Raw genomic sequence first — 57536 nt, 5'->3', positions numbered from 1 at the left:
GGAGCCTGTCCGTGGCGGCCGGAGCCGGTCCGTGGTAGCCGAAGCCGGTCAGGGTCGGCCGGAGCCGGTCTCTGGCAGCCAGAGGCGGTTCGCCGTGGCCGCTACCCCGCCTCCCTCTCCGGTACCACCTGTTCCCGGTCCGCGAGTCTGCGGAGCATCTCCAGGACGCGGTCCCGGGACTCGTCCGCCGCGTCGATGGCCTCCATGCACTGCCAGTACGTGCCCTCGTCGTCCGCGGCGCAGGCGAGGCCCACGAGGGCGATGCCGACCTCTCCGAGGAGACCGCCGAGGTACATCAGGGTGTGGCGGGCGTCGCCCAACTCGGTGAGCTGGCCCGCCCGCAGCTCACCGGGGGCCAGTTCGGGCGGGTCGAGGACGCCGCAGCCGCGGCCCGCCAGCTCCGTCAACCCCAGTGCCTCTCCGCGCAGTTCGGGCGGGCCGGCGACCGCGAGGCGGCTTCCGATCGCCTGCGCGAGGGCCTGCGCCTGCCACACCTCGGCCAGGATCCCCGGCACGTCGCCGCCCGCGGCCAGGGACCGCCTGCTCGTCATGATGAGCCGCACCGCGTCCATGCGCTGCCCCCGTCCTGTCCGACGCGCTCCGCGCGTCCGTCCGCCCGACTCCCTTGTTCACTACCCAGAGTGAAGGGGTGTGAGACGAAAAGCCAGAGGAAGACGGAAATCTGCGGACAACAATTCGGATTCGGGCCGCACTTTGGTTACGCAGAGTACAAGTGGACTGTGGGGCTCCTAGATCGGGAACCTCCGCTCGTTCCGATCGATCTTCGCGTCCAGCGCGGCCAGCGGGTCGATGCCGAGCACCTCGCACAGCTGGAGCAGATACGCGAGCACGTCGGCGACCTCGTCCGTGACCCGGTGCGCGGTGTCCGGATCGGTCATGACACGGGCCGACTCCTCGGGCGTCAGCCACTGGAAGATCTCGACCAGTTCGGACGCCTCCACGCTGAGCGCGGCGACCAGGTTCTTGGGGGTGTGGTAGGGCTGCCAGTTCCGCGCGGCCGCGAACTCGGCCAGCCGGCGTTGCAGTTTCGCCACGTCGAGAGGTTCTGTCACGGCTCAAGGTGTACCACCGTGACCCCGTCGGTCCCGGCGGCCCACGACACGTCGCTCACCGCGCCGAGCAGCCGGATGTGACCGCGCTCGCACATCCGGACCGCGAGCCGCAGCAGTTCCCGCCGCTGCCGTACGTCCAGGTTCCGGTCGAAGCCGTCGGCGAGGACGGTGAGCGTCTGGAGCGCGGCGGGCACCTCGCTGGCGGGGTCGACCTCCAGCACCCCGGGGCCGGTGAGCAGTACCAACGCCAGGGCGATGTACCGCAGTTCGCCGTCACCGAGGCGCCGCAGCCCGGTCCGGACGCCGTCGCCCCGGTCGAGCACCGCCCGCACCGTCCCGTCGGCCGGCGACTCGGCGAGCACGTCCGCCACCGGCCCGGCGCAGCCGGCCCGTACCGCGGCGATGAACTGCGCGTGCCGGTGTCCGCACTCGGCGCGGGTGCGCAACAGCACGTCGGCGAGGTTCCCGCAGCCGCTCAGGAGCCGCCCGGAGCCGGCCGGTACGGGGCCGCGCATCCGGCCGGGGTCGGGATCGCAGGCGAAGGCGGAGCGCAGGGCGACGACCATCTGCTCGGCGGCGGCCAGCACCCTGCGCTGCCCGGGCGTCCGGCCGGCCACGCGCAGCGGCAGCAGGGCGGTGCCGAGCCGGTCGTCGGGCAGCGGGCCACGGGTCACCGGCGTCGGCCCGGCCGTGTGCCAGGCGGCCTGCACGGCCCGCTTCCCGGGGTCCCGCAGGGCGGTCTCCAGCAGCACCAGCTCGCCGGCCGTCAACCGCTCCCCCACGACGCGCAGTCGGGGCTCGGCCTGCACGGCGACATCGAGCCGGACCGGGCCGGCGGGGCCGTCGGCCGTGCAGCCGATGCGGAAGCCCCGGCGGCGCTGCGCGTCGGGCCGGGCCCGCTCCGGGACACAGGCGCCAGGGTCCGGGAACGCCTCGCCGAGCGTCGCCCCTCCCCCGAGCCGGGCGAGCGCCTCGTACGCCCGTAGCGCGCTGGACTTGCCGCAGCCGCTGGGACCGGCGAGGAGGGTGAGCGGTCCGAGCGGGAGTGCGGCGCGGCGGTGGCCGGCGAAGGCGGACAGCCGCAGCTCGGTGATGCGCGGCCGCACGAGTGAGGTGAGAGGAGCGGGGGGCGTGGGAGCGGGGGGCTGGGTCATGTCCGGACCGTAGGACTCCGCTCACGGGACGAACCGTTCCGTCTCCCGGGGGTTCCTACGATCGGGCGACCCGGCCCCCAGAGGACGTCACACCCCGGCGACGTCACACCGAAGGCGACATCACACCCCGGGAACCCCGATCCCCTCCATCAGTCCCGTCACCTCGGTCCCCGCCGGCGTCAGCAGGAACACGTTGCGGTCCACCCGGTGCATTCCGCTCGCCAGACCGAAGACGACACCGGTGCTGAAGTCGAGGACGCGCTTGGCGACGTCCGTCTCCGCGCCGGTCAGGTCGAGCAGCACCGGCACACCCGCCATCAGGGTTTCGGCGACGTCACGGGCGTCGGCGAAGACGTTCACACGCAGCACGACGAAGCGGCGCCGTGTCTCCGTCTCGGCCTCGGGTATGGACCGGTGGCCGACGGAGGACGGCCAGGCGTCCCGGCCCCGCAGCGGCACGACCTGGGCGAGCCCCTCCCACTGTTCGTCGGTGACATCGTGGCTGTTCACCGGCATGCTCCGTCCTGGCTCGCGCTGGCTGTCTCCATCGGCCAATTCTTGCGCACGGTCACCCGTTCGGCCCAACTGCGACACGCTCCGCCACGTCGATGCACCTCACAACGGCCGGAACGCGGCTGTGTGACGGGCGTAACTGCTGGTGATCAAGCGATGTGACACCTGCGTAACGGGGAATTCGTACCGTCGACGGCATGACCACGACGCCACGGCCGCAGCAGGAGACGGAGCAGGTGCGCACCGTCTGCTCGTACTGCGGTGTGGGCTGCGGTCTCGTGCTCGACGTCGGCATGGGGCCGGACGGGCGGCGCACGGTCCTGAAGGCGTCCGGTGACAAGGCCCACCCGGCGAACGCGGGCCGGCTGTGCACCAAGGGCGCGACCACGGCCGACATGCTCGCCGCGCCCGGGCGGCTGACCACCGCGCTGGTCCGCGGCGACCGGGGCGAGGAGCCGGTGCCCTCGCCCGTCGCCGACGCGATCGCCGAGACCGCCGCGCGGCTGCGGGCGGTCGTCGACGCGCACGGGCCGGACGCGGTCGCCTTCTACGTGTCCGGGCAGATGAGCCTGGAGGCGCAGTACCTGGCGAACAAGCTGGCCAAGGGGTTCGTGCGGACGAACGCGATCGAGTCGAACTCGCGGCTGTGCATGGCGAGCGCGGGCACGGGCTACAAGCTGTCGCTGGGCGCGGACGGGCCGCCCGGCTCGTACGAGGACTTCGACCAGGCGGACGTCTTCCTCGTCATCGGCTCCAACATGGCCGACTGCCACCCGATCCTCTTCCTGCGGATGATGGAGCGGGTCAAGGCGGGCGCCAAGCTGATCGTCGTCGATCCACGGCGGACCGCGACCGCCGCCAAGGCCGATCTGTTCCTCCAGGTCAGGCCGGGGACCGACCTCGCGCTGCTGAACGGTCTGCTGCACCTGCTGCACGCGGACGGCCACACCGACCCGGAGTTCGTCGCGGCCCACACCGAGGGCTGGGAGGCCCTGCCCGGATTCCTCGCCGACTACGCCCCGGCGGCGGTCGCGGAGATCACCGGGCTCGCCGAGGACGACATCCGCCGGGCCGCCCGGCTGATCGGCGAGGCCGGCCGGCAGTGGATGAGCTGCTGGACCATGGGGCTGAACCAGTCCACGCACGGCACCTGGAACACCAACGCCCTGGTCAACCTGCATCTGGCGACGGGCGCTATCTGCCGTCCGGGCGCCGGGCCGTTCTCGCTCACCGGGCAGCCCAACGCCATGGGCGGGCGCGAGATGGGCTACATGGGCCCGGGGCTGCCGGGGCAGCGGTCGGTGCTCGTGGACGAGGAGCGGGCGTTCACCGAGGACGTGTGGGAGCTGCCGCCGGGGACGCTGCGGGCCGATGGGGCCGGGCAGGGCACCGTCGAGATGTTCCGGAAGATGGCCGACGGGGAGATCAAGGCCTGCTGGATCATCTGCACCAACCCCGTCGCCTCGGTCGCCAACCGCCGTACGGTCATCGAGGGCCTGGAGGCCGCCGAGTTCGTGGTCACGCAGGACGTGTTCGCGGACACCGAGACGAACGCGTACGCCGATGTCGTCCTGCCCGGCGCGATGTGGACCGAGGCGGAGGGCGTCTTCGTCAACAGCGAGCGCAACCTCACGCTGACCCGGGCCGCCGCGGATCCGCCCGGGGAGGCGATGGCCGACTGGCGGATCATCGCGGAGGTCGCGTGTGCGATGGGGTACGAGAAGGGGTTCTCGTACGACAGCGCCGAGCACGTCTTCGAGGAGATCCGGCGGTTCCACAACCCGAAGACGCAGTGGGACCTGCGCGGTGTCTCCTACGAGCGGCTGCGCCGGACGCCCGTGCAGTGGCCCGCCGCGCGGGAGGACGGTCCGGAGCGCAATCCCGTCCGTTACGTGGGTGAGGACGGGCTGCGTTTTCCGACGGCGAGCGGCCGTGCCGTCTTCTTCGCCCGGCCGCATCTGCCCGCCGCCGAGATGCCGGACGACGACTATCCGTTCGTGCTCAACACCGGGCGGGTGCAGCACCAGTGGCACACGCTCACCAAGACCGGGAAGGTCGCCAAGCTCAACAAGCTGAACGCCGGGCCCTTCGTGGAGCTCCATCCGCAGGACGCGGAGGAGCTGGGGGTCGCGGAGGGCGATCTGGTCGAGGTCGCCTCGCGGCGCGGGCGGGCCGTGCTGCCGGCGGTGGTGACGGACCGGGTGCGGCCGAGCTGCTGTTTCGCGCCGTTCCACTGGAACGACCTGTTCGGCGAGTACCTGAGCATCAACGCCGTGACGAGTGACGCGGTGGATCCGCTGTCGTTCCAGCCGGAGTTCAAGGTGTGCGCGGTGTCGCTGGCGAAGGTGGCGACGCCCTCGCGAGACGCGTCCCCGCACGAGGCCGCGAGCGCCGTGGGCGAGGGACCGGCCGGGGCTCTGACGCCGACGACGGTCACCCCCGCCGGGACCGACCCCTTCGGCCTCCAGCCCTCCCCTCCCCCGGTCCTGTCCGCACAGGAACGCCAGTACCTCACCGGCTTCCTCGCCGGGCTCGGCTCGGGCGCCCCCGGCGTTCCGGTGCTCCCGCCCGACGCGCCCTTCGCCCCCGAGCACGCCCTGTGGGTCAACGGCGTCCTCGCCGGCATGTACTCGCGCTCGGCACCGCCGGCCGCCCCCGCGAGGGAGCCGTCCGGCCGCGAGGTCGTGGTGCTGTGGGCCTCGCAGACGGGGAACGCCGAGGAGTTCGCCACCGCCACGGCCGAGCGGCTGACCGCGACCGGGCACCGTACGACCCTCGTCGGCATGGACGAGGCGGACGTCACCGCGCTCGCCCGCACGGCGGACCTGCTCTTCATCACCAGCACCTTCGGGGACGGCGACGCGCCCGACAACGGCACCGGCCTGTGGGACGCGCTCTCCGGCGAAGGCGCCCCGCGGCTGGAGGGGGTGCGGTACGCCGTGCTGGCCTTCGGCGACTCCTCGTACGACGACTTCTGCGGGCACGGGCGCCGGCTGGACGCGCGGCTCGACGAACTGGGCGGGGTGCGGCTGGCCCCGCGTACGGACTGCGAGCCGGACTACGGGGACTCCGCGGGGGCCTGGCTCGACCACGTGCTCTCGGCGCTGGGCGGTCCGGCCGCCGCCCCCGCCGGCTCCCCGGCCTCGCGACCGGAACCGCAGCCGAAGCCGCGGCCGAAGCCCGCCGCCACGGTCGTCCGGCTCGTCGGCAACCGGCTGCTCAGCCGGCCCGGCGCGGGCAAGGAGGTCCGGCGGTTCACCTTCGACACCAGCGGGACGGACCTGGCGTACGAGGCCGGGGACGCGCTCGGCGTGCGGCCGGTCAACGCACCGGACCTCGTGGCCGAATGGCTGGCGGTGACCGGGCTGGACGGCGGGACGGCCGTCGAGGTGGCCGGTGCCGGCGAGGTGCCGTTCGCCGAGGCGCTGGCCCGGCACCTCGACATCACTAGGATCACTCCGGACCTGCTGCGGTTCGTCGCCGAACGCGCCCGGGACAAGCACGAGTTGCGCAGGCTGCTGCGGCCCGACAACAAGGACGGGCTGGCGCAGTGGTGCTGGGGGCGGCAGGCCGTGGACGTGATCGCCGAGTTCGCGGTGCGGGCGAGCGCCGGGGAGTGGGCCGGGGTGCTGCGGAAGCTCCAGCCGCGGCAGTACTCCATATCGTCCAGCCCGCTGGTCGATCCGCAGCGGGTGTCCCTGACGGTGTCCGTGGTGCGCTACGAGAACCTGCACGGACGTCAGCGCGGCGGGGTGTGCTCGCCGTTCCTCGCCGACGCCGGGGCGGACACCGAGGTGCCGGTGTTCGTGCAGCGCTCGCCGCACTTCCGGCCCCCGGCCGACGCGTCGACGCCGATGGTCATGGTCGGCCCGGGCACGGGCGTCGCGCCGTTCATCGGTTTCCTCCAGGAGCGGCGGGCCCTCGGGCACCGTGCCCCCAACTGGCTGTTCTTCGGCGAGCAGCACCGCGCGACGGACTTCTACTACGAGGACGAGCTGACGGCTCTGCTCGACGAGGGCACCCTCACCCGTCTGGACACCGCCTTCTCCCGCGACCAGCGCAACAAGGTGTACGTACAGGACCGGATGCGCGAGCACGGGCCGGAGCTGTGGCACTGGCTGCACGACGGCGCCCGCTTCTACGTCTGCGGTGACGCCTCCCGCATGGCCAAGGACGTGGACCGGGCCCTGCGGGACATCGCGGTGGCACACGGCGGGCTGAGCGAGGCGGAGGCCGCCGCGTACGTGAAGCAACTGGCGGCGGACAAGCGGTACGTACGGGACGTGTACTGAGCGGGCGGCGACTCCGGACGGTTCCTCGGCGCACGGCGGTTCCTGAGCATGCGGCGGCTCCTTACTCGCCTCACACCCGTCTCTTCACCGCCGTCCGGGCCCGCCTCACCTGCGGCGATTAGCGTCCTGCGGCGTGTACTCGGCAGAAACCGCACTGGTGGTGCCCGGCCCGCGCACGCAGTCGGCGGCGGCCGGGCCGCCGCCCCCGGCCCAGTGGCACCGCGTCCTGACCCTGCTCGCCGACATCAGCCTGCTGATCGGCACCCGTGCCGTGTGGGCGACGGCGGCGGGTCACCGGCCGGCCGTGGCCGTGGTGATCTCGGCGTGCTACGCCTCGATCCTGGCGTCCGGGGTGCTGGCCCTGGTCGTCCGCCGGGAGCGGTCGCTGGCCCGGGTGGACCTGTGCGTGCTGGTGACGGGCGTGACGCTCGCCCTGTGTGCGTGGACCGTGCTGCACCACGGCTCCGACGAGGCTCTGCTCACCACCCAGGCGGCACGCGAAGTGGCCGCGGGGCACCCGGTGTACGGGCAGCCGTGGCCCTGGCTCTTCGGCCACGGCGTGGCCCTCACCCCGACGGTGACCGGGGGCTACGACCTCACCTACGGCTATCCGCCGCTGGCCCCGCTGCTGGCCGTGCCGCTGCTGTGGCTGGGCCACGGCGGTGCCCCGGCGACGGCGGTGAGCACGGGCGCGCTGGTCGCCGGCACGGTCGTGCTGTGGCGGATGCTGCCGGCGCCGTGGCGGTCGGCGGCGACCATGGTGTGCCTGGGCTTCGGGATGCTGCCGTCGTACGCGCGGCTCGGCTACCCGGCGATCGTGGCCCTGGCCCTGCTGGTGCCGGTGGTGGTGCGCTGGCCGCGTACCGGGGCGGGCGGGCGGCTCGGGGCGGTGGGGCTGGCACGGGCCGCGTGTCTGGGGGCGGCGTGCGCGGCACAGCAACTCCCCTGGTTCCTGGTGCCGTTCCTGCTGGCCGGGATCTACGCCGTGCGGCGCGGCGAGCTGGGCGGCCGGGCCGCGGCACTGGTGGTGCTGCGGTTCGCCGGGGCCGCGGCGACCGTGTGGCTCCTCGTCAACACCTACTTCGTCGCCGGCGAGCCGGGCCCCTGGCTGACGGGGATCACCCTGCCGCTGACGCAGGGCGCGGTGCTGCACGGGCAGGGCGCGGTGGACGTCTCGCTGTACCTGACCGACGGCAGCGACCGCCTCGACTGGTACTCCTCCGCGAGCCTGCTGCTGCTCGCCGGCCTGCTCGTGCTGTTCGTGCTGTTCGTCCGTCGGCTGGGGCCGGCCGCGACCGTCCTGCCCTGGTGCGCCTTCTACCTGGCGACCCGCTCGCAGGACGGCTACTACCTGCTGATGACGCCGCTGTGGCTGGCGGCGGCCGTCACCGCTCCCGCGTCGGCGTTCGCCGGGGCGTGGCAGCCCCGTGCGCGCCTGCTGTCCGGGCCGCGGCGCCGCCCGGTCCGGATCGCCCTGATGGTGCTGCTGCTCATGCCCGCGCCGGCCGGTGCCGCCGTGGCGGCCACGGGTGCACCGCCCCTGCGCATGCGGGTCGTCGGAGTCCGCCACCCCGCCCCGGCGACCGTCTCCCGCCTCACCCTCCAGGTCACCAACACGGACGCCATGGCCCTCGCCCCGCACTTCACCCTGACGAGGGGCCAGGGCATGGACCCGTACTGGCGGATCGTCCGGGGTCCGCGCACCCTGCCCGCGCACAGCACCGCCCGTTATGAACTCCGGCCGCCCGAGGGCCGGTTCACCGTGCCCCGGCCGGGTGTCCGGATCCGCCTGCGCGCGTTCACGGCGTCGCCGCAGACCCTGTCGAGCACGGATGTGCAGCAGGCGGTGTGCCGGACGGGCTGACACCGCCGCGGGGCGTCAGCCGATGGCCCGGACGAAGCGCAGGTTCGCGGTGACCGTGGTCAGGCCGCGGATCATGCCCAGCTGGTTCCAGCCCATGCCGAACTGGTCCCGGTCGACGGTGAAGTCCGTCTCCAGCGTGAGTCCCGTGGCGTCCCCGTCCTTCAGGCGGGCGGTGAGGGACAGCGGCCTGCTGACGCCGCGCACGGTGAGCTGACCGACGACGTGCACCTGGTCGCCGTCGCGGAGCTCGGCGCTGCGGGCCGCGAAGGTGATCTCGGGGTGGTGGTCGGCGTCGAAGAAGTCGGCGGACCTCAGGTGGGTGTCGCGCTTGGCGTTCTTGGTGTCGAGGGAGGCGATGTCGAAGGTCAGAGTGCCGACGGCGGACCCGTCGGGCCGGACCTCGCCCGAGCCGCCGATCGCGCCGAAGGTGCCCTTCACGGTGACCAGGCCCCACATGGTCTTGTGCTGGATGCCCACGGTCGAGGCGGTCGTGTCGAGCTGCCACAGTCCGGTTTCCACGGCGACGGTCATGATCCTTCTCCACTCTTGTCGTTCAAATTTGGATGACTGCACGCTAGCGGCTCGTCCAAAATTGAACAACCCCTGTTCCAAATTTGGACGACAGGTACGCTGGGACGCATGGCCGACCACCAGGAGCACTCCGCCGACCTGCCTGAATGCCCGTCCGCCAAGGGCGGCGGACTGCTGCCGGCGGAGCTGCGCGCCTGGATGCTGCTGCTCGCCGCGACGGGGGCGGTGGAGCAGCGGCTGCGCGCGGTCGTGAAGGAGAAGCTGGACGTCTCGCACGACGAGTTCCTGATCCTGTGCCTGCTCGCGGAGCAGCCCGAGGGCGGCCTGCGGATGACGCGCGTCGCGGAGCTCCTGGGCCGCCCGAAGACCCGCCTCACCTACCAGATCGCCTGCCTCCAGCACGCCGGCCTCGTCAGCCGCAGGTCGGTGTGCGGCGACAAGCGCGGCGTCGAGGTCGCCCTCACCGACAAGGCCCGGCGGCTCCTCACCGAGGCCTCCGGCCCGCTCGCCGAGACGGTGACGCGGTCGCTCGCCCGCATCATGGGCCCGGACCAGCGTGAGGCGCTGTCCGCGCTGGTGCCGGACCTCGCCGAGGAGTCCCGCGCGGACTGAGGGAGGTTGGTCCGGCGCCCCGGGCGGCGTTCTCTACACCGTCGTAGAATCCGGGAACACGGGCGCGCCGACGGGCGTTGACCCGGAGACACACCACGTATAAGGAGCCACTTGTTGTCCGCCAGATCGACGGACCCTCCGGGGCACAGTCCCCGACCATTCCGCCACGACATCAGTGATCGCGGCACACGGCGGGATGGTGTGGGATGAGTGCCGCGAACGCCCTCCTGGGCCTGCTCGCCGTGTTCGTGCTGACCGCCGGCACCGGGTACTTCGTCGCCCAGGAGTTCGCCTACGTCTCCGCCGACCGGCTCACCCTCGCGCGTGAGGCCGAGGCCGGGGACAAGAAGGCCGCCCGCGCCCTGCTGGTGCTGGAGCGGCTGTCGTTCATGCTGTCGGGCGCGCAGCTCGGCATCACCGTCACCGGACTGGTCGTCGGCTTCATCGCCGAGCCGTCGGTGTCCGCGCTGCTCAGGCCCGCCCTGTCCGGGCTCGGCCTGCCCGACGCTGCCGTGAGCGGCGTCTCCGTGACGCTGGCCTTCGTCCTGGCCACGGTCGTGCAGATGGTGCTGGGCGAGCTGGCCCCGAAGAACCTCGCGATCGCCGTGCCGGAGCGGCTGGCGAAGGCGCTGGCCCCGTCGACGCTGGCGTATCTGAAGGTCGTCGGCCCTGCCGTCCGCGTCTTCGACAGCGCTGCGAACAAGCTGCTGCGCAAGGCCGGCATCGAGCCGGTCGAGGAGCTGCATCACGGCGCCACGCTGGAGGAGCTCGGCCATCTGATCGGCGAGTCGCACGAGCGGGGCGCGCTGCCCAAGGACACCGCCGCGCTGCTGGACCACGCGCTGGAGTTCTCCGAGCGCACCCTCGACGAGGTGATGGTGCCGCGCGCCGACGCCGTCTTCGTCCGCAAGGACGCCGGCGCCGACGAGGCGGTCGGCCTGATCGCCGAGCACGGCCACTCCAACTACCCCGTCCTCGGCGACCACCCGGACGACATCGCGGGCGTGCTGGGGGTGCGCGAGCTGATGGCACTGCCCGCCGCCCGCCTCGCCGTGGCGAGCGCCGGTGAGGTGGCCCGGCGGCCGCTGCTGCTGCCGGACACGCTCGCGCTGCCGGACGCGGTGAACCGGATGCGGGAGCTGGACGACGAGTTCGCGGTCGTCCTCGACGAGCACGGCGGCGTGGCGGGCATCGTCACGTACGAGGACATCGCCGAGGAGCTGGTCGGCGACATCGCCGACGAGTCCGACAAGGTCACCCTCCTCGCCGTCGCGGACGGCGACGGCTGGCTGGTGGACGCCGGCCGCCGGCTGGACGAGGTGGCGGAGGCCACCGGTGTCGGGCTGCCGGAGGACGACGACTACGACACCGTGGCCGGCCTGGTCGTGGACCGGCTCGGCCGCTTCCCGACGGTCGGCGACCGGGTCAAGGTCGAGCTGCCCGGGGGCGGGCGCGCCGTGATCGACGTCCGCACGCTCGACCGGCACGTGGCCGACCGGGTACGGATCAGCCCGCTCGTGGACGCCGAGGAAGCAGCGGAAGCCGAGGAGATGGCGTGAGTTTCCCGATGGCGGTCTTCGTGACCGTGCTGCTGCTGATCGGCAGCGGCTTCTTCGTGGCGGCCGAGTTCGCGCTCGTCGCCGCCAAACGGCACCGCATGGAGAAGGCGGCGGCCGAGGGGCGGCGGGGCGCCGGGGCTGCCCTGGCCGGTATGCGCGAGCTGTCGCTGATGCTGGCCGGCGCCCAGCTGGGCATCACCGTGTGCACCCTGGGCCTGGGCTCGGTGTCCAAGCCGGCGATCTCGCACGAACTCGACCCGCTGCTGCACGAGCTGGGCCTGCCCAGTGCCGTGAGCTACGGCGTGGCGTTCGCCGTGGCGATGGCCGTGGTGGTGTTCCTGCACATGGTGGTCGGTGAAATGGCCCCCAAGTCATGGGCGATCGCCCACCCGGAGCGCTCGGCGATGCTCCTCTCCCCGCCGTTCCGGGCCGTGGTGCGGGCCGTACGGCCGCTGATCCGGCTGCTCAACGCGGCGAGCAACGCGCTGGTACGGCTGTGCCGGGTGGCCCCGCGCGACGAGCTGGCCTCGGCGCACGACCGGGAGCAGCTGACGCACCTGGTGGCGGAGTCCGAGCGGCTGGGCCTGATCAGCGCGACCGATTCGGAGCTGCTGACCCGCTCGCTGACCGAGCCGGAGACCCCGGTCGCGGCGCTGCGGATCCCGGCGGCGGAGCTCACCTGGGTCGAGGGCGGCACGGACGTCGAGGCGCTGCTGCGGCTGGCCGCCGGCCTCGACCGCACCCGGCTGCTCGTCCGGGAGAACGGCACCGTCCTGGGCTCGGTCCACGCCCGTGACGCCCTGGTCGCCCGGGCCCGGGGGCGGGCCACGACCGCCCGCGAACTGGCCCGTCCGGTGCCCGAGCTGACGGAGGCGACGACGGTCGCCGACGCGATCGAGGTGCTGCGCCGCCGCCGGTCCTCCCTGGCCGTGGTCCGTGACAGCGCCGGCCGGCTCACCGGCCTGGTCACCCTGGACGACCTGCTGGCCCGGCTGATGCAGCCGGCCGCGGCGGCCTGACGGAGCGGAATCCGAACCTCCAGCCAATCTGCACACCGTTCGCAAGGACGCCGGAGGACGGCACGCCGGGCGCCAAGTCCGTGACAGGGCATGGGAATTTGGCGTCGAAGTGCCCGCTTCGGGATTCGGGGCGCAATACACGTGCGTGCGACAGGGCGACGGGGTGTGTGAAGGATTGGGCGCATTTCGTGAACCCATGGTCATGGCGGTGAAGACGGTCGTCGCAATGCCCGGCGCGACGTCGGCGAGCGGTTGGCCCTCTGCTCCGCGGAATGCTTTGATCCTGCGCACGGCGGAGCCCCCGGGGAGGAATCCCGGGTTCCCGGAATCCCGCGATCACCCCGTGCTCACCGCTTTTTTGCGGACATTCACGCGAAGGGAAACACCCCATGAACCTCACCCCTCAGGTCGACAGCGCCGAGCTCTCCGACGCAGACCTGGACAACGTCTCCGGCGGCATGGCGGGCGGCGCCTCCGTGAGCCTCGTGGGCAGCCTCTCCAGCGGCCTGGTCGAGCCCCTGACCGCGGGCGTCTGCGCCGACCTCCAGGGGGCCCTGTCGCCGGAGGGCGGGGCGGCGTCCGGGAGCGCGGGCGTGCACACGACGTCGCTCTGACGACATCCGCGCGAAGGGCCCCGGGAAGCGATTCCCGGGGCCCTTCGCCATACCCAGGACTTTCCCTCGTGGTCACAAAATTGGGGAATTCGCGAAGCTCGTGACGGAATTCTGGACAGGACGGGGGTGGGTAACACCGCGGCACGGGATGGCGCAGACTTACACGGACCCCCCAGACCCGGCTGTGAAGCGATAGGACAAACCCGTGAAAACCGACTCGACCCGCACCGAAGAACTGCCGATCTACGAGAGCCTCATACGCGAACGTGGTGACGTCGTGGAGGAGGCTCGCGTGGTCGCCGAAGAGACGCAGCACCAGATGAGCCAGGCCCTGAACGGGGTCGCCGCGACCCCGCACGAGACCGGCGCGCCCTGATCCCGGGGGCTCTCGGACCCCCCGCCGCGCTGACGCTCCCGACCGGGGCCGTCATCCGTCGAGCGGGTCGTGTCCCCAGTTCATCAGGGAGTGCCGCCACCGTGAGTCCCGTACGTCCCCGGAGGGCCGCTGGGCCAGGTGGCGGCGGACGTAGCCGACGACCTTGCGCATGTGCTGGTAGTCGTCGTCCGTGAGGTCGCCCTTCTTGGCGCGCAAGATCGCCACGATCCGCCGGCCGGAGGCGTGTCCGGTGGACTCACCCCCGTCCTGGTGCTGACCGGCGCTCTGCGAGTCGTCGGACTCCAGCCATTTCTCCAGGTCGGCCGGTGTCATGTTCACCAGCTCACGGAAGTCGCTCCAGGTCTCCTCACGCTGCTCGCCGTCCACGCCGCCTCACTTCTTCTTCTCGAGCGCGGACGGTTTGTGCACCGCGGTCCTGCCGGACTTGTCGCTGCGCACTTCGTACTGCGGGTCGTCCGGCGAGGCGTCGACGGTGCGGCCCGACGCCTCGGTCCGCTCGGTGATCTCCCGCTCGACCTCGCCCTCGGTCCGGCTGCCGTGACTGCTCCAGGTGACCTTGTCGCCCTTCTTCGGTTTCCCGCCCTCGCTGCGGCCCTTCGTCATGCCGGTGCTCCCTCGTGGAGAAGTGTGCGGTTCTCTCCAGCGTGCGGGCTGAGCGGTCAGGGCGCAGCTCGACGGGCAGCGGGGGCAGAGGTGCCGAAGGCCCACGCCATCCCGGGTTCGGTGACACAGCGGAAGGTCCGCCGAACGGTGGGTGTGCACAGCGCGGTCATGACCAGGGCGGCCACCAGGGTGGCGGCGACAACGCCGGCGGGCCCGCGGACCCAGGCCGGCTCGTACCAGCCCCAGTGTTTGGCGGCCTGCGCGACGAAGCCGTGCAGCAGATAGCCGGACAGGGTGCCGGTGCCCAGCACGGTGAACCAGGTCCGGCGCCCGGGCACCCAGGCGAGGAAGCAGGCGACCAGGACGGACGAACAGCCGAAGGCGGCGAGCGTCATCACGGGCCCGTACCAGACCGGGGCGGCCAGTTCCGCGGCGCTGTCGGCGTGGAAGAACCACGCGTAGTTCATCCGCGGCACCGCCCAGTACGCCACGCCCAGCGCACAGACGGCGACCGGCACGGCGAGGATCCGCACCTCGCGCCGTCTCACCAGCCGGAAGTGCTCCGGCCGCAGCAGCAGACCGAACACGAAGTACGGCAGGAACTGAAGCGTGCGCTGGAGATCCAGGTCATGGCCGAGGGACGGTGAGAGTGTCGCCAGCATCGCGACGACGAGGGCCGTCGGCAGCGGCCACCGCACATGCCCCCAGAGGGGCGTCGTCAGCCGCCAGACGAACAACGCCGCGAGGAACCAGGTCAGATACAGGGGGTCCAGCAGGCTGACCGGACGGTCCGGGTCCTGGCTGGTCCACCGGGTGAACAGGGTGTACGCCGTCTCGAACACCACATACGGCACGGCGACACCGGTGACCAGGCGTTTGAGGCGCCCCGGGCTTCCGTCGAAGGTGCGTGAGAAGTAGCCGGAGACGATGATGAACGCCGGCATGTGGAAGGCGTAGACGAGCATGTACAGGGCGGTGACGGCCCTGCTGCCCGGCCGCAGCGGCTCCCAGGCGTGTCCCACGGCCACCAGGACGATCGCCAGGTACTTGGCGTTGTCGAAGAACGCGTCCCGCTGCCGCGCCGGGCGGGGCGCCGCGTCGTGCTCTTCCGTCTGCGTGACCCGGGTCGCTTCGGTGCCCGGGCGGACGGTGGTCAGCGTGTCACTCACGGCACCCTCCCGGAACGATTGGAGGCGTGGGGGCCTCTTCCGACCGGGAGTAAGGGGGTGGCGAGTGCGCAGAACATCGCCCGCACCCTAATCACAGGGCCGTGCTGTCGTTCAACTCGTAACGGAGGTGGCTCGCTTCGGGTCATGCCCCGGTATACGTACCGGGGCGGGCGATCGTCTCCCGGAGGGCGACGGTGAGCGGGTGCCGGGGGTCGGTCAGCACCCGTCGGACCGGCCCCTGCTCGACGAGTTCACCGGCGTCCAGCACGGCGATGCGGTGGGCGACCGACGCCGCGTCCAGGTCGTGGGTGATGAGCACGAGGGCGAGGTCGTCGCGGTCGCGGACCAGTGCGCCGAGCAGGTCGAGGATGGCCCGGCGGGTGACGGTGTCGAGGCCGGAGGTGATCTCGTCGCAGACCAGGACGCGGGGGTGGGCGAGGAGGGCGCGGGCGAGGGCGGCGCGCTGGAGTTCGCCGCCGGAGAGTTCGCCGGGGCGTCGGCGGGCCAGTTCCTCCGGCAGGCCGAGGCGCTCCAGGGTGGCGGACGCCTCGTCCGTCGCCGCCCGTTCCCCGGCACCGCGCAGCCGTACCGCCGTGCGGGCCACCTGCGGCAGGACGGGCCGGTGCTCGTCGAAGGCGGCGCGGGCGTCCTGGAAGACGTACTGCACGGCGGCGAGTCGGTCGCGGCCGCGGTGGCGCAGGCTGCGCGGGAGCGGCGTGCCGTCGAGCAGGATCTCGCCGGCGTGGTCGCGGTGGAGGCCGGCGAGGCAGCGGGCCAGCGTGGTCTTGCCGCTGCCGGAGCGGCCGACCACGGCCAGGCACTCGCCGGGGTGGAGCGCGAGGTGCGGGACGCGCAGCACGGTGTTCCTCCGGTCGTGCACGGCGGTCAGGTCCCGAACCTCCAGGGCGGGTTGCCGGGCGTCGCCGCTCGCCGCGTCCTGTGGCTCTGCCCGCTGTGAGTCGAGCAGCCGTCGGGTCCACGCGTGGCGGGGCACCGCCCACAGCCGCGCCACGGGCCCCGACTCCACGACCCGTCCCGCGCGCATGACGAGGACTTCGTCGGCGAGGGCACGGACGACGTCCAGGTCGTGGCTGAGCAGGACGACCGCGATGCCGCGGGCCGCGACGGCCGCGAGCTGGTCGACGACACGGCTCTTGGTGAGCGCGTCCTGGCCGGTGGTGGGTTCGTCGGCGACGATGACGCGGGCGCCGAGCAGCAGGGCCTGGGAGAGGACGACGCGTTGCTGCTGACCGCCGGAGAGCTGGTGCGGGTGGCGGCGCAGCAGGGCTTCGGCGTCCGGGAGCTGGGCGTCGGACAAGGCCCGCAGGACCAGTTCGCGGGCCGCGCTGCGGCGTTCGCGGCGGGGCAGGTGGCGTACCCGGGGGCGGGCGATGTCGTCGAGCAGGGCGCTGACGCGGCGGGCCGGGTTGAGGACGGCTGCGGGGTGCTGCGGCACGTATCCGACCGGGCCGTCCCCGGACCTGCGCACCTCCCCCGTGACCCGGGCACCGGCCGGGTACTCCCCCAGCAGCGCCAGGCCGGTGGTGGTCTTGCCACTGCCGGAGGCGCCGACCAGGGCGGTCACGCGGCCGGGGAGCACGCGCAGGTTCACGCCGTCGACGATCGCGCGGCCGTCGATCTCCACGCGCAGGTCGCGGATCTCGGCGACGATGTCAGCCGCTTCCGTCTCTTGGTTCACGCGCGCCGTCCCTTCCTTCCGTTGCTCTTCTCCAGCGCGGCGTCGAAGAGCAGGTTGGTGCCCGTCGTGAGGGCGACGATCAGCAGGGCGGGCACGACCACGGCCCAGGGCTGTACGAAGAGGCCGGTGCGGTTGCGGTCGACCATGACCGCCCAGTCGGCGGCGTCCGGGGCGACTCCCACGCCGAGGAACGCGGCCGTCGACACCAGGTACAGCACGCCGGTCAGCCGGACGCCTGCGTCGGCGGCCAGTGTGCGCAGGGCAGAGCGGCCGACGTAGCCGACGGCGACGCGCCACCACGTCTCGCCCTGCATGCGCAGCGCCTCCACCGCGGGCCGGGCCGCCGCCTCGGCCGCCGCGGCCCGTACGATCCGGGCGGCGTCGGGCACGTTCACCAGCGCGACGAGCAGCGCGAGCCCGGCGGCACCCGGCGAGAACACGGACGCCACGAGCAGGATGAGCAGCAGCGACGGTACGGCGAGCAGCACGTCGAGGGGCCGCATCAGCAGTTCCTCCAGCCACCGTGCGTGGGTGACCGCGCTGACGAGTCCGACCGGCAGCGCGACCAGATAGGCGAGGGTGGTGGCGGCGAGTGCGGTCAGCACGACCGTACGGCCGCCGTGCAGCACCTGCCGCCAGACGTCCCGGCCCACGAAGTCGGTGCCGAGCCAGTGGCCGTCGCCGAGGGTGAAGGAGGGGGCGCGCGGGCCGGGTTCACCGGCGAACAGGGGGCCCAGGAGGGCGAGGAGCAGCGGGACCGCGACGATGGCGAGGCCGAGGAGAAACCGGCGCGTGGCGCTCACGCCGCCACCCCCGCCCGGGGCGTCAGCCGGTACGCCACCACGTCCGCGCCCAGATTCAGTACGACGGTCAGCACGCCGAACACCACCGCCAGCCCCTGCACCACCGGCACGTCCCGCTCGGCGACGGCGTTGAGGAGGACCGTTCCGAGGCCGGGGATCACGAACAGCGCCTCCACGACGATGACCCCGCACAGCAGCCAGTCGACGGTACGGGCGAGTTGCTGGGCTGCCGGGGCGAGGGCGTTGGGCAGGGCGTGGGTGTAGCGGACGCGGGCGCTGGGGACGCCGTAGCGGCGGGCGTGGGCGGCGTAGGGCGAGGCGAGGGCGTCGACCATGCCGGCGCGGACCAGCCGGGAGAGGGAGCAGACCGGGCGGGAGAGCAGGACCAGCACGGGGAGGACGAGGACGGCCGGGTGGCCGAGCAGGTCGGTGCCGTAGCCCACCGCGGTGGGCGGCAGCCAGGCCAGTTTCAGCGCGAACACCGTCACCAGCAGCACACCGAGGGCGAACTCGGGTACGGCGTACACGGCGAGCGTGGCGGAGCTGACCAGCCGGTCGATCAGCCGCCCCTCGTGACGGGCGGCGAGCACGCCGAGCCCGAAGCCGAGCGGGACGAGCAGGGCCAGGGTGAGCGCGGCCAGCAGCAGGCTCGGGCCAAAACCGTCGGCGATGTACCGGGCCACCGGCCGGCCGGAGGTCAGGGACGTGCCGAAGTCGCCGTGCAGCAGGCCCGTCGCCCAGTCCGCGAGACGTTCGTGGGCGGGCCGGTCCAGGTCCATGGCCTCCCGGATCGCGGCGATGCGCGCCGGGTCGGGCTGGTCGCCCGCGAGGGCCACCGCCGCGTCGCCCGGCAGCGCCTCGGTGAGCGCGAAGACCAGCAACACGACGGCCACGGTCTGCACGGCACCGAGGAGCAGCCGCCGGGCCACGAAGGAGCGCAGACCGCTCACGCCAGCCAGACCTTGTCGAAGCGGGCCCAGTCGAGGGTGTTGGCGGGGGCCTTCGTCTCGACTCCCTTGACGTTGCGGGCCGTTCCGAGGATCCAGTCGGCGAAGCCCCAGATCAGGAAGCCGCCCTCGGTGTACAGGCGGCGCTGCATGCGCTCGTAGACGGCGGCCCGCCCGGTCTTGTCGCGGGTGGACTGGGCCTGCTGGTAGAGGGCGTCGAAGTCCTTGTGCTGCCACTTGGTGGCGTTGGTGGTGGAGTCGGTGAGCAGCCGCTGGGAGATGTGGGCCTCGATGGGCATGGCGCCGGAGCGGTAGCAGCACAGGGTGCCGCCGTCGAGGATGTCGCTCCAGTAGGAGTCCTTGCTGCCCATCTTCACGTCGATGGTGACACCGGCTTTGGCGGCCTGGTCGCGGAAGATGCTCGCGGCCTCGGTGAAACCGGCGGCGACGGCCGAGGTGTCCAGGGTGACCTTCAGTTTTTCGGCACCCGCCTGCTTCAGCAGGCGACGGGCGCGGTCGAGGTCCTGCTCGCGCTGCGGCAGGCCGTCGGCGTAGTACTCGTAGCCCTTGCCGAACAGGTCGTTGCCGACCTCGCCCGCGCCGGACAGGGCGCCGTCGACGAGTTCCTTCCGGTCGGCGATGAGGTAGAACGCCTCGCGCACCCGCTTGTCGTCGAAGGGCGGCCGGTCTGTCTTCATGCAGAACGCCTGCATGGCGCTGTTGCGGAGCCGGACGATCTCGATCCGGCCCCGGCCCTCGTGGGCGCGGGCGGTGGTGGGGTTGAGCTCGTGGGCGTACTCGACCTGGCCGGCGAGGAGGGCGTTGACGCGCGCGGACTCCTCGTTGGCGACGACGAATTCGAGCTCGTCGAGGTGCGGGGTGCCGTCCCAGTAGTCCTCGTTGCGGCGGAAGACGGCGGAGCGGCCGGGCGCGAAGGAGACGAAGCGGAAGGGGCCGGAGCCGATCGGCTTCTTGTCGAAGTCGGTGCCGGTGGCGTTCCCGGGGACGATGTACGCGCCGAACGCGGCCAGGATGTTGGGGAATTCGGCGGTCGGCCGCTTGAGGACGAACTCGATGGCGCGCTCGCCCGTCGCGCGGCTGGCGTCGAGGTCGATGGGTTCCAGGGATGCCTTGGCGCGGAAGGCCTGCTTCGGGTCGGCGATGCGGCGGTAGCTGTAGAGGACGTCCTTGGCGGTGACCGGCCTGCCGTCGTGGAAGGTGGCCTCGCGCAGGGTGACCTGCCAGCGGTCGAGGGTCTTGTTCGACTCCCACTTCGTGGCGAGGCGGGGCTGGGCGGAGAGGTCGGCACCGTAGTCGGCGAGCTTGTCGTAGAGGGCCTTGGCGCGGGCGACGTCGGCGAACAGGTTGGCCAGGTGCGGGTCGAGGGTCTCGCCGGCCCCGCCTCCGGCGAAGGCGGCGCGCAGCCGTCCGCCGCGCTTCGGGGTTCCGCCGCTGCCGCTGTCCGCCTTGTCGTCGGTGCCGCCGCCGCAGCCGACGAGGGCGAGGGCGGCGGCGCCGGTGCCGGCGGCGAGGAAGCCGCGACGGCGCAGGCCGGGGAAACGTTCGTCGTTCATGACTGGTCCTTCGGGTCAGAGGGTGCAAAGGCGCGCGACGACGTGCAGCCGGTCCGCGTCCGTGGTGGTGCCGGGCAAGTCGCCTTGCTGCCAAGGGGGGTCGGTGCGCGGGCCCGGGCCGTCGTGGAGTTCGAGCACCTCGAAGCCGTGCGCGGCGAGGAAGTGCCGCAGCTCCTGCGGGAACAGCAGCCGCCAGGCGGAGCGCTGCTCGACGGGCGGGGATGTGTCGTTGGTGGTCCAGACGCGGGTACGGCGCAGGAGCTGGGCGGTCCGGTCCACCGTCAGCGTGGTGGTGGACCGGTAGGTCCTGCCCTGCCAGGTGAACTCGTTGACGGTGGAGCGGTCGAGCAGGTCGGTGCGGCCCAGGAAGTAGGCGCCGTTGCGCATCTCCGCGACGAGCAGGCCGTCCGGTGCGAGGGCTGTGCGGCAGGAGGCGAGGAAGCCGTCGAGCTGGTCGTTGGTGTGGCAGTACAGCGGGGAGCTGTCCAGGCAGACGACGGCGTCGAAGCGGCCGAGGTCGAAGCCGTGCAGGTCGGCCCGGACGTACCGGGGACCGGGATGGTGGGTGCGGGCGTGGGTGAGCATCGCCTCGGAGAGGTCGGCGCCGGTCACGGTCCGGCCGGCCGCGTGCAGGGCGGCGGCGTCGCGGCCGGTTCCGCAGCCCATGTCGAGTACGCGCGGCCCGGCTCCGTGGCGGCGCAGGCAGTCCTCCGTCCAGCGTGCGGCAAGGAGCTCGGTGTCGGGGAAACGGGCCTCGTACAGCGCGGGGTTGTCGGTGAGGAGGTTGCCGCTCGTCATGCTCTGCTCCTCTGCCCCGCCGGGGCGGGGACGTCCGGGGCCGGGCTCGCGGGCAGGGCGCCGAGCCGGTGCAGCCAGGCCACACCGAGCGCGGAGGCGAGGCCGAAGAGCGCGCAGCACACCCACGGCAGCCACGCGGCGCCCTGTTCACCGGTGTCCATCGCCCAGCCGACTACGGTGTTGCCGAGCGCCGCTGCGACGCCGGAGACGACGTAGAAGATCCCGAAGTACGTGCCGGTCAGCTCGGGGCGGCCGAAGCCGGGGATCAGCTCCATCACGAAGGGCTGGGCGACCATGACGCCGATGTACAGCAGCAGGGCGCCGGCCAGGACGGGCACGACACCCGGCAGGAAGGCCGACGGCAGGAAGGCCAGCCCCATCACCGTGAGCCCGAGGGCGATCCAGCGCCCTCTGCTGCCACGGGTTTTGAGGCTCCTCGTGATCCGCAGTTGCAGCGTCAGGTTGGCCACCGTGCCGACGAGGAAGACGATGCCCGCCGCCCCGTCCCAGCCGGTGGCTTCCCTCGCCCCGTCCGGCAGCAGCAGATAGAGCTGGTTCTCCAGGGTGAACATGCCGACCATGGCGAGCGCGAAGGCCAGGAACGCCCGGTTGCCGAGCACCTCCCGCCAGTCCCCGAGGACACCGCTTCCGCTGGGCTCCACCTTCCGCGCGGGCAGGACGAGGGCCTGCGCCACGGTGAGGACGGCGAAGATGGCGGCGGCGGTGAGCGCGGAGGTGCGGAAGTCGACGAGCAACAGGGCGCTGCCCAGCAGCGGGCCGATCAGGGCGCCGGTGGTGGCGAAGACGTTGAACAGGGCGAACGCCTCGGCCTTGTCCTCCCCCGCCTCCTGGGCGAGATAGGCGCGCACGGCCGGGTTGAACAGGGCCCCGGCGACTCCGCTGAGCACGGAGGCGGCGAGCAGCACCGCCAGCCCGTCGCCGAGCGCGAACAGCGCGAATCCGAGGGTGCGCAGGGCGCACCCGGCGATGATGACGCCGCGCGCGCCGAGCCGGTCGGAGGCGGAGCCGCCGATGATGAACAGGCCCTGCTGGCTGAGGTTGCGCACCCCGAGGACGATGCCGACGACCGCCGCCGACAGGCCCAGGTTCTCGGTGAGGTGGGTGGCGAGGTAGGGGATGAGCAGGTAGAAGCCGGTGTTGACGCCGAGCTGGTTGACCAGCAGGAGCCGCACGGCGAGGGGGAAGCGCTTCATCTCACGCCACGTCTTCAACGACAGCCACCTCCTCGACGCCCAGGCCGGGACGGTCGGCAGCGCGTACGACGCCGTCGGTGCCGCCGATCCCGGTCCACGGGTCGCGGGCGAGCAGCAGATGCCCGTCGAGGTCGGCCCAGCGGGCCCGGTCGGCCAGGTGGACGGCGGGGGCGAGGCCGAGGCTGCTGGCGGTGAGGCAGCCCAGCATCAGGGCGGTGCCGCTGCCCTCGACGGCCTCGGCGATGCGCAGGGCCGCGTGCACGCCGCCGCACTTGGCGAGCTTGACGTTGACGCCGTGGACCCGTCCGGCGAGGCGGCGGACGTCGTCCAGGCCGACGGCGTCCTCGTCGGCGATGACGGGCAGCGTTGCGCGTTCCGCGAGGGCGGCCAGGGCGTCCGGGTCGCCGGGGGCGACGGGCTGCTCGACGGCCTCCACGCCGAGGTCGGCGAAGCGCGGCAGCAGGGCGTCCGCCTGCGCCACGGACCAGGCGCCGTTGGGGTCCAGGAGCAGCCTTGCCCGGGGCGCGGCGTCGCGGATGACGCGGACGCGCTCGATGTCGTCCTCGGGGTCGGGGGCGCCCGCCTTGACCTTCAGGACCGCGAAGCCGCTCACGGTGAGCCGCCGGGCCTCGGCGGCCGCATGGCCGGGGTGGGTGATGCCGATGGTGCGGGCGGTGGCGACGACGGGCGGTGCGGCGGCTCCGAGCAAGCGGTGGACGGGGACGCCCGCCCGCTTGCCCGCCAGGTCGAGCAGCGCCGACTCGACGGCGGCGGTGACCGCGGGCGGCACGTCACCGAGAGGCGGCTCCCCCACCCGCAGGGCCTCCAGAGCACTCTCCGGATCGGGAAAGCGGCCCAGGTCCACGGCGGTGAGGGTCCGCAGCAGCGTCTCGGTGCCGAGTCCGTAGTACACGCTGGTGACGGCCTCGCCGTGACCGCGCAGTCCGTCGTGCTCGACGGTCAGCCACACGGCGTCGCGTGCGGCCATGGTGGAACGGGAGATGCGCAGCGGCTCGGCGAGTTCGAGGCGTACGGTGCGCAGGCTGGACTTCACGGGCTCTCTTCCTGGAGGGCGGGGGTGGTGAGCGGGTCGCTGACGCGGGTGCAGCGGGCCCAGCCGGCGGCCTCCGCCGCGTGCGGGTGCGGGATCTCGACGGGCCGGGTGGCCGCGGTGGCCGGGTCGAGGCCGTGGGCGGTGGTGAAGTCGTCGTCGTAGACCGTGCCGAGGTAGCGGTGCGGGCCGTCGGGGAAGACGGTGGCGACGACCGCCCCGGGGTGGACGCGGGCGGCCCAGGCGGCGACCCGGGCGGCGGCGCCGGTGCTCCAGCCGCCGCTGACGAAGGCGCCGCGCGCCAGCCGGCGGCAGCTGTCCACGGCCTCGGCGGGGCCGATCCAGTGGACCTCGTCGAAGGCGTCGTAGGCGACGTTGCGCGGGTGGATGCTGCTGCCCAGGCCGCGCATCAGCCGGGGCCGGGCGGGCTGGCCGAAGATGGTGGAGCCGGTGGCGTCGACGCCGATGAGGCGCAGGGCGGGCCAGTGCCGCCGCAGCGGGCCGATGATGCCGGCGCTGTGGCCGCCCGTGCCGACGCTGCACACCAGGATGTCGAGGTGGTCGAGCTGGACGGCGAGTTCGGCGGCCAGGGAGGCGTAGCCGGCGGTGTTGTCGGGATTGTTGTACTGGTCGGGCCAGTAGGCGCCGGGCAGTTCGGCGAGCAGTTCCCGCAGCCGGGCCAGGCGCGCGGCCTGCCAGCCTCCCTGCGGCTCCGGCCGGTCCACGACCTCCAGCCGCACTCCGTGGGCGCGCAGCAACTGCCGCATGGACGGCTCCAGTTCGCTGTCGCCGACCAGCACGATCGGATGGCCGAGGGCCTGTCCGGCGAAGGCGAGGCCGATGCCGAGGGTGCCGGAGGTGGACTCCACCACCGGGGCGCCGGGCAGCAGTTCGCCGCGGTCGCGGGCGCCCAGCAGCATGGACACGGCGGCGCGTGCCTTCATCCCGCCCGCCGCGAGCCCTTCGAGCTTGGCCCAGAAGCCGGGCTGCGAACCCGGCAGGTCCGCGGTGATGCGGGCCAGAGGGGTACGGCCGACCAGGGAGAGCAGTTCCCGTCGCGCGGCGGGCCGGAGCGCGGTGGCGGTCATCGCCCGCCTCCCGGACAGGAGCCGTCGTAGCGGTGCAGCACACCGGGGCCGCCGTCGAGCCAGAAGAACGGGTAGGGCTCCGCGCACACCGCGCTGACGCCGTGTCCGAGGAAGCGGGGCAGGACGGCGCTCCCGGTCTGGGCGAACATGACCAGCTGCTTGCCGTGCGCCAGTGCGTGGTGCCGCAGTGGTTCGAAGGTGCCGTTGCCCAGGGTCATGCCGGAGACGAGCAGCGCGTCACAGGGGCCGGCCGCGGCGAGCGCGTCGGTGACGACCGGCTCGCCCCACTCGGTCTCGCCGCCCTTGAGATCGCAGGGGACGTAGCGCAGACCGCGCGAACGCAGCGTCTCCAGCAGGGAGTTGACGACGCCCACCACGAGCACCGTGGCGCCGGGCGGCAGGTCGAGCAGGCCGACGACGGCCTGGGCACGGGCCCGGGACTTCTCCAGCGAGGACCCGGCGGGCAGCGGGAGGGTCCCGGCCCCCTGGGCGGGGGTGTGCGGCAGGACGTGCATCAGGTAGGCGTCGAGGGCCGCCACGCGCACCGGCGGCAGCGGGTGCTCCAGCAGTCGCGCCACGTCCGCGCCCACGCAGTCCTCGACGGCGCTGTCCGGCAGTGCCCCGGGCTCGACCGCGCAGGAGCCGACGGCCTCGGCCAGGCGCAGGCTGAGCACCTCGTTGCGGTAGCCGGTGCCGCGCCCGTCGTGCCGTACGGCCTGCCGGGTGGTGAAGGCGACGGCGATGCGCTGGGTGGCCGGGTCGGGTCCGAGGGCACCCGCGCGCACCCGGTCCACGAGGTCGTCGTACGACACTCCGGAGGTCGCGGTGGTCATCGGATCACCAGCCCGGCGCGCAGCCCGTCCAGCAGGCTCTCGACGCGCTCGCGGGCACCGGGCCCGTCGGCGTCACCGGCCATGACGTGTCCCAGGTACTCGTTGTTGCTGCCGGCCGCCTTCACTGCCTTGCCGGGCTCGGCGAGTTGCGCCTCCAGCACCCCGGGCAGGTCCCGGACGCCGCTGCCGTCCAGCGCTTCGAGGGTGCCCGAGGACTCCGGCACCAGGAAGCCGATCGCGGCGCTGCGCAGGCCGGTGTCGACGCGCCGCAGGTCGGGGGCGCGGCCCAGGGCGACGTCCACGAAGGCGGCGGCGAGGTCGATTCCGGTGACATGGCGTATGAGTTCGGTGATGCGGTTCCCGGCGGGCCGGGGGTTGACCTCGACCACGCGCGGACCGGCGGAGGTCAGCTTGATCTCCGTGTGCGCCACGACCCCGTCGGTCAGACCGAGGGCCTTGAGCGCGGCCAGTGCGGTCTGCTCGGCCGCCTCGGTCGCGCCGGGCGGCAGAGCCGCGGGGAACATGTGGCCGGTCTCGACGAAGGCGGGCGCGCCGCCGACGCTCTTGTCGGTCACGCCCACCACCTGGACCGCGCCCGCGTGCGACACCGTCTCGACGCTGACCTCGGGGCCGTCCAGCAGTTCCTCCAGCAGCACCACGGGCGTCCGCCGCTGTCCGCGTGCGTTGACCGGGAAGTCGGCCAGGGCCCGGCAGGCGGCGGCGAGTTGGGCCTCGTCGTCCACGCGGCGCACGTACATGCCCGCGCACAGGTCGACGGGCTTGACGACGAGCGGGTAGCCGATCTCCCGTGCGGCCCGCGCGATGTCGGCCCACTCCTCGCGCACGGCGAAGCGCGGTCCGGGCACCCCGGCGTCGTCGAGGACGCGGCGGGTGGCGTCCTTGCGGCAGGCGTTCTCCACGGCCTCGGGACCGGGGCCGGGCAGACCGAGGCGCCCCGCGATCCGGGCCACCGTCGGCAGGTAGTAGTCGCAGGAGGTGACGACCCCGTCGAAGCCGAGGACCCCGTGCAGCCGCTCGACCTCGGGCAGCAGCGCCTCGATGTCGTTGGTGTCGGCGGTGATGACGTGGCGGGCGCCGAGCAGCGGATGGGCCGTGCCCTCCGGCGCGGAGCGCAGGTAGTGGTGCAGGTCGCGGGTGAGGAACGTGAACGCGTGCCCGTTCTCCCGGATCGCCCGCGGCAGCAGTCTGCTCATGGACCCGACCCAGCTCTCGACCACCACCAGATGAGCCACAACTCCCCTTTCGTAACGGTGGGTTCAAGGTGTGAGGGCAGCCCGGCGGGCCCTCCGGGGGGAGGGTTCCGGGTGTTGCCGCCAGAGACGTTATCGATAATCATTTTCATTGTCATCTGATTGGGCGAAGATCTCTTGGAGACCCCCTTGACCCGTCCCGCACGCCACACCGCGCTCGTGTGCGCCCTCGCGGCTGCTACCGCCCTGCTCCCCGCCGCCCCCGTCCAGGCGGCCGAGCCGCCTTCCCCGCTCCGCTTCACGTCCTGCTCCGGCTCCGTCCCCCGGCCGGCCGCGCCGGAGCGCGTCGAGTGCGGGCGGCTCAGCGTGCCGCTCGACTGGCACCGCCCCTCGGGGCCGCGCATCGAGGTGGCGGTCTCCCGGGTCCGCGCCTCGGGCACGCCCGCCGAACGGCGCGGCATCCTGCTGGTCAACCCGGGCGGCCCGGGCGGCTCAGGGCTCCCCTACGCGGTCACCAAGCGGGCCAAGCTCCCCGAGAGCGTGCGGCGTGCGTACGACGTCGTCGGCTTCGACCCGCGCGGCGTCGGGCGGAGCACCCCCGTCACGTGCGGCCCGATGGGCGGCCTTTTCGACAGTCCGGGCAACGACCCGGTGCCCGCGGGAGCCCGGGCGGAACGCGCGTACCTGGCGTCCCTGCGCGCCCTGGCCGACGACTGCGCCACGCACGCGGGTCGCCTGCTGCCGTACCTGTCCACCGAGCAGACGGCGTACGACATGGAGGCGATACGCGCGGCCCTCGGCGAACCGCGGACGAGCTTCCTCGGCGTCTCCTACGGCAGCTACCTCGGCGCGGCCTACACCGCCCGCTTCCCGCACCGCGTCGGCCGGATGGTGCTCGACAGCGTGGTCGGCCCCGGGGACTGGTACGACTTCGACGTGCTCCAGAGCCGGGCCCTGCTGCGGCAGCGCGACACCTTCTTCGCCTGGACGGCCGCCCACGCCGGGCGCTTCGGCCTGGGCGGGACACCGGCCGCGGTGCGGGACTCGTATCTGCGCGTACGCCGGGAGCTCGCCGCGCGGCCGGTGGCGGGCTTCGGTCCGGCGGAGTTCGACCGCGCCGTGTACCGCGCCCTGGGCCGCACCGAACGCTGGGCGGGTCTCGCGGACGGGCTGCGCGGCCAGTTGACGGACGGCGACCCGGACGGCCTGCGCCCGGACGGCGCCTTCGACAGCGCCGACTCCCGCAATTACGAGGCGGCCAACCGCGTCGTCAAGTGCGCCGACGGGCCCGCTCCCAGCCCCCGCGACATCCTCGCGGACATCCGCAGCACCCGCCGCCTCGATCCGCAGCCGGTGCTGACGGGCATGGAGGCGAGCGCCTGCGCCTACTGGCACCACCGGCCCGGCCGCCGTACCCCGCTCGGCAGCCCGGACGCGCCCCCGGTCCTCCTCGTCGCCTCCGCGCACGACCCCGTCACGCCGATCGAGGGCGCCCGCCGCCTCCAGCCCCTGCTGCCCGGCTCACGCCTGGTCACCCTCGACGACGACTACTCCCACGGCGTGTTCGCCAGCCGCGGCGACGCGTGCGTGGACGACACCGTGGCGGCCTACCTGGTGCGCGGAGAAGTGCCGTCGGGGAACGTGCGCTGCGCGGGCCCGGGGCTGCCGACGGCCCGGTAGCGCCCGGGGCTCAGGTCTCCTTCCACACCAGCACGGTCAGCACCGCGCTCGCGACGGTGACCGGGACGGCGGCCTGGTTCAGCAGCCGCACCCGCATGCTCCGGCCCGACGGGAGCCTCTTCGTCAGGGGGACGACCGCGAAGGTGCCGCCGCCGGTACCGACGATCTCGTGGATCGGGTGGTCCACTCGATGCTGGTCCCCCTGGTACTCCGACATGCGCGCCTGGACGACCGCACCCGCCGGCAGCCCGTCGATGTGGAGGCTGACACTCCCGCTGAAGCGGGCCGGGCCACGGGCGAAGACGCTTCCGCCGGGAGCGTGGTCGCCGGTCTCGTCGGCCCACTCCGTGGTGAACTCGACCGAGTCCCAGGCACCGGGCGCGAGCCGATAGCCCCCGGTGACACCGAGGTTGACGTACTGAGGCATGGGGTCCTCTCCTTCCCACAGGCCCGCCGGGTGGGCCAGGGCGTCGGCGACGTCACGGCGGAAGTCGGCCATGTCGAATCCGCGCGGGTCGACCTTCCAGTCGCTCCACTCCAGGTGGCCGATGGCGCTCTTGGGGCCCCAGCCGTGCGCGCGGCAGATCGCGGCGGTGGCCTTGACGATGGCGATGTACTGGACACCCGGCCACGGGTCCTTGCCGTCGCCCTTGTTCTCGCACTCCCAGCCGTAGAAACGGGCGTTGCCGTCGACCGCGCCCGCCGAGCCGTCGTGCTCGTGCGTCGCGGGCGGGTACGTGCCGTACGACTCGCCGATGACGGCGTTGAGCACGTCACCGTCACCGCCGCCGGCGTGGTTGGCCCGGCCGTTGCCGGTCAGGTGGACGACGCCGTCCTTGGTGATGCATCCGGTGGCGAGCGGACCGGGCAGGGCGCTGTGGCCGTGGTAGATCAACCCGACGACGTCCGTGCCCGGCCCGGTGACGGTGTGGTGGATCATCACGCCGTGCACGGGGCCCCACGGCCCCTTGTGGTTGCGGTTGTTGGTGCGCCATCCGCCGACCTCGCGAACGGCGCAACCCTCCGCCTTCAGTGCGGCGACGAGCCGGGCGGCGGTGAGCGGAGTGGCCATGCGTGATCCTCCGTTTCGGCGCGCTCACGCCGGTCCGAAGACAGCGGTCGCGGTTGCGGAGCGTGCCTGGCGGCTCGTTGCGCCGAACCTGCCCTGGAACCTCGCCAGGCCCTCACCACCATTCTTCCGCCGCTTGCCTCATCGCTCACCTCGCCGTACACCCGCACACAAATTCGGCGGGATTACGACGCTGCCGTGCCAGGAAGGGCAGAGGCGCTGTCAGTGGCCCGGCATAGGGTCCGCTGCCATGAGCATCCCCGCCGTCGAGGAGTCCTGGGCCCGCGTCGACGCCTGGCTGGCCCGGCACGCTCCCCGCACCCACGCCGCCCTGCGCCCACCCGCACCACCGTCCGGCATCGAGGCCGCCGAGCGCAGGCTCGGTGTGCCGTTCCACCCGGATCTGGTGGCCTCGCTGCGGTGCCACGACGGGGTGGAACCCGACGAAGACGCAGTTCAGTTGTCGTACTACGGACCGCTGTGCGGTGTCGCGGACATCGTGCGGAACACGACCTTCCTCCAGAGCCTCGGGGCGGGCGAGGCCGGGCTGCCCCTCACCCTGGGCATCGGCCGGCGGCCCTCGGACGGCCTGTTCATCGCCTGCCGTCCCGGGGCCCGCTACGGACAGGTGGGCCGCCGCTTCGACGGGGACACGGCCTCCTTCACGCCCTGGCCCTCGCTGCGTCATGTGCTGGCCGGCCTCGCGGACGCGCTGGAGGACGGCCTCCCGTTCCTCGACCGCATCCCCCTCGCCGTGGCCGGAAGGCTGCTGTGGGAGGAGGAGCGGACCGTGCCCGCCGACGCGGTCTCCCCGCTGGCGCGGGCTGCCGCGCTCGCCGAGCCGGAGTCGGACCCGCCGGCCCTCCGGCGCCCGGTCCTCACGAACTTCGCCGGGAGCGCCCCGCCGCCACCCCCGCAGGAAGGGACGCAGAGACTCTTCTTCGTCCGCACCCACCGCGCGCGTCCCGCACCGCTCCCGGACCAGCCGGACGTCGCGTTCGCCGCCGGGCTGACCCCGGCAGAGATGCTGCGCCGGCTCGGCGCGATCCCCGCCACGGTACGGCCGCGCGACCGCCGGCAGGCCCGGCGGGCGGCTCGGTCCGCGTGGGCGGCGCACCGGCCCCTGGCCCGTGCGGGCGAGGCCGGCGGATGGGCGTACGCCACGCTGGAGGGCGGCGCCGCGCAGTTCGCCCGGCCGGAGGTGCTGCGCGCCCTGTCCGCCGGCACGCGCGCGGTGGTCCTGACCAGGCAGGGCCCCGAGGTCGTCCTCACCTTCGCCGAGGACGGCGTGCCGTGCCCGCAGGAGGACACCCGGCGCGTCACGTCGCCGCGGAAGAGCAACGCCGCCGGCGGCCCAGAGGCGCGGCGTCTCGGCGTGGACCTCTGGCCTGGCTCGACCTCCGCGTACACCCGCTTCCTTTCCGTACTGCGACAGGACTTCGGCATCGCCTACGCCCCGGACGAGGAGGGTCCGGCGGAGCTGACCAGTGCCCTGCTGCTGCCGCTCCTGGACGACCTCCCCGCGGCGGAGTGCGGATTCCCGGAGCGGGCAGGGCACTTGGACCTGGCCGGACTCGTGGAGCGCACGCCGCCGCAGCGCCTGCGCGCCGCCATCGGGGCCCAGCTGTCGCGCCTGGCATCGGAAACGCACCTCGACACCTACCCGGAGGTGACCGAGGCCCTGGACCGGATCCACCGCGGCCTGCCGGTCGATGTCGACCAGGACGGTCCCCTGGGCTTACGCATGCGCACCCTGGCCGCGGAGGTCCACGCCACCCGGGAGCTGCTGCGGGACGGCGACACCGGCTCCGTGTCCCACGAGGACCTCACCGCATGGACCGCACGCGACCGGGCGGCCCACGCACTGCGCGAGTTCCTCCTGCTCCCCCTCCCGGTCGCCGCGGCGACGATCCTCGAGCAGCGGTTCTCCCTCCACTGGCACGACGAACTCGCCGCCGACCTGGACACCCCCTAGTAGTGCTGTGCGGGAACGTGGGTGACGGGCGACAGCCTCCCCCGGGTGTGCAGGTGCCCCTCGCGGGGCAAGGCCGGTGGCGCCGCCGGCAGCGGGGAGGACAGTTCATAGCCGCACTTCCACGCGACGCGGCACGAGGCCGTGTTGTCCACCTGGTGCAGGAGCTATAGCCGGGTCAGGCCGCCGTCGGCGAAGGTGGTGAAGCCCAATCGGCGTTCACAGCTTCATCACCCCCTTGGCGACGAAGGCCAGATCGGCCATCGCGGACTCCTGGAGTGAGGTTCGGAAGAAGAACGGACGCATCGACGAAACCTCCTCCATGACCGGATCCGGCCCCCCGTTGACGGCTCCCATACGGCGACGGCGACGGCTTTGACGGAACTCATACGAGCCCGCCGTCGGCGCCGTGGGCCAGGACGATTTCCTGCGCGGCTCCCGGGCACTGCCGGGCATCATGCGGAGGTGCCCGATGCCACAGCCCGACCGTCTGCTGGTGGGCGGCGCCCCCTGTAACGCTTCTCGCGCCCGGGTCCAAGAACAAGTGAAGTGCCCTTACGGGACTCCGGTGCACCTCCGAGGAGGACCGGGGAGCCTCCGACGAGAAGGAGTCGTTTGTGGATGGCGCGGAACGGTTACGGAGTGGGCCCGCCGCGGCGGTACGTGACCCGCGGCTCTTCGAGGAGTTCTACCGGCGCCACGTGGACGCGGTCATGCGTTTCGTGGCCCGGCGCGTCGACGATCCGCACACCGCTGCCGACCTGACGGCGGAGATCTTCCTCGCCGTCCTCGACTCGGCCCACTCCTACCGGCCCCGCCTCGGCAGCGAGACGGCGTGGCTGTACGGCATCGCCCGCAACGTCGTGTCGTCGGAGCGCCGCCGGGTCGCCCGCGAAGCGGAACGCGATCGGCGTTTCTCCGGGCGGCGGTTGCTGGAGGCCGACGACATCGCCCGTATCGAGGACAGACTCGACGCGGAGAGCCCGGGGCGGCGCGCCCTTGCCGCGCTGGCGAGCCTTCCCGAGGGCGAGCGGGCCGTCATGGAGCTCATCGCGGTCGACCAGCTCACGGTCACGGAGGCGGCGGCCGCGCTGGGCCTCCGCCAGGTCACGGCCCGGGTCCGGCTGCACCGGGCGCGCAAGGCGCTGCGGGAGGAGGCGGACGTCAGGGCACCGGAGGCCGATCCCGCGGCACCACGGGCAAGGCCCACGAGTCCCCCGGGAGCGGGGCCCCAGGACCCGTCGCTGCTGCACGTCACAAGGGGAGGTGCCCGAGCATGAGGGCGACGACATTCGAGGACCGTCTTCTCGACGAGCTGAAGAGGGAGATCCGGCTGCGTGAAAGCGCCGGGACCGGGCCGGGTGACGTCAGGACGGGCGAGCGCCAAGCGAAGGTTTCCTTCGGCCGATTCCTCGCTCCGCTCGCTTCTCTGGCTCGTCTGGCTCCCCGACGGATCGCGGTCGTCGCGGCGGTTTGCGCGGCGGCCTGGCTCGCCGCGGTCGTCGTGCCCGGTGCGCCGTCCCAGTCGAAGGCGTACGCGGTGGCGCCGGTCGGAGAGGGCAGCGTCAGGCTCACGGTGATGGAGCCGAACATCGGCGTCCCCGCCCAGCGTGCTCTCGCCGAGAAGGTGCGTCCGTGGGGCATCGAGGTGACCATTGACCTGCTCCCCTCCGGCTACGTCTGTGAGCGCAGCAAGGTCTCCCCGGTGACCGACATACATGGCCGCCCCCTGATCGTCGACGGCCGCCCCCTGATCCCCGTGAAGGCCGGCTGGGACGTCACACTGCGCCGGGGCAACGTGCTGGCCTTCGAGAACACCCGGGGCGACTCCCGGCCCCGCGCGGTCGAGTTGTACGCGACCGAACGCGAGGCCGAACCCTGCGTTCCGATGAAGGTCTCCGTGCCTGACGTCCGAAGCGGCCGGCGTCGGTGACGTCGCGATTACCCGCTCCGGCCGTGCCGGACGGTCCGTCACGGCTGGGCTGGCTGGACGCGTTGCGCGGCATCGCGGCACTCGTCGTGGTGTTCGACCACTCGTCGTACACCTTCATGCCGGACTTCCGGCGGGAGCTGATGCCGGAGTTCAACACCAGCCGCTACGGCATCATGGTGTTTTTCCTGGTGAGCGGCTACATCGTGCCCGCGTCGCTGGAGCGCCGGGGATGCGTCCGGGCGTTCTGGATCGGACGGTTCCTCCGTGTGTACCCCCTGTGGGCGGCTGTCGTCGCGGCGGCCCTCGTCGCCGGCGTCCTGGGCATCGCGGAGATGCCCGACTTCGGCCGGCAGAGCGCCGTGACGGTGGCTGTCGCCCACGTGACCATGCTCCAGGAGTTGCTGGGGACACCCAATCTCCTGCTCGTCCTGTGGACCCTCTCGTACGAGATGGCCTTCTACCTGCTGGTCGTCGCGCTTTTCACGGTCCGCCTGCACCAGCGGTCGGCGGCGGTCGCCGTCACCCTGGCCGTGGCCGCCGCCGTGAGCGTGGCGGCAGGGGTGGTGCTGCCGGTCTCCGCCCTCTCGGACATGGTCGGCACCGGCCTGCTGGTCGCCGTCACCTCGGTCGCCATGGCGGTCGCCATCTGCTGTGCGAGTGCCACGTCACCCGTGCTGCGGGTGTTCGGGGGCGTGCTGGGCGGTGTGACGGCACTCGTCCTGATCCCCTTCAACGGCACGGTCCCCCTTTGGGAGGGCCTGGTGATCCTCGCCGTGATGTTCCTCGGCACCGCCGTCCACCGGGCCGAGCACGGCCGGAGCACCTGGCGGCGCGCGGCCCGCGCAGGTGCCGTGGTGGTCGCCTGCGCCGTGGGCAGCGCGTACTGGCACGGTGACGTCTCCCACTTCACGCGACGCGGCTGGATCACGGCGTTCCTGCTGGCCGTGCTCACCTTCGGAGCCGGACTGGCGTGCCGCCGCCGGCACATCCCGAGCACGCTGACCGGGCTGGGAACGCTCAGCTACTCGGTCTACCTGCTCCATCCGCTCCTGCTGGCCGTGTTCGACCACACGATCGGCCGCCGGCGACAGGACCATCCCGTCCTCGAAGCGGCTTTCCTCGCCCTGCTCCTGCCCTTGTGTCTGCTGACCCACCGTTGTATCGAAGCGCCGAGCCAGGCCTGGGGCCGCAAGCTCGCACACCGTCCCGGCATCGCCGGAACACCACTCGTTCGCGTGGATCGCTCGGCCGTTCAGCCCAAGGAAGCCCCACTTCGGGCGGCTGTGCCGCATCAGCGGGACTAGCTTTCCGCCGAGTTGGACACGCACTGCCGATCGAGGGGCTCATGGCGACACATACCGAACCGGTTGCTCCGGTACCGGCGGCGGAACGCCGCGGCCCGGGCCAGGTGATCGTCTCCTGGCTGACGACGACGGACCACAAGAAGATCGGGCACCTGTACCTGATCACGTCGTTCGTCTTCTTCCTGATCGCCGGGGCGCTGGCGATGGCCATCCGGGCCGAGCTGGCCCGGCCGGGGATCCAGTGGCTGTCCAACGAGCAGTACAACCAGGCGTTCACCATGCACGGCACGATCATGCTGCTGCTGTTCGCGACGCCGACGTTCGCCGGGTTCGCCAACGCGGTGATGCCGTTGCAGATCGGCTCCCCGGACGTGGCCTTCCCGCGACTGAACATGCTCTCGTACTGGCTGTTCCTCTTCGGCGGCCTGATCGTGCTCGGCAGCCTGCTCACCCCGCAGGGCGCCGCCGACTTCGGCTGGACGGCCTACACCCCGCTCAGCGGCGGGGAACGCACTCCCCAGGTCGGCGGGGACCTGTGGATCATGGGCCTGGCCCTGTCCGGGTTCGGCACCATCCTCGGCTCCGTCAACTTCATCACCACGATCATCTGTATGCGCGCACCCGGCATGACCATGTTCCGGATGCCGATCTTCACCTGGAACGTGCTGCTCACCTCGGTGCTGGTGCTGCTGGCGTTCCCGGTGCTGGCCGCCGCGCTGCTGGTGCTGGAGGCCGACCGCCGCTTCGGGGCGCAGGTGTTCAACGCGGAGAACGGCGGCGCGGTCCTCTGGCAGCACCTGTTCTGGTTCTTCGGCCACCCCGAGGTGTACATCCTGGCCCTGCCGTTCTTCGGCGTGATCACCGAGATCATCCCCGTCTTCGCGCGTAAGCCGATCTTCGGTTACACGGGGCTGATCGGCGCCACGCTGGCCATCGCCGGGCTGTCCGTGACGGTGTGGGCGCACCATATGTTCGCCACCGGCGCGGTGCTGCTGCCGTTCTTCTCCTTCATGACGTATCTGATCGCCGTGCCGACGGGGGTGAAGTTCTTCAACTGGATCGGCACGATGTGGAAGGGCTCGTTGTCCTTCGAGCCGCCGATGCTGTGGGCGGCCGGGTTCCTGGTCACATTCCTCTTCGGCGGTCTGACCGGCGTCATCCTCGGCTCGCCGCCCCTGGACTGGCACGTGACCGACTCCTACTTCGTGGTCGCGCACTTCCACTACGTGCTCTTCGGCACGATCGTGTTCGCGATGTTCGGCGGCTTCAGCTTCTGGTGGCCGAAGATGACCGGCACGATGCTGGACGAACGCCTCGAGAAGATCCACTTCTGGACGCTGTTCACCGGCTTCCACACCACGTTCCTGGTGCAGCACTGGCTGGGCGCCGAGGGCATGCCCCGCCGGTACGCCGACTATCTCGCCGCGGACGGCTTCACCTGGCTGAACACCATCTCGTCGATCGGCGCGTTCCTGCTGGGCCTGTCCACGCTGCCGTTCCTGTACAACGTGTGGAAGACCGCCCAGGAGGGCAAGCGGGTCGAGGTCGACGACCCCTGGGGATACGGGCGTTCGCTGGAGTGGGCGACCTCGTGTCCGCCCCCGCGGCACAACTTCGTCACCCTGCCGCGCATCCGCTCCGAATCCCCCGCCTTCGACCTGCACCATCCCGACGTGGCCCAGCTGGACGAGGCGGAGAACACCGGCAGACGCGATGTCGTCGAGCCCGGCGGGCACAAGGGCGAACGGCCGTGAGACCCGGCGGACACGAGGCTCCGTACGGCGATGTGCGGCACGCGCTGGCCGACGAGGCCGAGGGCTACCTCCTCGCCCACGCCCATCGCGACCAGGCACGACGCGAAGCCGAGGACCTCTGCGCGCGCATGCCGTGGCTGACCACGGCCCAAACCGAGGAACTCATCGGCCACTACGTCCGCCGGCGCCTCGACGTCACCCGTGAGCTGCTGCACAGCACGGTCCGGCGGGCCGAGGAACTGCGCCAGGAGTACGAGAGCCGCTACGCCGCCCTCCGGCACACCCTGCTCCGCCGCCACGCCGCCTGCGCCTGCGCCGTCCTGGCCGGCGCGGGCGGGGTGAGCGCCCTGACGGTCCTGCTCACCCGCTGACCAGTTCGTGTTCCGGTTCCGACCGCGGCGCCGGCACGGTCTTCTGCTCCCACTGACCGGTGGTCCGTACGTAGCCGTAGATCACCGAGGCCATCGCCAGGACGAGCAGCGGCCCGAACAGCCACGGACGTTCGGCCATCTCCATCGGCAGATAGCGATAGGACGCCAAGAGCGCGGCGAAGACGGCCACTCCGTAGGTGACCAGCTGGACTCCCGACCGGTCCCAGCCGCGTTCGAGCGAGCGCAGGGCGGCCTCGATCGTGAGCGTGAACACCACGCCGGCCACGAGGTCCACGCCGTAGTGGTAGCCGAAGCCCAGCGTCGCGGTGAGCGTGGCGATCAGCCAGAACGTGCCCGCGTACCGCAGCACGCGTGGGGCCCTGCGGGAATGGATGAAGATGGCGGTGGCCCAGGCCGTGTGCAGACTGGGCATGCAGTTGCGGGGGGTGATCTCGTCGAACGGTATCTCGTGCGGAGCAGCGCTGATCGGCGGCGGCAGGTCCGGCCACAGGTTGGCCACCGCCCAGTGCCCGCCGTCGGCGCCGTAGGCGAAGATCGGGCCGACGACCGGGAAGATCATGTAGATGCCGGGCCCGAGGACGCCGATGACCAGGAAGGTGCGCACCAGGTGATGGCGCGGGAAGCGGCGCTCGGCCGCCACGTGACGGAGCTGGTACAGCGCGACGACGACCGCGGCCACCGCCAGTTGGGCGTAGACGTAGTCGAGGGCGCGGGCAGCGACCGGGCCGGCGGCCGTGACGATCCGGCCCACCAGCCACGACGGGTTGCCCAGCGCGTGGTCGGCGACCGCCAGGTACGGGTCGAGCACCGTCGGGCGGGTCTTCGAGGTGATGAGCAGCCAGGTGTCACCGGTCTTGCGGCCGGCCAGCAGCAGCAGACCCAGCCCGACACCCTTCAGCAGCAGGACACGTTCCTGGCCGGTGCGGCGCGTGACGGCGATGACCGCGCAGCCCAGAATCACCCACAACGCGCCGTTGCCGAACGGATGGCCGTCGGCCGGATAGGCGCCGACCGCCCACCGCACCACCAGGAAGACGGCGTCGATGCCGAGCGCGGCGCCGAGCGCGACGTACCGTTGCCGCCGGGTGAGCACCACCATCGTCAGCGCCATGCAGGCGTACAGCAGGAAGCCCGACTTGGGGGCGACGATCACCTCTTGCACCTGGCAGGTGATCGGCCCGGGCAGCCCGTAGCGGCGCGCGGCGATCTCCAGCGCGACGAGGAAGCCGAGGGTCACCAGAGCTGCCGTGGCCCACAGCATCGTGCGCGGTCGAGGCCATGCGGCGAGCGGCATTCGGCGTCTTATTCGCGAGAAAATCCGCGTTGTTATAGGTATCAATTGTTTTAGTCGATTTGTTTGGTTTTCATGAGTGTGATCGTCACGCGATCGAACATGCTATCGGAGTGGTGCGCCTGGAGCCCCGTCCAGCAGAAGACCGATCGCAGCCGCAGCGTGCGGCGGCCAGTTGGAAAATCCGGACGTCCGGCTTGCGGATGCCGACGTCACCGGAGACGCAACACGCGTCCACCCGCGCGCCCAGCCCGGACCGCTCGGTCTTCGCCAGCTGGTTGTCCGCCGCGTCCGCTCCGGAGCATGCGCAGCACAGCCCGTTCGACGGGTCCATGCGTGGCCGGGATGCCGTACGCGCCCTCGTCGCCGAGGTGGGGCAGCGCGGCGGCGACCGTCACGCCCTCCTCGTACAGCTCGATCACCCGCGGGTTGATGTAGGAAGCCCGGCAGACCGCGGGCGTGTTGCCGAGGTACCCGGCCACTTCGCGTGTGGCCCGGGCGATGGCACGGCGCCGGGCGGTCTCACTGCGCGCCACGGGTTGGGAGACGGCCAGTGCCACAGCGGCCATGACGGTGGCGTGCCAGGTGCGGAAGTCCTTGGCGGTGATCTCCAGGCCGGCGAGTTCCCTGAGGTACGCGTTGACGTCGTCACCGCTCACGTCGTGCCAGGCACGCCGCTCCCAGTAGGCCAGGAGCCGGTCACCGCCGCCCCGGCGCCGCAGCAACGCGGTGAGGCTGCGGCAGGCGGCGGGGTCCGCGACGGTCTGGATGATCTCCCGGCCGTGCTTGCCGGTGTAGCTGAACAGGACGGCACCCGCGTGGCAGCGGGAGTGCTCGCGCAGCAGCGTGGTGAGGCCGTAGCTGCTGTTCTGTTCGGTGTACCGGTCGCTGCCGATACGGAAGAAACCCAGGTCGAGCAGACGTACGGCGGTGGCCAGGACCCGCTGCCGGGTCAGCCCCCGGTCGCCCAGATGCCCCTCGACGGCCTCACGCACCGCGGGCAGCGCCTCGGCGACGTCGAGCACGTGCTCGTGCTTGGCCTGCTCCTGTTCGGCACGGAACTGCGGGTGGTACAGGTACTGGCGGCGCCCGGCGGTGTCGGTACCGACGGCCTGCAGATGGCCGTTGGGCCGGGCGCAGATCCACACGTCCCTCCATGCGGGCGGTATGACCAGCCCCCGGATCCGGGCCAGCGCCTCGGAATCGCGGAGTGGCTCCCCGCGGGCGTCCAGGTAGCGGAAGCCGCGTCCGTGGCGCAGGCGGCGGTAACCGGGGTCAGTGGGACGGCTGTGGTGAAGACGCATCCCGACCTCCTCGGACGGACTCGACCGTGCCGGGACCGCCGGCTCGTCCCCTCCGGTGCCTTCCAGTACCCAGCCGGTCGTGTGCTTTTCCTCGGATGCCGGCACTACTCGGATGCCGGCACTACACGGATGCCCACCCGCATCGCCCGCACGCCGGGCAAGCCACCTGGTCGTCGGGCAGGCCGGCTTGTCAGCTACGTCAGTCCAGCTGGTCAGTCCCGCTTTCCGCGCCCGGTGAGCATGTCGCGCAGGCGGTCGACCATGCCGGTGCCGGGCGCGAGGAGTTTGTTGGCGGGTGGGGTGTCCGGCGCGGAGGGGTGCGGGCGGGTGGGCGCGTGCTCCTTGGCCGAGCGGACCTCCTCACCGAGCTTCGTCAGGGCATCGGCGGAACAGACGTCGGCCAGCATCGGGAAGAGCCGGTTCTCCTCGTCGCTGACATGGGCGGCGACGGCGTTCTTCAGCCGCAGGATCAGCGTGTCGAAACGCCCGTCGCCGGGCCGGCAGTCCTCGAGTTCCTTGAGCATGCGCTCGACTTCGCTGTGGTCGGCGATCTCCTTGTCGGCGAGATCGTCTCCCCCGTCGACGTACCGTCGCACCGCCGGGTACAGATACTCCTCCTCGGCCACCGAGTGCCGGATCAGCTCCATCGTGAGCCGGTCCGCCAGTTCACGTCGCCGCTCGTCGGCCCCGGGCAGTGCTTCGATCTGCGCGAAGAGGTCGTCCACCTCGCGGTGATCCGTGGTCAGTTCCTGGATGACGTTTCCGCCGTGTCCCATGGGTTCTCCACTCCTTGTCGTTCTGAGGCCGGGGGCGCGGCCGGCGCCGTCCAGCCCTCCGCCGGCTCGCCACCCAGCAGGGATACCTGCCACCCCCGAACCGGCGACCTCATGCGGGTCCGCCACTTCACTCCGGTGGCGGACAGCATCCGGCCGCTACCGCGGAGGAGTTCCCCTTGTGCCGGTGACCGTGCGCGTTCCCCGTCGGTCGGACGAGCAGCGCGAGGATCGGCCCTCTTCGCCGACCTGCCCTTCGGCGTCGTCTCGCCCACCGCGAGGCCGCCCGGCACCTGCCCACCACGCTTGCGCCCCGGTGCCGCGCCCCATGACCGGGACGGAACTCCAGGGGCGGACCCCGCTTATGGCGGCCTCCCGTGGGCACACGTGTGATGCCCGAAAGGGCAGCGAACGGAAGGAGTTGTCGTGTCGTTCCTCTGGGCGATCATCGCCGGACTCATCATCGGCCTGCTGGCCAAGCTCGTCATTCCCGGACGTCAGCCGATTCCCCTGTGGCTGACGGTCATCATGGGCATCCTCGGGGCCGTCGCCGGCAACGCGCTCGCCACCGCTTTCGGTGTGCGCGACACCGGTGGTATCGACTGGATCCGCCACATCTTCCAGATCGGCATCGCAGCCGTCCTCATCGCGTTCGTCACCCCGATGTGGGCCCGACGGCGCGCATGACGGTTCACCCACCTCACCGGACGACGTGCCAGGCGTGCGAGCAGTGACCTGGATCCTCTGGGGCCGCTTCGGGTCCTGGCGACTGCGGGCCCCAGGGATCCGGGCGGCGTCAAGGCACTATGCGAGCGGTCTTCGGCCCGAGCCGCATGCCGGAGCCACGAACGGGCCCCGAAGCCGCACTCCTCGGGGGCCGGCGGTACTCGGCCGCCGGCCCCTCCTGGAGCTCCATCGGCAGAACGCCCCGCGCGGGTGACCGCCTCTCACGCCACCTCCGCGAAGACCTCCGTCCACTGCCCGCCGTGTCCCGCACGGCCCGCCCAGGACGCCGTACTGCGCAGGGCCGGCATGAGCGCCGCCGGGGTCGTCTCGTCGCGCATCAGCGCGTACAGCTCCAGGGAGATGTCGCCGAGGCCCTGGGCCGCCACCTCCACCAACTGCCTGGCGAAGAAGATGTCCTTCCGGGCGAAGCCGAGGATCGTGTCGGTCAGACGCTCACGGTCCTCGAGGCTTACGACCCGCAGGTAGAACCGCCAGTCGTCGGCCAGGCGCTCCCGCCAGTTGCCCTTGCGGGAAGCGTGCACCCCGTTGGTGAAGTCGAGGACACGGTCCAGGAGTGCGCGGGCCGCGTCGCGGTGGCCCGCGGCGGCGAGGCGGCAGCACAGGTGAGGCAGGTGCTCGAAGCGGCGGCGCCATGCGGGCAGGGCAATTTCTCCGTCGCCCTCCGGGAGGTACACGGGGAGATCCGCGAAGACCAGCTCCTCCAGTGGCGCGAGGACTTCCTCCACCGGGCGTGACTCGATGTCGTCGAAGTGGGCGTGCAGGGCGATCCTCAGCAGATACGCCTCATTGGCCGCCAGCATGAACTGGCGACCGTGGTGATCGTACGGTGGACCGGCCGTCTCCCTCGCCTCCCTGCCCCGGTCCTCCACCGCTCGCAGGACGGGGTCCAGCCGGGCCAGGGCGTCCTGCTCGCGCCACAACCCCGCCTGCTGGTGCAGCTGTTCGCCGACGCCTTTCAGGACCGTCTTCTGGACCTCCCCGTTACGTGTGGCCGTCAGCCACGCGAAAGTCTCGTCGACGGTCACCGGGAGGAGGCCGCCCTGGGTGGCCGCCAACATCTCCAGTCTCAGCCCGACGGCCTTGAGGCCGGCGGGTGACTCCTGGAGGGTCTTGCCGATCGCGATCAGCGTCGCCCGGTGGCCGGGATCCTCCAGGACGCAGGTCAGCATGTCGGGGCCGAGCAGGGCGAGCCGCTTGAGGCCGGTCAGGTCGCCGCTGCGTACAGCGTCCTCGTGGAGCGGACCGAGGAGGCGGTCGGGGTGGTCCGCGGCACGGCGGCCGAGGGCCTCCCGCAGCCGTACCGCGTAGCCGTCGGTGGCGGGCGGGGCGGTGGTCACGTGGAGGGCGAGGGCCCGCTCGGCGACGGGGTGCCGGCCCGCCGCGGCCGCCACCGTGAGGGAGTGCGGCCACGGGTCGCTCAGCCAGCGCCGGAGGCTGGACTCGGACAAACGGTCCGGGTCACGCGGCTGCCACAGGCAGGCGGCGATGGTCTCGGCAGGCAGGGGCACCTTGTCCCTGTCGAGGGCCTTGGCGATCACACCCGTCGTGCCTTGTTCGACGTCCAGTGTCTCCGTGGGCCTCAGATGCCGCCGGCACCAGTCGCGGGCTGCGGCGACGCCCCGCCGAGACGACTCCTGGGACAGCAGGGGCGCCAGCAGGTACTTGGCGATGTGCTCGGCCGACTCGGGTGAGCCGGCGGCGCCGGCGAGGAGTTTCAGGAAGCGCTGGACCGGTCGGGAGGGCCGAGTGGCGAGCACCTCGGCCAGGGCTCGCAGGCGCAGGGCGGCGGACGGGCCGGGGGAACCGGCCGACAGGTCCTCCACCACACGTCCGACAGCCTCCTCGATCTCCGGAACGGTGGCCGTCCGCAACCCGGCCGCCCAGGCGGGGGCCGCGACCGGGAGGAGTTTGTCGAGGCTCGCCTGCCACGCCTTCTCCTGTAGTCCGTCGAGGAGTTCGGGCAGTTTCGCGATGTGTTCGCCGTACCGGGTGAGGTCCTCGGCGGCGAGGTGGGACAGCGCCGCCAGGGTGTGCAGCAGGACCGGCTTGTTGCGAAAGGCGACCGCCGCGTCCAGCAGCTTGGTGAGAGCGGTCGCGCACTTCTCCGGGGCCGCCGTGTGGAGACCCAGCAGGAGAAGGGTCAGATCCCGGCCGAGCGGAAGGCAGTCGAGCAGTTCCCGCTCCTCGAAGCCGAGCAGGCGCAGGGCGGAGAGGAAGGTCGTGACCTCGTCGGGCTGCTGGTACGCGAGATGGGTGACGGCGATCAGGACCCGGCGTCGGTCCTGGCGGTCCTCGCGGTCCCAGATGGCGCGCAGGGTGCGCGGCCAGGCAGCCGGGGCCGGCTTGCTCGTGCCGGTGAGCACCGTCATGTAGGACGTGGTCTGCCAGGGATCGGCGTACCGCAGCGCCTCGACGGCCGTGCGCACCGCGTCCTCCGGCGGGTGGCGCAGGCCGGCGTGAATACGCAGCGCCGTGAGGCGGGTGGCCGCGTGGTCGTGCCGCATGAGCTTGTCCAGTGCGCGATACCAGCCGGCCACGCCCTCACGGTCCGCGATGTGAAAGGCGTGCCGGGCGGCCTCGGCGAGGAGGAGGTCGTCCGGGTGATGGGTGACGCGGTCGGCCGTCGCGACGAGCCCGCGCTCGGCGAACCGCAGGGCCTGTCCGGCCGCGTGCTCGGCGAACGCCTGGTGGTGGAAGGCGATGCGACCGCCCTCGACCTTGCGCAGCACACCCCGGCGCAACAGCACGGACACCGCCCGGTCGGCACGTCGCCGCCCGAGGGCCGTACGGGCGACGAGAGCGGTCACCGCGTCAGCGTGCCGCAGTTCCGGTTTGCCCTCGCGAAGCATGGCCAGGCCCAGTAACCGTACTTCCTCCGACAGGTTCCACCCGGCCTCCTCGTCCGTCGGCTCGTCGCCGAACACGGCGTGGCGGATGTCCTCGGTCACCCGAGCCGCCCAGTACTCCCGGAAGAGGTCGGTGACGTCGAGGTCCCTGTCGCGTGGCCCGGCCGGGGCGTAGACGTCGAACAGCATGCGCAGGGACAGGGGGTGCCGGATCAGTTGTCCGAGCGGCAGTCCTCGGGCGGCCGCGTACACGAGCGTGGAACGCATCCGCTGCGCCAGCGGCTCCGCGGGACCCGGTCCGTGATGTCCGCCCCCCTCGCGTGGGCTCGGCAGGCCGGGGCCGCGGCAGAAGACCCGCAGGTAAGCCTCCACGGCACGGTCGAGTTCGGAGTCCGGCTCCCATGGGGCGCCGACGTGCTGCACGGCGCTCGCGGCGGTGCGGCCGTCGTCGTAGCCCTCGAGGTGCTCCTTGATCAGCAGTGCCTCGATGCCCGCCGGCTCGCGCTCCTCCAGTCTGCGTGCCTCCACCGACCGGCACGCGAGGGCCACGGCCACGCCCAGCGCGCGGGCGCGCCGGACCAGAGCCACCAGCTGATCCCGTCCTTCGTCCGTGTCGTCGTGGAGCAGCAGATCCGCGGTGTCCAGCAACAGAGCGACGCGGCCGGCCCCCTGCTGTGCCCGCACGGCGGACTGCTTTGCCTCAAGGGCTGCCACGAGCTCCCTGAACTTCAGATCCGCCGGGTGGTCCGGAGTGCCGAGCAGGGCGGCCGCCGAGACGGCCACGACCGTCCACCCCGCTGCGCGCAGTTCCTCCCGAACACCCCACAGGACGCAGCTCTTGCCGGTGCCCGGCTCGCCGAGCACGGCGTTGCCCTGCGAGCCGCGGTTGAGCAACTGGTTCCTCAGGCCCTTGACGAGCACCCTCTGCGCCTTGCGTGTGACGTACACGTCACGCAGGTGGACGCCGGCCCGATCGGGTCGTCCAGCAGCGGTACGACGGCCTCCCAGGCGCGCACGGTCCGCCGGTCGGCCAGGTCGACCTTGCGGAGGGCCACGCGGATGTCGTCCTCGTCGGACGGGACGGAAGGGGCCGGGGGCCGGGCAGGCCGGGCAGGCATCCCGGTGAGCCGGGCGTTGAGCGTGCCGGTGCGGGGCGGGGAGAGGCGGGCGGGCACCCGAGCGGACCGCCGGTGCGCCTTCTCCTCCAGATCCGCGGCTTCGAGCCTCCTGCTCAGCTCGTCCTCGTCCGCGTACGGCGCATCACAGGTGGCCGGGTCGCAGCCGACCCGGGCGCGCACGACGGCGAACCATTCGAGGTTCCACGACTCGCCCTTGCGCCATGCCGTCATGGCGGACGCGCCGACGCCGACCCACTTCCCGACCGTCTCGTTCAGCGGCTGAAATCCGGTATCGGGATCGCCGTGCTCCGCCGTCCAGTGCGCCAGGGCCCGCCACAACCACGCGGTCTGCGGACGCGTACCGCGGTCGTAACAGTCCGCCACAGACGTCCAGTCGAGTCGACGACCGCGTCCCGGTGGCAGCGGCCGCGCGTTCACCGATTTCTTCACCACTTCCCCCGGCTCACCGCGCTGAAGAATTCCCCACATCCTGCCAGGTCGTGACGGTCTGCGAGCGTCCGTTGCGCGGATGCGGGAGTGCGGAGCGCGAGAAGAAATCAGCCTGCGAGGCCTGCTTGGGGGGCTGGTCGCCGACCGGCCTCCGCGCAGGGCGAGTTGAGCCCGAGGCGGGGCAAGACCTCATACGGCCAGGGAGCCGACATGTCACTCGACACGCTGCACGAACTGCTGAGCCTCGCACAGGACACCCTGCCGGCCCTGCCCGGTCCGACCGGCCCGGTGACCGCCTCGCTCATGCTGGCGCGGACCACCGTACGGCAGCTGTCGCTGATCTGGCTCACGCGTGGGGCCACCCCGCAGGAGCGGGCGCTGATCCTGGCCGCGTTGCACGGCTCGCCGCGGCCGACCTGGCGAGCCCGCTGCCGGCACCTGGTACGGCGTATGTCGCGCCGCCGGTGAGTGGGACGCGGGCTTCCCGGACGGTCTACCGCGCGTGGGGCGCGGCGGCCGTCCGGAGGGTCCCTGGGGAGGGCACGTGGTGTCGGTGACCTCGACGGTGACCGCGGTGCGGGCATGGCGCGTGCCGACTTGGCCCCGAGTGGGCCGCAGGGCGCACGAGCTACCGGCAATCGCCCCGACCATCGTCCGTCCGAGGGACCGTGGACCTTTTCCGAGGCGCTCAAGATACGTCCTGGCGGAAGAGGCCCCACTATGGGTCTCAAGCAGGAAGCCCGCCCTCCCGAACCGGCTTGGCGGCAGGATCGGCGGGGCGAGCACTGAGTACCAGGAGGTACCGCTATGAGTGTGGCTCCAACTCGCTCCGTACTGCCAATCGCTCGCCCGAAGGGCTGGGCGACCCTGCTCATCGTCATCGTGATCGTCTATACCCCGGCGGCACAGATCCAGGACATCCTGACCAGTCTGATCGCCCTGTCAGGAGTGCTCGTCTCGGGCTCGGCAGTGAGGGCCGTATCAGCGCGACAGCCGCAGACGACCGCGTAAGAACGGACCAGGCTCGATCGGGCCGCGAGGGGCGGCCACCGCCCGGGAAGCCGGGAGAAGGCCAAGCGTGCACCTTGCGTGCCCGATCGAGCAGCGGCCGGCGTTACTTCCCGCGCCGGCTTCCGGAGTGCCGCCGCCGGGCCGACAGGCCCTCATCGGCATCGTCGCCACCGCCCGTCCCGCTCGGCTCACTCGGCTTTCGAAGTCGCAGGTCTCCGCGATGACGCGGCACTTGGACACCCCTCTCCTCGCCACCCGGCCCCTGCCAGATCACGGCGTCGCACCGGAGAGCCACGTCCGCACCGTGGCTACCCGAGAACGTCGCGGTCGACGTCGGTGTCGGTGGCCGCCAGCACCGTGACCCGGGTCCGGCTGGGATCGAGTACGGCGAAGGCCGCGTCCGACGTGTCGTGGTGGAACCAGTCCGTGAACGCCATGAACCGCAGCCACCGGTGATCTGTGGCCTGCCGCACCGCTTCGAGGAACGGTACGCCTGCGGGCAGCCCCATGAGCGCGTACAGACTGTCCCAGGCATACAGCCGCGCGTACGCGCCGCCCTGTCCTTGGCCGTTCACTCCGCCGTTGTACGAAGCCGAGAAGAGTTCGTTGAGGACATCGTCGGGCGTCGTCGCGCAGGCGAGGGCGCTGCCCCGGCGCCCGCCTTCACCTGCGAGACAGCGCAAGGGCAGTTCCGTGATGAAGGACATGCCGAAGTCGTCAGGGTTGAGCGGGCTCGGCAGCGTGAAGAACCGTGCCTCAGGCTCACAGGCCCATCCGCCGGCCCTGAACGGCCGGGCAGCCGCCTTCGCCCGCCCGTCGTCACGTGTGTCACCGGCTCGGCGGCCCGCGACGGCACCGCTGTCGGTCGGGGGAATCTCCGGGAAACGCGACCGGAGCTGCTTCGGCGTCTTGATCGGCCCCAGTCCCCGGACACGAACCGTGAAGCGGTGCTCGATGTCCAGGCGCGTCCTGGGCAGTCTAGCCAGCGGGTGTCCCAGTTCACTCAGCCTTTCGGCGTACGCGTCCAAGGTGCGCCGACCGGTCCCTGAACCGGTCAGTGCCAACTCTCCGAGAACACAGGCCCGAAGCTCCACACTCGGACTCGGGATTCCGTCCGGCAACTCGCCGAACAGAGGCTCAAGGTCCCGCAGTTGCTGAGCCTTGACCAGCTTCGCGGCCACCGAGCGCAGCAACCGGTCGGCTTCCCCACGATCCGTGGCCTCGAGGGGCAGCAGCCGGCCCACGATGTCCACGGCAAACGTCGCACAGTCCCGCGAGCGGGTGTCGGCGAGGGTCTCGGCGATCCGCCCGGCGGCCCGCGCCACAGAGGCGCCTCCGGGCCCCTCGGCGGACGCCCGCCGACACAACTGCTCCACCGCTGCGTACAGCTCCTCCGGCCTGCGCTCGGCCAGATGCTGCAACTCTGGTCCGGACCGCTCCCAGAGAGGTCGATCAGAAGCGTCGTCGCCGGGCGTCACTTGGTTGTGGCTCACGCTCCGAGTCTACGAGCAGGAGATCAAGTAACTTTGCTGAGGCATACGTGCCTTGGGTGAAACAGTGCGACGGGGGGAGAGCGTGGGATACCGGCCGACGGATTGGCATGTCCTGGACTTGGACAAGGACCCGACCCCCGGTGATCCCGAGCGGGTGCGCAAGCTCGCCAAGATCTTGCACGACTTCGCCGACGACGTCTCCGACGCGCTGCGCCTGGTCAAGGGCATGGCGGGCGAGAGCACGCTCGCCGAGTGGGCGGGCAAGTCGGCCACGGTCTTCAAGGAGGAGTCCCGGGCGTCCCGAAGAACTTGAAGAAGCTTGAGAAGTCGTACGGGATGTGCGGCGACGCCCTCGCGGCCTTCTGGCCGAAGCTGGAGCGCGCCCAGGCTCTGGCGGACAAGGCGCTGGTGAAGGCGCGGGAGGCTCGTGAGAACCTGTCCTCGGCGCAGTCGAAGCTCTCTTCGGCCGATTCCTGGGTGACCCGGGCCTCGAAGGAGGCCGACAAGTACGAGGACGATCCGACCGGCAGCAAGTCGGACGCGGACAAGCCGGACGAAGCCAAGGTGCGGGCGGCCACGCGGGACGTCCAGCACGCCAAGGCGGCGCAGACGAACGCGCAGTCGGCCGTCAACGACGCCCAGAGTGCGCTGGACGCGGCGAAGAAGATGGCCGAGGACGCGCGCAAGATGCGTGAGGACGCCGCCCGCGAGGCCAAGAACAAGATCGACGAGGCGTCCGACGCCGGCATCCAGAACCGCTCGTGGTGGGAGGACATCGGCGACTGGTTCACCGACAACTGGGAGACCATCGTCGCGGTCTGCAAGGTCGTCGTCGCGGTGGTCGGTGTCATCGCGATGATCATCGGCGGACCGATCCTGGCCGCGATCGTCGTCGTGGCAGCCCTCGTCGTCCTCGCCGACACACTCAACAAATACTCCAAAGGCCAAGCGTCCCTGTGGGATGTGGGATTCGCGGCGCTGGACTGCATACCGGGCGTCAAGGGCCTCACCACACTCGGCAAGCTCGCCACCGGAATGAAGGCCCTGGGCAAGGGTGGCCTCAAGGCGATGGCCAAGGGGCTCGGAAGAGGTCTGCGCAAGGGAGCCGACGACGCCGTCGGCAAGAGCAAGCCGGCCAAGGGGCGGTGCAAGAACGGCGATCCCGTCGACATGGTCTCCGGCGAGATGCTCGTGGAGGAGACCGACGTGGAGCTTCCCGGGCTCCTTCCGCTCGTGCTGCGGCGTACACATCTCTCGACGTACAACTGGGGCCAGTGGTTCGGTCCGTCCTGGGCCTCGACGCTCGACGAGCGTGTCGAACTGGACGGGGAAGGCGTCGTCTTCGCCGCTGACGACGGCATGGTCCTCGTGTATCCCGTGCCCGCACCCGGTATCCCGGTGATGCCGGCGGAGGGCCCGCGCTGGCCGCTGGACTGGGACGGCACGCCCGACGCCCCCATCCGCATCACCGACCCGGCCACGGGACGCACTCGCCACTTCGCCCCACTCGCCGGACCTGTCGCCGCACACGAGGCGTTCGCCCTTCCCCTGGCCGCGGTGACCGACCGCGACGGACGGCGCATCGACATCGACCGGAACGAAACCGGCACCCCCATCGCCGTCCGCGACTCCGGTGGCCGCCACCTCCACATCGACACCGAGGACGACCGGATCGTCGGGCTGCGGCTGCGCGACGAGGAGGCCGGGCCCGACGGCACGACGCTGTTGCGCTACGGCTACAGCCCTGACGGACACCTCACCGAGATCGACAACTCCAGCGGCCTTCCGCTCAGGTTCACCTACGACGTCCAGGGACGCATCACATCCTGGACCGACCGCAACGGCACCTGGTACCGCTTCACCTACGACGACCAGGACCGGTGCATACGAGGCGGAGGCGCCGACGGGTTCCTGTCCTGCTCCATCGCCTACGACCCGGAAGCTCGTGAGACGCGCTACACCGACTCGCTGGGCCACACCACGACCTACCGGTACAACGAGCGCCGGCAGGTCATCGCCCAGACCGACCCGCTCGGCAACACCACCTACGCCGAGTGGGACGCTTACGACCGGCTGCTCTCACGCACGAATCCGCTGGGCCACACGTCCCGTTTCGGCTACGACGAGCGCGGCAACCTCATCTCCGTCGTCCGGCCCGACGGCACGGTCACCACATGCGAGTACGACGCCTCCGACCGTCCCCTGTGGATCACTTTGCCCACCGGCGGCAGGCGTGGCTACGCGTACGACGAGCAGGGCCACCCGACAGCGACCGTCGACGCCGACGGTGCCGTGACCACCTACGCCTATGACGCCTCCGGTGGGCTGCTCGGCGTCACCAACGCCCTGGGAGCGACTCACCGTGTCCACTCAGGACCACTGGGCCTGCCCGACTCCGTCACCGCGCCACTGGGCGGTACGTCTCGCGTCACCCGCGACGCCTTCGGCCGCATCGTCGGCACCGTCGACGCCACCGGCGCTACGACACGCACCACCTGGACGGTGGAGGGCTACCCCGCCGAGCGGATCCTGGCCGACGGCAGCAGCGAGAGCTGGTCCTACGACGGTGAGGGCAACATCGTCCGCTACACCGGCCCTGACGGCCGGAGCACGACCCACGCCTTCACCCACTTCGACCGGCTCCGCGCCCGGACGGAGGCCGACGGCTCGACGACGTGGTTCGCGTACGACACCGAACTGCGGCTCACGTCCGTGACGAGCGCGTCGGGTGCGGTGTGGTCGTACGCGTACGACCCGGCGGGCCGCCTCGTCCGCGAAGTGGACTTCAACGGCCGCGCCGTTTCCTACGCCTACGACGCCGCGGGCCGTCTGGTCGAGCGCACCAACGGCGCGGGCGAGATCACCACGTATGTGCGCGACGCGTGCGGACGGGTCGTGGAGCGGCGCTCCGGCGACGCCATCGCGACCTTCACCTACGACTCCACCGGCCAACTGGTCGCAGCAGTCACCCCGGACACCACACTCACACTCGCACGCGACGCGGTGGGCCGTGTCGTCGTCGAGGAGTGCAACGGCCGCGCGGTGCACACGACGTACGACATACTCGGCCGGCGGGTGGAACGCCGGACTCCGTCGGGCGCCGTCAGTCGCTGGGAATGGGACGCGAACAATCGCCCCACCCGGGTCCGGCTCGCCGACAACGCGTTGTCCTTCGCGTACGCGGCCTCGGGCCACGAGATCGAGCGGCGGCTCGGGGAGACGGCGGTACTGTCCCAGGAGTGGGATGCCGGCCACCGTCTGACCGAACAGACGGTTCTCCGACCAGCCACCTCTGACGCAGGTCCCTCGGACCAGGCACTTCTGCGCCGCTCGTACACGTACGGACAGGACGGCGGCCTGACCGCCATCGAGGACCAGACCTACGGCACCCGACGATTCAGCCGTGATCGTCTCGGCCGGGTGGAAGCGGTCTCCGCCACCGGGTGATCCGAGCGCTACGCCTACGACGCGGCGGGCAACGTCAGCCGGGCGGACGCGCCGGAAGGCCCCCAGGGGGAGCGGGTCCACGACGGCACACTCATACGCAGGACCGGCCACATCACCTACACCCACGACGCACAGGGGCGCCTCGTCCGGCAGGCGCGCAAGCTGCTGTCCGGGGGAACGCGGGAATGGACCTACGCGTGGGACGCCGAGGACCGGCTGACTCAGGTCACGACCCCCGACGGGCGTCGCTGGGCGTACGTCTACGACGGTCTCGGTCGTCGTGTCGCCAAACGCCTGCTGTCCGACGCCGGACGACCGGCGGAGGAAACCGTCTTCACCTGGGACGGTGCCCACCTGGTGGAAGAGAGCAGCTCCGTCGACGGCCCCACCAGAAGCTGGGAATGGGCTCCCGGCACCAACCGTGTGCTGCTGCAGATCGACCAGGACGAGGTCGACCGCCGCTTCTACGCCATCGTCACCGACTTGGTCGGTACACCCACCGAACTGGTCGACGACGAGGGCCGGATCGCCTGGCGGGCACGCACCACGCTATGGGGCACACCGGTAGGCGGCTCCGCGGGTCCGGTCGACTGTCCCCTCCGCTTCCCGGGCCAGTACCACGACCCCGAGACCGGCCTCCACTACAACTTCCGCCGCTACTACGACCCCGAGAACGCCCGCTACATCAGCCCCGACCCGCTGGGCCTCGCTCCCGCACCGAACCACCACGCCTACGTCCCCGACCCTCTTCGCTGGACCGACCCGTGGGGACTGGTCAGCTGCGAAAGCAGCCGGCACGGCATCACGGAGGAACGCGAGGCCCACATCGAGGGCCAGCACGGTCCCGGTGCCCAGGACCGCGTACGGGAGAATGCCGACCCCACCGGGCCGGAGCCCGCACTGCCCGGTGAGTTCTACGAGGACTTCTTCTGGGAGGGAGACGACTTCGTCCTGGGCCGACGGCTCCGGGAGGGCGTCGACGGAACCCCGGCCATACCCAACCCGCGTGCCAGGGCCGGGCAGGACAGCCACCTGCACCGCTTCGAACACGGCGAGCCCGTGGGCATCAACGGCAGCGGGCGGGAGACCAGAGACGTCGAAGTCGTCATCCGTGACGGCCATATTCATACGGCTTATCCGGTCTGAGAGGGCCGGTCGGTACGTGCACACCCTCCTCATTGCGCTCGCGAGGCAGCCGCTCGACCTACGATTCCATCCCCACGGCGTGGGACAAGATCTACGAGGACTCCTACACGTCGAGCTACCCGGCACGGAAAGCCCAGCCCGTTCCTCGACGACTCGTGGATCGACACACCGGAGACCGCATCCTGAAGCCGGACCACCACCACCGCATGTGCAGTCTGTGCATCGCCCGTACCTGCCGGCCGGAGGGCGACTCCTCTTCCGCACGGCAGTCACCGACGTGGCGTCGGAGCCCGCGACATCCCGAACGTCGGGCCCCGATCGGCTCCAGCACCGCCACGCACTCCACATGATGCGTCATAGGAAAAATGTCGCATCGGTAGACGCCTCGACAATGCGCAGGTCAGCTGAGCTTTCTGGGACCCTTCGGCGGTCTGCTGAACGTCCGGAGCGTCAAATGAGCGTCACCGCTCCCCCACGATGACTCCGACGGAGGGGCGCCACCCAGCCGACCAGACAAGGCCAGACAAAGGATGAAGCTGCCGAGCCCGAGGCTCAGGGAGTGCGGCAGGTTCTTGCTGTTGGGGCATCGAAGAACGCTCCGCGTGGAAGGTGGTGCTCACGAGGCAGGAGAGGAGAAATGGTGGACTGGACGCTGGACGAGGGATTCGAGACACCCGGAGGGGTGGTGCGGTGGGGGGCCTTGGGCAGCGGGGACCCACTCGTACTGGTGCACGGCACGCCGTACTCCTCCTTCCTGTGGCGCGACATCGCTCCCGCGCTCGCCCATACCCGCACGGTCTTCTTCTTCGACCATCTCGGCTTCGGCCAGTCCGAGCAGCACGAGGGCCAAGACCTGAGCCTCGCGGCTCACTCAAGGAACTTCGCTCAGCTCCTCGACCACTGGGGACTGTCCCGCCCCAGCGTCGTGGCTCACGACATCGGCGGGGCGGTCGCGCTGCGGACCCTGCTGCTGGAGGAGAGGAACTACCGGGACCTGACCCTCTTCGACGCGGTGAGCGGCGGCGAGTGGGAGCGGGGACTGTTCCGGCTCTTCCTGGAGCACGACGAAGTCTTCCGCAAGCTTCCGGCCTACGCCCACGAAGCGCTGGTCGCAAGCCATCTGCGGCACGCCACGCACGCCGGCTTCCGGCCGGGAATCCTCGACAAGTTCCTCGCACCGTGGCGGGGGAAGGCAGGGCAGCCGGCGTTCTACCGTCAATACAGCCAGATCAGGCAGGCGGACACGGCCGCGTACGAGCACCTGCTGGGCGGTGTGTCGATTCCCGTGCGGATCCTCTGGGGCCGTGAGGACCGCATTCTCCCTCCGGAGTACGCCGAGTGGCTGCACGAACGCGTTCCGCACGCCGAACTGCACTGGATCGATGACGCCGGCCACCTCCTCCAGGAGGACGCGCCCGGCCAGTTGTTGGCCTGCCTGACATCTGGTTTCGCATCAACCTGAGCTGCGGGGCGGCCGAGCGGCTGATCCGGCCCGAAGGCACCCGCGAGCACGGACCCTCCCGTTCGGGGGCGCGTCACGGGTCTCACTGTCCGGCGGAACGGGACGGGTTCCGCCTGCCGTCGGCGTACAGGGAGCCGAGAAGGGCCAGGGCCTGCGCGGAGGGGCTGCCCGGTTCGGCGTGATAGATGACGAGTTGCTGGCCCGGAGCGTCCCGGACGTCGAAAGACTGGTAGATGAGGGCGAGAGGGCCGACATCCGGGTGGAGAAGTCGCTTGGCGTCATGGGTCTTTCCGCGCACGGTGTGCTGCGCCCACAGCCGCCGGAATGCGGCACTGTGTTCGGTCAGTGTGCCCACCAGGTCTCGCAGACGTGGGTGCTCGGGGTCGAAGCCGCTCGCCTGGCGCAGGTTGGCGACGGCGGCCTGGGCGGCCCGGTCCCAGTCTTGGTAGAACTCCCGTCCGGCTGGGTCGAGGAAGGTCATGCGGGCCAGGTTGTCCGCAGGGGTGAAGGGGGCGTAGAGCGCGTCGGCCAGGGCGTTGGCGGCCAGGAGGTCGAGGGTGCGGCTCATCACGAACGCCGGGGTGTGCGGGTAGCCGTCCATCAGCTGACGCAGCGCGGGACCGACGTGCTCGGTGGTGTGGAAGGAGCCTTGGCCGTCCGGTGACACTCCGGCCAGGCGGCGCAGGTGGCCGCGGGCGTCCCTGTCGAGCAGGAGGGCACGGCTGAGCGCGTCCAGCACCTGTGGCGAGGGATGGCGCTCGCGGCCCTGCTCCAGCCGGGTGTAGTAGTCGGCGTTCACGCCGGCCAGGACGGCGACCTCCTCGCGGCGCAGTCCGGCGACCCTGCGTACGCCGTGACTCGCCATGTTGACGTCCTGTGGCCGCAGGTGGGCACGGCGCGCGCGGAGGAATTCCCCGAGATGGTTGTCGTCCATGGCCTCCAGGCTAGGCAGTGGCTCCGCTCTCTGCCTGGGTGTGCCGCACCCAGGCAGAGAGCACCCTGGTACACCCGCGATGACCTGCGCAGACTCGGTCGGGCAAGACACCCGCACCCACCGAGGAAGGCAATGTCATGACAGGCGATGCGCGGAGCGGCCGCGATTCCGGGCATGCCGACGTGGTCGGCATGTGGGTGACCGCGGACGGTCAGATCCGACAGGAGCTGTTGCCGGACGGGCGCTACGACGAGGCCCGGGGAGACCGGCGCAGCGCGTACACCGGCCGGTACACGGTGACTGGCGACCACCTCGACTACGTCGACGACACCGGCTTCACCGCCACGGGCGACATCAGGGACGGCGTGCTCCACCACGAACACCTCGTGCTCTACCGCGAGGACCGGACGGAGAAGCCCTCGTGAGAAGGCGCGCCAGCGTCCTCGTTTCTCACGCCCACGGATACGGAGTCCGCCGCGGTGGGGCCCCTGGCCGCCGCCCCGTCACATAGGGAAGGCAGAGCAATGAAGCAGACCGACGAGATCGCCACGGGCGCCGGCGGAACCGGGGCCGTTGCGGAGGTCTCCCCGCCACCCGGCATGCCGGCCCTGCTGGTGCTGTGCGTGGCTCATTTCATGGACGCCATAGACCTTTCGGACGTGGGCGTGGCCCTGCCCGCGATCCAGCGTGACCTGGGCATGGCTTCGGGCTCCTTGCAGTGGGTCGTGTCCGCCTACGCCCTCGGCTACGGCGGGTTCCTCCTCCTGGGCGGCCGGGTCGCCGATCTGTTCGGCCGGCGACGCGCTTTCCTGACCGCGGTCGCCGTCTTCGGCGTGGTGAGCGTGCTGGGAGCGCTCGCTCCGACCGGTGGCGTGCTGGTCGTGGCGCGGCTGGTGAAGGGGGTCGCCGCGGGCTTCCTGGCCCCGGCGGCTCTTTCTCTGATCACCACCAATTGGCCGGAGGGTCCGCGGCGCGGCCGTGCCCTCGGCTGGTACGCCACCGCCGGCGCCTGCGGCTTCATCGGCGGACTCGTTCTCGGCGGCGTGCTGACCGAACTGTCGTGGCGGCTGGTCTTCGCGCTCCCTGTGCCCATCGCTGTGGGCGCGCTGCTCGCGGGGCTGCGCGTGCTCCCGGCGGACCCCCGGGGCAGCGTTCGCGAGAAGATGGACGTTCCTGGCACGCTGACGGCCACCGGAGCCCTGGTGCTCTTGGTCTACGCCCTCGCCCAGGCTCCGTCGCACGGCTGGCTGTCCGCCCGCACCCTCGTTCTCTTCTTCGCCGCGGCCGGTCTGCTCGGACTGTTCGTGCGGGTCGAGTCCCGCACGAACAGGCCCTTGGTCCCGCTGTCCTTCCTCACCCGGCGCACGACCGCCGGCGCCAACCTGACGATCTTCGCCATGTGGGGCGCCTACACATCGTTCGCGTTCCTCGCCACGCTCTACCTGCAGAACGTGCTGGACTGGTCGCCGTTGCAGACCGCCGGTGCCTTCGTCCCGCTGGGCCTCGCCAACGGCGCGCTGGCGCCGTTCGCGGGGCGGCTCGCCGCCCGGTTCGGAACGCACAGGATGATCGCCACCGGGATGCTGCTCCTCGCGCTGTCCTACGCGCTGTTCTTCCGGATCGGCCCCCACAGCTCCTTCCTCACCGTGGTCCTGCCCGTCATGGTCGTCAACGGGATCGGCACCGCGGCGACCTTTCCCGCGCTGAACATGAGCGCCGTGACCGGGGTACCGGACCGTGACCAAGGGCTGGCGGGAGCCCTGCTCAACACCTTCATGCAGATCGGCGGTGCCGTCGTCCTCGCCCTCGTCACCGCGGTCGTCGAAGCCGGACAGCGCACGAACCGGGGTGACCCCCTGGCGGGCTACGGCCTCGGTACCGGCGTCATCGTCGCCACCGTGCTCGTCGGCCTGGGCGCCGCGCTCCTCATCCGGCACCGGCCCGACAGCCGGGACCACTGACGACGGCCCCTCTTTCGGCCACGAAGCCGTCCGTGACCGCGCACGGACCCCCGACCCGACCCCACCAGGGAGCACCCAAATGATATCCACGACCCCGTCCACCGGAGCCGCCGAGTTCGCCGGGAAGACGGCCCTCGTCACCGGCGCCGCACGCGGTATCGGCAAGGAGACCGCATCCCTCCTCCACACCCGCGGCGCACACGTCGTCGCCCTCGACACACGTCCCGAACTCGCCGTTCTCTCGAAAGAGTTGCCTGGGGTCGTGACCGTGACCGGCGACGTCACCGAGGAAGAAACCGCCACCCGCGCGGTAGGTGCCGCCGTCGACGCCTTCGGCGGACTGGACATCCTGGTCAACAACGCCGGACGCACCCTGACCAAGCCCGTCACGCACACCACTGCACGGGACTGGGACAGCGTGATGGACGTCAACGCCCGCGGTGCCTTCCTCTTCGCCCGCGAAGCCTTCCGGGCCATGGAGGAGCGCGGCGGCGGCGCCATCGTCAGTACCGGTTCGTACGCGTCCACGGTCGGCCTGCCCGAAGGGGTCGCCTACAGCGCATCGAAGGGGGCTCTCGCCCAGCTGACCAAGGTGCTGGCACTGGAGGGCGGCCCGCTGGGCATCCGCGCGAACCTCGTCGCCGCAGGCGTTGTCGAGACCGACTTCCTCGACGCCTTCCGCCCCGACAGCCGCGCCTATCTCGCGTCCTTCGCGGACGTCCACCCCCTGGGCAGGGTGGCGCAGCCCCGCGAGATCGCGGAAGTCCTGTGCTTCCTGGTCTCCCCGCGGTCCGCCTTCGTCACGGGCGCCGTACTCCCCGCGGACGGCGG

At 71.8% G+C, this 57536-nt stretch carries 50 protein-coding genes and 1 pseudogene (1 of these 51 running past the window's edge); 24 read left to right on the top strand and 27 right to left on the bottom strand.

From position 1 onward, the window contains the following. Nucleotides 1-101 precede the first annotated feature (101 nt). The 4 genes from ABFX81_RS01005 to ABFX81_RS00990 form a co-directional block, all read right to left on the bottom strand. On the bottom strand, nt 102-572 hold the full coding sequence (locus tag ABFX81_RS01005; protein WP_086850057.1) for a DUF6099 family protein: 471 nt from the start codon (nt 570-572) through the stop codon (nt 102-104). Nucleotides 573-749: 177 nt separating this feature from the next. Further along, entirely contained in the window at nt 750-1073 is a 324-nt protein-coding gene (locus tag ABFX81_RS01000; RefSeq protein ID WP_086850055.1) for a nucleotide pyrophosphohydrolase, read from the bottom strand. Further along, on the bottom strand, nt 1070-2227 hold the full coding sequence (locus ABFX81_RS00995) for an AAA family ATPase (protein WP_086850053.1): 1158 nt from the start codon (nt 2225-2227) through the stop codon (nt 1070-1072). Before ABFX81_RS00995 ends, ABFX81_RS01000 begins: the two co-directional genes overlap by 4 nt. 120 nt (nt 2228-2347) lie before the next feature. Then, a complete protein-coding gene (locus ABFX81_RS00990) occupies nt 2348-2743 on the bottom strand; it encodes a cell division protein SepF (protein ID WP_086850051.1) in 396 nt (131 codons plus the stop codon). 194 nt (nt 2744-2937) lie between these two features. Here ABFX81_RS00990 and ABFX81_RS00985 point away from each other — a divergent pair, with 194 nt between their 5' ends. Both ABFX81_RS00985 and ABFX81_RS00980 read left to right on the top strand, forming a co-directional pair. Beyond that, the gene (locus ABFX81_RS00985) at nt 2938-7032 is read left to right on the top strand and encodes a molybdopterin-dependent oxidoreductase (protein ID WP_086850049.1); all 4095 of its coding nucleotides are present in this window, start codon (nt 2938-2940) and stop codon (nt 7030-7032) included. A 157-nt stretch (nt 7033-7189) separates the two neighbouring features. Then, on the top strand, nt 7190-8896 hold the full coding sequence (locus tag ABFX81_RS00980) for a hypothetical protein (RefSeq protein WP_428837138.1): 1707 nt from the start codon (nt 7190-7192) through the stop codon (nt 8894-8896). 15 nt (nt 8897-8911) lie between these two features. Here ABFX81_RS00980 and ABFX81_RS00975 read toward each other — a convergent pair whose 3' ends face one another. After that, nucleotides 8912-9427, bottom strand: coding sequence for a YceI family protein (locus ABFX81_RS00975; RefSeq protein WP_086847734.1), 516 nt, complete (start codon nt 9425-9427; stop codon nt 8912-8914). A 108-nt stretch (nt 9428-9535) separates the two neighbouring features. Between ABFX81_RS00975 and ABFX81_RS00970 the strand changes: the two genes are divergently transcribed. From ABFX81_RS00970 to ABFX81_RS00950, 5 genes are all read left to right on the top strand, one after another. Next, complete coding sequence (locus tag ABFX81_RS00970; protein ID WP_086847732.1) at nt 9536-10039, top strand: MarR family transcriptional regulator; 504 nt, start codon at nt 9536-9538, stop codon at nt 10037-10039. Between the two features lie 206 nt (nt 10040-10245). Continuing rightward, a complete protein-coding gene (locus ABFX81_RS00965) occupies nt 10246-11598 on the top strand; it encodes a CNNM domain-containing protein (RefSeq protein ID WP_086847728.1) in 1353 nt (450 codons plus the stop codon). Then, nucleotides 11595-12617 (top strand): CNNM domain-containing protein, encoded by a 1023-nt coding sequence (locus tag ABFX81_RS00960; protein ID WP_086847726.1) that lies wholly within the window; start codon nt 11595-11597, stop codon nt 12615-12617. Before ABFX81_RS00965 ends, ABFX81_RS00960 begins: the two co-directional genes overlap by 4 nt. A 389-nt stretch (nt 12618-13006) precedes the next feature. Beyond that, the gene (locus tag ABFX81_RS00955) at nt 13007-13231 is read left to right on the top strand and encodes a hypothetical protein (RefSeq protein ID WP_086847724.1); all 225 of its coding nucleotides are present in this window, start codon (nt 13007-13009) and stop codon (nt 13229-13231) included. A 205-nt stretch (nt 13232-13436) separates the two neighbouring features. Then, nucleotides 13437-13607 (top strand): hypothetical protein, encoded by a 171-nt coding sequence (locus ABFX81_RS00950; protein ID WP_346137486.1) that lies wholly within the window; start codon nt 13437-13439, stop codon nt 13605-13607. Between the two features lie 51 nt (nt 13608-13658). On the opposite strand, the gene ABFX81_RS00945 is transcribed toward ABFX81_RS00950, so the two are convergent. From ABFX81_RS00945 to ABFX81_RS00885, 13 genes are all read right to left on the bottom strand, one after another. Further along, the gene (locus ABFX81_RS00945; protein WP_086847722.1) at nt 13659-13994 is read right to left on the bottom strand and encodes a DUF3140 domain-containing protein; all 336 of its coding nucleotides are present in this window, start codon (nt 13992-13994) and stop codon (nt 13659-13661) included. 6 nt (nt 13995-14000) lie between these two features. After that, nucleotides 14001-14231 (bottom strand): HVA1 family protein, encoded by a 231-nt coding sequence (locus ABFX81_RS00940; RefSeq protein WP_086847720.1) that lies wholly within the window; start codon nt 14229-14231, stop codon nt 14001-14003. Nucleotides 14232-14287: 56 nt separating this feature from the next. Continuing rightward, nucleotides 14288-15400 (bottom strand): acyltransferase family protein, encoded by a 1113-nt coding sequence (locus ABFX81_RS00935; protein ID WP_086847718.1) that lies wholly within the window; start codon nt 15398-15400, stop codon nt 14288-14290. 142 nt (nt 15401-15542) lie between these two features. Beyond that, nucleotides 15543-17099, bottom strand: coding sequence for an ATP-binding cassette domain-containing protein (locus ABFX81_RS00930; protein ID WP_086847715.1), 1557 nt, complete (start codon nt 17097-17099; stop codon nt 15543-15545). Next, nucleotides 17096-17902, bottom strand: coding sequence for an ABC transporter permease subunit (locus tag ABFX81_RS00925; protein ID WP_086847713.1), 807 nt, complete (start codon nt 17900-17902; stop codon nt 17096-17098). Before ABFX81_RS00925 ends, ABFX81_RS00930 begins: the two co-directional genes overlap by 4 nt. After that, the gene (locus ABFX81_RS00920) at nt 17899-18852 is read right to left on the bottom strand and encodes an ABC transporter permease subunit (protein WP_086847710.1); all 954 of its coding nucleotides are present in this window, start codon (nt 18850-18852) and stop codon (nt 17899-17901) included. The genes ABFX81_RS00925 and ABFX81_RS00920 overlap by 4 nt, the downstream gene beginning before the upstream one ends. Further along, nucleotides 18849-20423 carry an ABC transporter substrate-binding protein gene (locus ABFX81_RS00915; RefSeq protein WP_086847707.1) on the bottom strand — a complete coding sequence of 525 codons (1575 nt, stop codon included), beginning with the start codon at nt 20421-20423 and terminating at the stop codon, nt 18849-18851. The genes ABFX81_RS00920 and ABFX81_RS00915 overlap by 4 nt, the downstream gene beginning before the upstream one ends. 15 nt (nt 20424-20438) lie before the next feature. Beyond that, complete coding sequence (locus ABFX81_RS00910; RefSeq protein WP_086847705.1) at nt 20439-21221, bottom strand: methyltransferase domain-containing protein; 783 nt, start codon at nt 21219-21221, stop codon at nt 20439-20441. Continuing rightward, nucleotides 21218-22453, bottom strand: a complete 1236-nt coding sequence (locus tag ABFX81_RS00905) for an MFS transporter (RefSeq protein WP_086847703.1) — start codon at nt 22451-22453, stop codon at nt 21218-21220. Before ABFX81_RS00905 ends, ABFX81_RS00910 begins: the two co-directional genes overlap by 4 nt. Next, nucleotides 22437-23489: an enolase C-terminal domain-like protein gene (locus ABFX81_RS00900; protein ID WP_086847701.1), complete on the bottom strand. Its 1053-nt coding sequence runs from the start codon at nt 23487-23489 to the stop codon at nt 22437-22439. Before ABFX81_RS00900 ends, ABFX81_RS00905 begins: the two co-directional genes overlap by 17 nt. After that, nucleotides 23486-24574 (bottom strand): pyridoxal-phosphate dependent enzyme, encoded by a 1089-nt coding sequence (locus tag ABFX81_RS00895; RefSeq protein ID WP_086847699.1) that lies wholly within the window; start codon nt 24572-24574, stop codon nt 23486-23488. The genes ABFX81_RS00900 and ABFX81_RS00895 overlap by 4 nt, the downstream gene beginning before the upstream one ends. Beyond that, nucleotides 24571-25407, bottom strand: coding sequence for a Rossmann-like domain-containing protein (locus tag ABFX81_RS00890; protein ID WP_086847697.1), 837 nt, complete (start codon nt 25405-25407; stop codon nt 24571-24573). The genes ABFX81_RS00895 and ABFX81_RS00890 overlap by 4 nt, the downstream gene beginning before the upstream one ends. Next, the gene (locus ABFX81_RS00885) at nt 25404-26660 is read right to left on the bottom strand and encodes an ATP-grasp domain-containing protein (RefSeq protein ID WP_346137485.1); all 1257 of its coding nucleotides are present in this window, start codon (nt 26658-26660) and stop codon (nt 25404-25406) included. The genes ABFX81_RS00890 and ABFX81_RS00885 overlap by 4 nt, the downstream gene beginning before the upstream one ends. Before the next feature lie 147 nt (nt 26661-26807). Between ABFX81_RS00885 and ABFX81_RS00880 the strand changes: the two genes are divergently transcribed. Beyond that, nucleotides 26808-28298, top strand: coding sequence for an alpha/beta fold hydrolase (locus ABFX81_RS00880; RefSeq protein WP_086847695.1), 1491 nt, complete (start codon nt 26808-26810; stop codon nt 28296-28298). Nucleotides 28299-28308: 10 nt separating this feature from the next. Here ABFX81_RS00880 and ABFX81_RS00875 read toward each other — a convergent pair whose 3' ends face one another. After that, nucleotides 28309-29370: an N-acetylmuramoyl-L-alanine amidase gene (locus ABFX81_RS00875; RefSeq protein WP_086847693.1), complete on the bottom strand. Its 1062-nt coding sequence runs from the start codon at nt 29368-29370 to the stop codon at nt 28309-28311. Between the two features lie 247 nt (nt 29371-29617). Between ABFX81_RS00875 and ABFX81_RS00870 the strand changes: the two genes are divergently transcribed. Then, nucleotides 29618-31342 carry an SMI1/KNR4 family protein gene (locus tag ABFX81_RS00870; RefSeq protein WP_086847691.1) on the top strand — a complete coding sequence of 575 codons (1725 nt, stop codon included), beginning with the start codon at nt 29618-29620 and terminating at the stop codon, nt 31340-31342. Here the strand turns inward: ABFX81_RS00870 and ABFX81_RS00865 are convergent. Then, a pseudogene (locus ABFX81_RS00865) lies at nt 31339-31545 on the bottom strand (GNAT family N-acetyltransferase); the annotation flags it as partial. The gene ABFX81_RS00870 and the pseudogene ABFX81_RS00865 sit on opposite strands and share 4 nt — an antisense overlap. A gap of 411 nt (nt 31546-31956) precedes the next feature. On the opposite strand from ABFX81_RS00865, the gene ABFX81_RS00860 reads away from it, so the two are divergent. From ABFX81_RS00860 to ABFX81_RS00840, 5 genes are read left to right on the top strand one after another with little or no spacing between them, the layout of a single operon-like run. Further along, on the top strand, nt 31957-32619 hold the full coding sequence (locus ABFX81_RS00860) for a sigma-70 family RNA polymerase sigma factor (RefSeq protein WP_086847688.1): 663 nt from the start codon (nt 31957-31959) through the stop codon (nt 32617-32619). Further along, the gene (locus tag ABFX81_RS00855) at nt 32616-33272 is read left to right on the top strand and encodes a hypothetical protein (RefSeq protein WP_086847686.1); all 657 of its coding nucleotides are present in this window, start codon (nt 32616-32618) and stop codon (nt 33270-33272) included. Before ABFX81_RS00860 ends, ABFX81_RS00855 begins: the two co-directional genes overlap by 4 nt. A gap of 23 nt (nt 33273-33295) precedes the next feature. After that, nucleotides 33296-34576: an acyltransferase family protein gene (locus ABFX81_RS00850; RefSeq protein WP_346137484.1), complete on the top strand. Its 1281-nt coding sequence runs from the start codon at nt 33296-33298 to the stop codon at nt 34574-34576. A gap of 41 nt (nt 34577-34617) precedes the next feature. Beyond that, a complete protein-coding gene (gene ctaD, locus ABFX81_RS00845; RefSeq protein ID WP_346137483.1) occupies nt 34618-36330 on the top strand; it encodes an aa3-type cytochrome oxidase subunit I in 1713 nt (570 codons plus the stop codon). After that, a complete protein-coding gene (locus ABFX81_RS00840) occupies nt 36327-36701 on the top strand; it encodes a hypothetical protein (RefSeq protein ID WP_346137482.1) in 375 nt (124 codons plus the stop codon). Before ctaD ends, ABFX81_RS00840 begins: the two co-directional genes overlap by 4 nt. Here the strand turns inward: ABFX81_RS00840 and ABFX81_RS00835 are convergent. From ABFX81_RS00835 to ABFX81_RS00825, 3 genes are all read right to left on the bottom strand, one after another. Further along, the gene (locus ABFX81_RS00835) at nt 36691-38016 is read right to left on the bottom strand and encodes a phosphatase PAP2 family protein (protein ID WP_428837129.1); all 1326 of its coding nucleotides are present in this window, start codon (nt 38014-38016) and stop codon (nt 36691-36693) included. The two genes, ABFX81_RS00840 and ABFX81_RS00835, sit on opposite strands and share 11 nt — an antisense overlap. A gap of 209 nt (nt 38017-38225) precedes the next feature. Then, nucleotides 38226-39317, bottom strand: coding sequence for a DNA topoisomerase IB (locus tag ABFX81_RS00830; RefSeq protein WP_346137481.1), 1092 nt, complete (start codon nt 39315-39317; stop codon nt 38226-38228). 212 nt (nt 39318-39529) lie between these two features. Continuing rightward, nucleotides 39530-40093 carry a hemerythrin domain-containing protein gene (locus tag ABFX81_RS00825; protein WP_346137480.1) on the bottom strand — a complete coding sequence of 188 codons (564 nt, stop codon included), beginning with the start codon at nt 40091-40093 and terminating at the stop codon, nt 39530-39532. A 423-nt stretch (nt 40094-40516) separates the two neighbouring features. Here ABFX81_RS00825 and ABFX81_RS00820 point away from each other — a divergent pair, with 423 nt between their 5' ends. Next, nucleotides 40517-40777 carry a GlsB/YeaQ/YmgE family stress response membrane protein gene (locus ABFX81_RS00820; RefSeq protein WP_086843141.1) on the top strand — a complete coding sequence of 87 codons (261 nt, stop codon included), beginning with the start codon at nt 40517-40519 and terminating at the stop codon, nt 40775-40777. A gap of 260 nt (nt 40778-41037) precedes the next feature. Here ABFX81_RS00820 and ABFX81_RS00815 read toward each other — a convergent pair whose 3' ends face one another. Together ABFX81_RS00815 and ABFX81_RS00810 are read right to left on the bottom strand one after the other, a co-directional pair. After that, a complete protein-coding gene (locus tag ABFX81_RS00815; protein ID WP_086843143.1) occupies nt 41038-44631 on the bottom strand; it encodes an NACHT domain-containing protein in 3594 nt (1197 codons plus the stop codon). Beyond that, entirely contained in the window at nt 44586-45185 is a 600-nt protein-coding gene (locus ABFX81_RS00810; RefSeq protein WP_346137479.1) for a hypothetical protein, read from the bottom strand. The genes ABFX81_RS00815 and ABFX81_RS00810 overlap by 46 nt, the downstream gene beginning before the upstream one ends. A 276-nt stretch (nt 45186-45461) precedes the next feature. On the opposite strand from ABFX81_RS00810, the gene ABFX81_RS00805 reads away from it, so the two are divergent. Next, complete coding sequence (locus ABFX81_RS00805; RefSeq protein ID WP_346137478.1) at nt 45462-45719, top strand: hypothetical protein; 258 nt, start codon at nt 45462-45464, stop codon at nt 45717-45719. A gap of 339 nt (nt 45720-46058) precedes the next feature. Beyond that, the gene (locus tag ABFX81_RS00800; RefSeq protein ID WP_346137477.1) at nt 46059-46262 is read left to right on the top strand and encodes a hypothetical protein; all 204 of its coding nucleotides are present in this window, start codon (nt 46059-46061) and stop codon (nt 46260-46262) included. A 308-nt stretch (nt 46263-46570) separates the two neighbouring features. Here the strand turns inward: ABFX81_RS00800 and ABFX81_RS00795 are convergent, their stop codons facing one another. Further along, entirely contained in the window at nt 46571-47755 is a 1185-nt protein-coding gene (locus tag ABFX81_RS00795; RefSeq protein ID WP_346137476.1) for a DUF6183 family protein, read from the bottom strand. Nucleotides 47756-47873: 118 nt separating this feature from the next. On the opposite strand from ABFX81_RS00795, the gene ABFX81_RS00790 reads away from it, so the two are divergent. The 4 genes from ABFX81_RS00790 to ABFX81_RS00770 all read left to right on the top strand — a co-directional run bounded on the left by ABFX81_RS00790 (nt 47874) and on the right by ABFX81_RS00770 (nt 53810). After that, on the top strand, nt 47874-48068 hold the full coding sequence (locus tag ABFX81_RS00790; RefSeq protein WP_346137475.1) for a hypothetical protein: 195 nt from the start codon (nt 47874-47876) through the stop codon (nt 48066-48068). After that, nucleotides 48065-51202 (top strand): DUF6531 domain-containing protein, encoded by a 3138-nt coding sequence (locus ABFX81_RS00785; protein WP_346137474.1) that lies wholly within the window; start codon nt 48065-48067, stop codon nt 51200-51202. Before ABFX81_RS00790 ends, ABFX81_RS00785 begins: the two co-directional genes overlap by 4 nt. A 357-nt stretch (nt 51203-51559) precedes the next feature. Continuing rightward, entirely contained in the window at nt 51560-52348 is a 789-nt protein-coding gene (locus ABFX81_RS00775) for an RHS repeat domain-containing protein (RefSeq protein WP_346137473.1), read from the top strand. Between the two features lie 640 nt (nt 52349-52988). Further along, entirely contained in the window at nt 52989-53810 is an 822-nt protein-coding gene (locus ABFX81_RS00770; protein WP_086850627.1) for an alpha/beta fold hydrolase, read from the top strand. Nucleotides 53811-53892: 82 nt separating this feature from the next. Here the strand turns inward: ABFX81_RS00770 and ABFX81_RS00765 are convergent, their stop codons facing one another. Beyond that, nucleotides 53893-54744: an MmyB family transcriptional regulator gene (locus ABFX81_RS00765; RefSeq protein ID WP_086850621.1), complete on the bottom strand. Its 852-nt coding sequence runs from the start codon at nt 54742-54744 to the stop codon at nt 53893-53895. 137 nt (nt 54745-54881) lie between these two features. Between ABFX81_RS00765 and ABFX81_RS00760 the strand changes: the two genes are divergently transcribed. The 3 genes from ABFX81_RS00760 to ABFX81_RS00750 form a co-directional block, all read left to right on the top strand. Beyond that, nucleotides 54882-55169, top strand: coding sequence for an Atu4866 domain-containing protein (locus ABFX81_RS00760; protein WP_086850619.1), 288 nt, complete (start codon nt 54882-54884; stop codon nt 55167-55169). A 99-nt stretch (nt 55170-55268) separates the two neighbouring features. Then, entirely contained in the window at nt 55269-56705 is a 1437-nt protein-coding gene (locus ABFX81_RS00755) for an MFS transporter (RefSeq protein WP_086850618.1), read from the top strand. A gap of 79 nt (nt 56706-56784) precedes the next feature. Continuing rightward, nucleotides 56785-57536 carry the 5' portion of an SDR family oxidoreductase gene (locus ABFX81_RS00750; RefSeq protein WP_086850616.1) on the top strand. Its footprint extends 16 nt past the window's final position, so the window shows 752 of its 768 coding nt (coding positions 1-752); its start codon is at nt 56785-56787; its stop codon lies beyond the right edge, outside the window.

It is taken from the genome of Streptomyces coeruleofuscus, assembly GCF_039532725.1.
GTDB classification, from domain to species: domain Bacteria; phylum Actinomycetota; class Actinomycetes; order Streptomycetales; family Streptomycetaceae; genus Streptomyces; species Streptomyces coeruleofuscus.
This window is presented reverse-complemented; position numbering and strand designations above follow the sequence as displayed.

Coding starts and splice junctions, on each gene's coding strand:
- ABFX81_RS00955 (WP_086847724.1), top strand. CDS start 13,007: ATGAACCTCACCCCTCAGGTCGACAGCGCCGAGCTCTCCGACGCAGAC.
- ABFX81_RS00755 (WP_086850618.1), top strand. CDS start 55,269: ATGAAGCAGACCGACGAGATCGCCACGGGCGCCGGCGGAACCGGGGCC.
- ABFX81_RS00760 (WP_086850619.1), top strand. CDS start 54,882: ATGACAGGCGATGCGCGGAGCGGCCGCGATTCCGGGCATGCCGACGTG.
- ABFX81_RS00830 (WP_346137481.1), bottom strand. CDS start 39,317: ATGCGTCTTCACCACAGCCGTCCCACTGACCCCGGTTACCGCCGCCTG.
- ABFX81_RS00915 (WP_086847707.1), bottom strand. CDS start 20,423: ATGAACGACGAACGTTTCCCCGGCCTGCGCCGTCGCGGCTTCCTCGCC.
- ABFX81_RS00940 (WP_086847720.1), bottom strand. CDS start 14,231: ATGACGAAGGGCCGCAGCGAGGGCGGGAAACCGAAGAAGGGCGACAAG.
- ABFX81_RS00910 (WP_086847705.1), bottom strand. CDS start 21,221: ATGACGAGCGGCAACCTCCTCACCGACAACCCCGCGCTGTACGAGGCC.
- ABFX81_RS00970 (WP_086847732.1), top strand. CDS start 9,536: ATGGCCGACCACCAGGAGCACTCCGCCGACCTGCCTGAATGCCCGTCC.
- ABFX81_RS00835 (WP_428837129.1), bottom strand. CDS start 38,016: ATGCCGCTCGCCGCATGGCCTCGACCGCGCACGATGCTGTGGGCCACG.
- ABFX81_RS00985 (WP_086850049.1), top strand. CDS start 2,938: ATGACCACGACGCCACGGCCGCAGCAGGAGACGGAGCAGGTGCGCACC.
- ABFX81_RS00995 (WP_086850053.1), bottom strand. CDS start 2,227: ATGACCCAGCCCCCCGCTCCCACGCCCCCCGCTCCTCTCACCTCACTC.
- ABFX81_RS00990 (WP_086850051.1), bottom strand. CDS start 2,743: ATGCCGGTGAACAGCCACGATGTCACCGACGAACAGTGGGAGGGGCTC.
- ABFX81_RS00975 (WP_086847734.1), bottom strand. CDS start 9,427: ATGACCGTCGCCGTGGAAACCGGACTGTGGCAGCTCGACACGACCGCC.
- ABFX81_RS00855 (WP_086847686.1), top strand. CDS start 32,616: ATGAGGGCGACGACATTCGAGGACCGTCTTCTCGACGAGCTGAAGAGG.
- ABFX81_RS00965 (WP_086847728.1), top strand. CDS start 10,246: ATGAGTGCCGCGAACGCCCTCCTGGGCCTGCTCGCCGTGTTCGTGCTG.
- ABFX81_RS00875 (WP_086847693.1), bottom strand. CDS start 29,370: ATGGCCACTCCGCTCACCGCCGCCCGGCTCGTCGCCGCACTGAAGGCG.
- ABFX81_RS00890 (WP_086847697.1), bottom strand. CDS start 25,407: ATGACCACCGCGACCTCCGGAGTGTCGTACGACGACCTCGTGGACCGG.
- ABFX81_RS00825 (WP_346137480.1), bottom strand. CDS start 40,093: ATGGGACACGGCGGAAACGTCATCCAGGAACTGACCACGGATCACCGC.
- ABFX81_RS00805 (WP_346137478.1), top strand. CDS start 45,462: ATGTCACTCGACACGCTGCACGAACTGCTGAGCCTCGCACAGGACACC.
- ABFX81_RS00870 (WP_086847691.1), top strand. CDS start 29,618: ATGAGCATCCCCGCCGTCGAGGAGTCCTGGGCCCGCGTCGACGCCTGG.
- ctaD (WP_346137483.1), top strand. CDS start 34,618: ATGGCGACACATACCGAACCGGTTGCTCCGGTACCGGCGGCGGAACGC.
- ABFX81_RS00800 (WP_346137477.1), top strand. CDS start 46,059: ATGAGTGTGGCTCCAACTCGCTCCGTACTGCCAATCGCTCGCCCGAAG.
- ABFX81_RS00895 (WP_086847699.1), bottom strand. CDS start 24,574: ATGACCGCCACCGCGCTCCGGCCCGCCGCGCGACGGGAACTGCTCTCC.
- ABFX81_RS01005 (WP_086850057.1), bottom strand. CDS start 572: ATGGACGCGGTGCGGCTCATCATGACGAGCAGGCGGTCCCTGGCCGCG.
- ABFX81_RS00765 (WP_086850621.1), bottom strand. CDS start 54,744: ATGGACGACAACCATCTCGGGGAATTCCTCCGCGCGCGCCGTGCCCAC.